Annotated in this window: 53 protein-coding genes, 1 tRNA gene and 1 riboswitch (1 of these 55 only partly in view); of the genes, 36 read left to right on the plus strand and 18 right to left on the minus strand. The window is 70.4% G+C overall.

Annotated features, from left to right (window positions below; genetic code table 11):
* Positions 1–438: 438 nt before the first annotated feature.
* Positions 439–1,371 (minus strand): serine/threonine-protein kinase, encoded by a 933-nt coding sequence (locus EBO15_RS20210; protein ID WP_233616313.1) that lies wholly within the window; start codon positions 1,369–1,371, stop codon positions 439–441.
* 377 nt (positions 1,372–1,748) lie between these two features.
* Here EBO15_RS20210 and EBO15_RS46830 point away from each other — a divergent pair, with 377 nt between their 5' ends.
* From EBO15_RS46830 to EBO15_RS43670, 3 genes are all read left to right on the plus strand, one after another.
* Positions 1,749–1,877 (plus strand): hypothetical protein, encoded by a 129-nt coding sequence (locus tag EBO15_RS46830; protein WP_267898419.1) that lies wholly within the window; start codon positions 1,749–1,751, stop codon positions 1,875–1,877.
* Between the two features lie 495 nt (positions 1,878–2,372).
* Entirely contained in the window at positions 2,373–2,522 is a 150-nt protein-coding gene (locus EBO15_RS44280; RefSeq protein ID WP_158628290.1) for a hypothetical protein, read from the plus strand.
* 79 nt (positions 2,523–2,601) lie between these two features.
* Positions 2,602–3,033 (plus strand): hypothetical protein, encoded by a 432-nt coding sequence (locus tag EBO15_RS43670; protein WP_147481568.1) that lies wholly within the window; start codon positions 2,602–2,604, stop codon positions 3,031–3,033.
* A gap of 78 nt (positions 3,034–3,111) precedes the next feature.
* On the opposite strand, the gene EBO15_RS43675 is transcribed toward EBO15_RS43670, so the two are convergent.
* From EBO15_RS43675 to EBO15_RS43680, 5 genes are all read right to left on the minus strand, one after another.
* The gene (locus EBO15_RS43675; protein WP_147481569.1) at positions 3,112–3,570 is read right to left on the minus strand and encodes a hypothetical protein; all 459 of its coding nucleotides are present in this window, start codon (positions 3,568–3,570) and stop codon (positions 3,112–3,114) included.
* A complete protein-coding gene (locus EBO15_RS20220; RefSeq protein ID WP_122195986.1) occupies positions 3,555–4,508 on the minus strand; it encodes an aminoglycoside phosphotransferase/kinase family protein in 954 nt (317 codons plus the stop codon). The genes EBO15_RS43675 and EBO15_RS20220 overlap by 16 nt, the downstream gene beginning before the upstream one ends.
* Positions 4,498–4,869 carry a hypothetical protein gene (locus EBO15_RS20225; RefSeq protein WP_122195987.1) on the minus strand — a complete coding sequence of 124 codons (372 nt, stop codon included), beginning with the start codon at positions 4,867–4,869 and terminating at the stop codon, positions 4,498–4,500. The genes EBO15_RS20220 and EBO15_RS20225 overlap by 11 nt, the downstream gene beginning before the upstream one ends.
* 668 nt (positions 4,870–5,537) lie before the next feature.
* Positions 5,538–6,086, minus strand: coding sequence for a GNAT family N-acetyltransferase (locus EBO15_RS20230; RefSeq protein WP_122195988.1), 549 nt, complete (start codon positions 6,084–6,086; stop codon positions 5,538–5,540).
* Positions 6,079–7,611, minus strand: coding sequence for a helix-turn-helix domain-containing protein (locus EBO15_RS43680; protein ID WP_147481570.1), 1,533 nt, complete (start codon positions 7,609–7,611; stop codon positions 6,079–6,081). The genes EBO15_RS20230 and EBO15_RS43680 overlap by 8 nt, the downstream gene beginning before the upstream one ends.
* Before the next feature lie 421 nt (positions 7,612–8,032).
* Between EBO15_RS43680 and EBO15_RS20240 the strand changes: the two genes are divergently transcribed.
* The 11 genes from EBO15_RS20240 to EBO15_RS20280 all read left to right on the plus strand — a co-directional run bounded on the left by EBO15_RS20240 (position 8,033) and on the right by EBO15_RS20280 (position 19,276).
* Complete coding sequence (locus EBO15_RS20240; RefSeq protein ID WP_122195990.1) at positions 8,033–8,221, plus strand: hypothetical protein; 189 nt, start codon at positions 8,033–8,035, stop codon at positions 8,219–8,221.
* Positions 8,222–8,423: 202 nt separating this feature from the next.
* Positions 8,424–9,140, plus strand: a complete 717-nt coding sequence (locus EBO15_RS20245; protein WP_122195991.1) for a nucleotidyltransferase family protein — start codon at positions 8,424–8,426, stop codon at positions 9,138–9,140.
* 89 nt (positions 9,141–9,229) lie between these two features.
* Complete coding sequence (locus tag EBO15_RS46835; protein WP_267898420.1) at positions 9,230–9,364, plus strand: hypothetical protein; 135 nt, start codon at positions 9,230–9,232, stop codon at positions 9,362–9,364.
* A gap of 152 nt (positions 9,365–9,516) precedes the next feature.
* Entirely contained in the window at positions 9,517–10,503 is a 987-nt protein-coding gene (locus EBO15_RS20250) for a hypothetical protein (RefSeq protein WP_147481571.1), read from the plus strand.
* Positions 10,497–12,233, plus strand: coding sequence for a PEP/pyruvate-binding domain-containing protein (locus tag EBO15_RS20255; RefSeq protein WP_147481572.1), 1,737 nt, complete (start codon positions 10,497–10,499; stop codon positions 12,231–12,233). The genes EBO15_RS20250 and EBO15_RS20255 overlap by 7 nt, the downstream gene beginning before the upstream one ends.
* 63 nt (positions 12,234–12,296) lie before the next feature.
* On the plus strand, positions 12,297–13,652 hold the full coding sequence (locus EBO15_RS20260; RefSeq protein ID WP_158628291.1) for an RtcB family protein: 1,356 nt from the start codon (positions 12,297–12,299) through the stop codon (positions 13,650–13,652).
* Positions 13,633–14,409: a glycosyltransferase gene (locus EBO15_RS20265; RefSeq protein WP_158628292.1), complete on the plus strand. Its 777-nt coding sequence runs from the start codon at positions 13,633–13,635 to the stop codon at positions 14,407–14,409. Before EBO15_RS20260 ends, EBO15_RS20265 begins: the two co-directional genes overlap by 20 nt.
* 217 nt (positions 14,410–14,626) lie before the next feature.
* Positions 14,627–15,115: an ATP-binding protein gene (locus EBO15_RS20270; RefSeq protein WP_158628293.1), complete on the plus strand. Its 489-nt coding sequence runs from the start codon at positions 14,627–14,629 to the stop codon at positions 15,113–15,115.
* 512 nt (positions 15,116–15,627) lie between these two features.
* A complete protein-coding gene (locus tag EBO15_RS20275) occupies positions 15,628–16,029 on the plus strand; it encodes a hypothetical protein (RefSeq protein ID WP_122195997.1) in 402 nt (133 codons plus the stop codon).
* Between the two features lie 911 nt (positions 16,030–16,940).
* Positions 16,941–17,117, plus strand: coding sequence for a hypothetical protein (locus EBO15_RS44285; RefSeq protein ID WP_158628294.1), 177 nt, complete (start codon positions 16,941–16,943; stop codon positions 17,115–17,117).
* Positions 17,118–18,199: 1,082 nt separating this feature from the next.
* Positions 18,200–19,276 (plus strand): hypothetical protein, encoded by a 1,077-nt coding sequence (locus EBO15_RS20280; protein WP_158628295.1) that lies wholly within the window; start codon positions 18,200–18,202, stop codon positions 19,274–19,276.
* A gap of 730 nt (positions 19,277–20,006) precedes the next feature.
* On the opposite strand, the gene EBO15_RS20285 is transcribed toward EBO15_RS20280, so the two are convergent.
* Entirely contained in the window at positions 20,007–20,540 is a 534-nt protein-coding gene (locus EBO15_RS20285) for a hypothetical protein (protein WP_147481573.1), read from the minus strand.
* A gap of 901 nt (positions 20,541–21,441) precedes the next feature.
* Between EBO15_RS20285 and EBO15_RS20290 the strand changes: the two genes are divergently transcribed.
* Together EBO15_RS20290 and EBO15_RS20295 are read left to right on the plus strand one after the other, a co-directional pair.
* Positions 21,442–21,948: a helix-turn-helix domain-containing protein gene (locus EBO15_RS20290; RefSeq protein ID WP_122196043.1), complete on the plus strand. Its 507-nt coding sequence runs from the start codon at positions 21,442–21,444 to the stop codon at positions 21,946–21,948.
* Position 21,949: 1 nt separating this feature from the next.
* Positions 21,950–23,500 carry a site-specific integrase gene (locus EBO15_RS20295; protein WP_199744683.1) on the plus strand — a complete coding sequence of 517 codons (1,551 nt, stop codon included), beginning with the start codon at positions 21,950–21,952 and terminating at the stop codon, positions 23,498–23,500.
* Positions 23,501–23,833: 333 nt separating this feature from the next.
* On the opposite strand, the gene EBO15_RS20300 is transcribed toward EBO15_RS20295, so the two are convergent.
* Positions 23,834–23,910: transfer RNA gene (locus EBO15_RS20300), tRNA-Arg, on the minus strand.
* Positions 23,911–24,038: 128 nt separating this feature from the next.
* Between EBO15_RS20300 and EBO15_RS20305 the strand changes: the two genes are divergently transcribed.
* From EBO15_RS20305 to EBO15_RS47080, 9 genes are all read left to right on the plus strand, one after another.
* Positions 24,039–24,830: a phosphotransferase gene (locus EBO15_RS20305; RefSeq protein WP_147481574.1), complete on the plus strand. Its 792-nt coding sequence runs from the start codon at positions 24,039–24,041 to the stop codon at positions 24,828–24,830.
* Positions 24,814–25,758: a cobalamin biosynthesis protein gene (locus EBO15_RS20310; RefSeq protein WP_122196002.1), complete on the plus strand. Its 945-nt coding sequence runs from the start codon at positions 24,814–24,816 to the stop codon at positions 25,756–25,758. Before EBO15_RS20305 ends, EBO15_RS20310 begins: the two co-directional genes overlap by 17 nt.
* Complete coding sequence (locus EBO15_RS20315; protein ID WP_122196003.1) at positions 25,755–27,290, plus strand: cobyric acid synthase; 1,536 nt, start codon at positions 25,755–25,757, stop codon at positions 27,288–27,290. Before EBO15_RS20310 ends, EBO15_RS20315 begins: the two co-directional genes overlap by 4 nt.
* Positions 27,291–27,402: 112 nt before the next feature.
* The gene (locus EBO15_RS20320) at positions 27,403–28,074 is read left to right on the plus strand and encodes a DUF1444 domain-containing protein (protein ID WP_122196004.1); all 672 of its coding nucleotides are present in this window, start codon (positions 27,403–27,405) and stop codon (positions 28,072–28,074) included.
* 404 nt (positions 28,075–28,478) lie between these two features.
* The gene (locus EBO15_RS20325) at positions 28,479–29,966 is read left to right on the plus strand and encodes an AMP-binding protein (protein WP_122196005.1); all 1,488 of its coding nucleotides are present in this window, start codon (positions 28,479–28,481) and stop codon (positions 29,964–29,966) included.
* 98 nt (positions 29,967–30,064) lie between these two features.
* Complete coding sequence (locus EBO15_RS20330; RefSeq protein ID WP_122196006.1) at positions 30,065–31,627, plus strand: ABC transporter substrate-binding protein; 1,563 nt, start codon at positions 30,065–30,067, stop codon at positions 31,625–31,627.
* Positions 31,612–32,595, plus strand: coding sequence for an ABC transporter permease (locus tag EBO15_RS20335; protein WP_233616314.1), 984 nt, complete (start codon positions 31,612–31,614; stop codon positions 32,593–32,595). Before EBO15_RS20330 ends, EBO15_RS20335 begins: the two co-directional genes overlap by 16 nt.
* Entirely contained in the window at positions 32,585–33,439 is an 855-nt protein-coding gene (locus EBO15_RS20340; protein ID WP_122196007.1) for an ABC transporter permease, read from the plus strand. The genes EBO15_RS20335 and EBO15_RS20340 overlap by 11 nt, the downstream gene beginning before the upstream one ends.
* Positions 33,436–35,085: an ABC transporter ATP-binding protein gene (locus EBO15_RS47080; RefSeq protein WP_158628296.1), complete on the plus strand. Its 1,650-nt coding sequence runs from the start codon at positions 33,436–33,438 to the stop codon at positions 35,083–35,085. Before EBO15_RS20340 ends, EBO15_RS47080 begins: the two co-directional genes overlap by 4 nt.
* 47 nt (positions 35,086–35,132) lie before the next feature.
* On the opposite strand, the gene EBO15_RS20350 is transcribed toward EBO15_RS47080, so the two are convergent.
* Positions 35,133–35,573, minus strand: coding sequence for a MarR family winged helix-turn-helix transcriptional regulator (locus tag EBO15_RS20350; RefSeq protein ID WP_122196009.1), 441 nt, complete (start codon positions 35,571–35,573; stop codon positions 35,133–35,135).
* Between the two features lie 135 nt (positions 35,574–35,708).
* Between EBO15_RS20350 and EBO15_RS20355 the strand changes: the two genes are divergently transcribed.
* From EBO15_RS20355 to EBO15_RS20365, 3 genes are all read left to right on the plus strand, one after another.
* Positions 35,709–36,911, plus strand: a complete 1,203-nt coding sequence (locus EBO15_RS20355; protein ID WP_122196010.1) for an MFS transporter — start codon at positions 35,709–35,711, stop codon at positions 36,909–36,911.
* Between the two features lie 72 nt (positions 36,912–36,983).
* Positions 36,984–37,619: a LysE family translocator gene (locus tag EBO15_RS20360; protein WP_122196011.1), complete on the plus strand. Its 636-nt coding sequence runs from the start codon at positions 36,984–36,986 to the stop codon at positions 37,617–37,619.
* Positions 37,620–37,701: 82 nt separating this feature from the next.
* Complete coding sequence (locus tag EBO15_RS20365; RefSeq protein ID WP_122196012.1) at positions 37,702–38,265, plus strand: dihydrofolate reductase family protein; 564 nt, start codon at positions 37,702–37,704, stop codon at positions 38,263–38,265.
* Here EBO15_RS20365 and EBO15_RS20370 read toward each other — a convergent pair.
* Positions 38,247–39,647 carry an MFS transporter gene (locus tag EBO15_RS20370; RefSeq protein WP_122196013.1) on the minus strand — a complete coding sequence of 467 codons (1,401 nt, stop codon included), beginning with the start codon at positions 39,645–39,647 and terminating at the stop codon, positions 38,247–38,249. The genes EBO15_RS20365 and EBO15_RS20370 overlap by 19 nt on opposite strands.
* A gap of 112 nt (positions 39,648–39,759) precedes the next feature.
* On the opposite strand from EBO15_RS20370, the gene EBO15_RS20375 reads away from it, so the two are divergent.
* From EBO15_RS20375 to EBO15_RS20390, 4 genes are all read left to right on the plus strand, one after another.
* Positions 39,760–40,725, plus strand: a complete 966-nt coding sequence (locus EBO15_RS20375; RefSeq protein ID WP_122196014.1) for an Lrp/AsnC family transcriptional regulator — start codon at positions 39,760–39,762, stop codon at positions 40,723–40,725.
* A gap of 77 nt (positions 40,726–40,802) precedes the next feature.
* On the plus strand, positions 40,803–41,225 hold the full coding sequence (locus EBO15_RS20380) for a hypothetical protein (protein ID WP_122196015.1): 423 nt from the start codon (positions 40,803–40,805) through the stop codon (positions 41,223–41,225).
* A 132-nt stretch (positions 41,226–41,357) separates the two neighbouring features.
* Positions 41,358–41,780 carry a hypothetical protein gene (locus EBO15_RS20385; protein WP_122196016.1) on the plus strand — a complete coding sequence of 141 codons (423 nt, stop codon included), beginning with the start codon at positions 41,358–41,360 and terminating at the stop codon, positions 41,778–41,780.
* A 146-nt stretch (positions 41,781–41,926) separates the two neighbouring features.
* Entirely contained in the window at positions 41,927–42,682 is a 756-nt protein-coding gene (locus EBO15_RS20390) for a hypothetical protein (RefSeq protein WP_147481575.1), read from the plus strand.
* On the opposite strand, the gene EBO15_RS20395 is transcribed toward EBO15_RS20390, so the two are convergent.
* Positions 42,666–43,667 carry a zinc-dependent alcohol dehydrogenase family protein gene (locus tag EBO15_RS20395; RefSeq protein WP_233616315.1) on the minus strand — a complete coding sequence of 334 codons (1,002 nt, stop codon included), beginning with the start codon at positions 43,665–43,667 and terminating at the stop codon, positions 42,666–42,668. The genes EBO15_RS20390 and EBO15_RS20395 overlap by 17 nt on opposite strands.
* 96 nt (positions 43,668–43,763) lie before the next feature.
* On the opposite strand from EBO15_RS20395, the gene EBO15_RS20400 reads away from it, so the two are divergent.
* Entirely contained in the window at positions 43,764–44,096 is a 333-nt protein-coding gene (locus EBO15_RS20400) for an ArsR/SmtB family transcription factor (protein WP_199744684.1), read from the plus strand.
* A 196-nt stretch (positions 44,097–44,292) separates the two neighbouring features.
* On the opposite strand, the gene EBO15_RS20405 is transcribed toward EBO15_RS20400, so the two are convergent.
* Genes EBO15_RS20405 through EBO15_RS20415 form a run of 3 tightly spaced genes read right to left on the minus strand, consistent with a single transcriptional unit; the run spans position 44,293 to position 45,559 of the window.
* Positions 44,293–44,487, minus strand: a complete 195-nt coding sequence (locus EBO15_RS20405; protein WP_199744685.1) for a DUF397 domain-containing protein — start codon at positions 44,485–44,487, stop codon at positions 44,293–44,295.
* Entirely contained in the window at positions 44,484–44,678 is a 195-nt protein-coding gene (locus tag EBO15_RS20410) for a DUF397 domain-containing protein (RefSeq protein WP_122196019.1), read from the minus strand. Before EBO15_RS20410 ends, EBO15_RS20405 begins: the two co-directional genes overlap by 4 nt.
* Positions 44,675–45,559, minus strand: a complete 885-nt coding sequence (locus EBO15_RS20415) for a helix-turn-helix domain-containing protein (protein WP_122196020.1) — start codon at positions 45,557–45,559, stop codon at positions 44,675–44,677. The genes EBO15_RS20410 and EBO15_RS20415 overlap by 4 nt, the downstream gene beginning before the upstream one ends.
* A 178-nt stretch (positions 45,560–45,737) precedes the next feature.
* On the opposite strand from EBO15_RS20415, the gene EBO15_RS44290 reads away from it, so the two are divergent.
* The 3 genes from EBO15_RS44290 (at position 45,738) to EBO15_RS20430 (ending at position 50,822) form a co-directional block, all read left to right on the plus strand.
* The gene (locus EBO15_RS44290) at positions 45,738–46,265 is read left to right on the plus strand and encodes an ATP-binding protein (protein ID WP_158628297.1); all 528 of its coding nucleotides are present in this window, start codon (positions 45,738–45,740) and stop codon (positions 46,263–46,265) included.
* A gap of 382 nt (positions 46,266–46,647) precedes the next feature.
* A riboswitch (cobalamin riboswitch) is annotated at positions 46,648–46,772 on the plus strand.
* 58 nt (positions 46,773–46,830) lie between these two features.
* Positions 46,831–50,466 carry a cobaltochelatase subunit CobN gene (gene cobN / locus EBO15_RS20425; protein WP_199744687.1) on the plus strand — a complete coding sequence of 1,212 codons (3,636 nt, stop codon included), beginning with the start codon at positions 46,831–46,833 and terminating at the stop codon, positions 50,464–50,466.
* A 74-nt stretch (positions 50,467–50,540) separates the two neighbouring features.
* Positions 50,541–50,822, plus strand: coding sequence for a hypothetical protein (locus tag EBO15_RS20430; protein ID WP_122196021.1), 282 nt, complete (start codon positions 50,541–50,543; stop codon positions 50,820–50,822).
* Between the two features lie 61 nt (positions 50,823–50,883).
* Here EBO15_RS20430 and EBO15_RS20435 read toward each other — a convergent pair whose 3' ends face one another.
* The 4 genes from EBO15_RS20435 to EBO15_RS45370 all read right to left on the minus strand — a co-directional run.
* Positions 50,884–51,528 carry an RloB family protein gene (locus tag EBO15_RS20435; protein ID WP_233616316.1) on the minus strand — a complete coding sequence of 215 codons (645 nt, stop codon included), beginning with the start codon at positions 51,526–51,528 and terminating at the stop codon, positions 50,884–50,886.
* Complete coding sequence (locus EBO15_RS20440; protein ID WP_122196022.1) at positions 51,446–52,804, minus strand: AAA family ATPase; 1,359 nt, start codon at positions 52,802–52,804, stop codon at positions 51,446–51,448. The genes EBO15_RS20435 and EBO15_RS20440 overlap by 83 nt, the downstream gene beginning before the upstream one ends.
* A gap of 99 nt (positions 52,805–52,903) precedes the next feature.
* A complete protein-coding gene (locus EBO15_RS20445) occupies positions 52,904–54,310 on the minus strand; it encodes an amino acid permease (protein WP_122196023.1) in 1,407 nt (468 codons plus the stop codon).
* Between the two features lie 99 nt (positions 54,311–54,409).
* Positions 54,410–55,698, minus strand: the 3' portion of a protein-coding gene (locus tag EBO15_RS45370; protein WP_199744688.1) for a serine/threonine-protein kinase. It continues 259 nt past the right edge of the window; 1,289 of the gene's 1,548 nt are visible here — the last part of the coding sequence; its start codon lies off the right edge, out of view; it ends in the stop codon at positions 54,410–54,412.

Genomic DNA, 55,698 nt, shown 5'->3' on the forward strand with positions numbered 1-55,698 from the left:
CGCACCCAACAAGGCATGACCAAAAAGGAGATCATCCGCTGCCTCAAACGCTACATCGCCCGCGAGCTCTACCAACTCATCACATCAAACGATCTTGAACTCGCCGCTTGACATCCATAGGAGCATCCCGCGGACCACCGAACCAGTCCTCCCGCACGGTGAAACGGTCCCTCGGACACGACGCACGTCCACGGTTGTGGACCCGTCCCCCCACCACCTGAGAAGCGCCGCCGACCGCCGGTTCGAGAGTCGGGCACACCAGGGAATCCAGCAGCGCTCGCATGACGTACAGAACGCGTTTCGTTGACAACTCGCACGTCTCTCCGCAGGCGCACGGCCGGTGTGCGGCGATGCCGCGTACCCGGCCCTCTCGTACGGAGCGCACCGGTCGAACCCGCGAAGCGGAACGTGCGAGGACAGGGATCCTTGGCGAGCCCCTCATCCGGGTGTGAACGCGCACTGGGGACCGGCGGCGGCGGGCAGGTCGCACATCACCTGGCCGGCATTGGGCCGCAGGGCCGGATCCTTGGCCAGGCACGCGGCGGCCAGGGCACGAAGTCTTCCCGTCAGCCGGCCGAGCGCGGGATCCTCATTGAGGATCCGTTGCATCACGGCCGGGGGCGTGTCATCGCCGAACGAGGGTGATCCGTTCGCGGCGAAGGCCATCGTGGTGGCCCAGGCGAACATGTCGGCGGGCGGCCCGGCGCGCACGCCGAAGAACTGCTCGGGGGCCATGTACGAGGGAGTGCCGATCACCTGGCTGGTGGCGCTCGTGCTCGCCCCCAGCACCCGCGCGACACCAAAGTCGATCACCCGGGGTCCGTCCGGGCCGATCAGCACGTTGGACGGCTTGAAGTCGCGGTGCACGACGCCGGCATGATGGATGGCCGCCAGGGCGGTGGCCGTGCCCAGCGCCAGCCGGTCCAGCTCACCGGCGTGGCGCGGCCCCCATCGCCGGACCAGGTCCCGGAGTGAAGGTCCGGCGATGTACTCGCACACGATGAAGGGGCGCTCACCGTCGACGTCGGCGGCCAGCACGGCAGCGGTGCAGAAGTTCGCGACGCGCTGTGCCGTGGCCGCCTCGCGGGCGAACCTCGCCCGTGCCCGTTCGTCACCGCCGCGGTGCATCACCTTGACGGCGACCGGGTTCCCATCGCCGGCCTCGCCGAAGAAGACCACCCCCTGGCCGCCCTCGCCCAACCGCCCGAGGATCCGGAAACCGCCAAGCCGTGACGGGTCGCCGGGGCGCAGCGGCTTCATGATGTCCCACTTTCCGTTCACGCCGCGCCCGGCCGCCGTACCGGCACAGAACACCTCGGACCGGCGCGCGGGCCGCACGATCGCGGGATCGTGGCCGCTGGTTCGCTCCAAAGTCAATCCGGCCCGCACCGGGAGGGAAACAGCCGATCCGCAAAGGAGTCATCATCCCCACCGATCACCGCGTGGCTCCACAGGGCCGGGCGACCACCCCCGTGGACGGTCGGCCAGAAGCTCGGCGAACGGGACGCGGCTGGCCGCACCGTCAGCCCCGCGGCCGATCGTGGCCCCCGGACGTCCGCCGGGATCCCGAGGCTCCGTGGCCCGGCCCCGCGTACTCCCGTCAGCGAGCCTGTCCGGCAGGCCAGGTTGCTGTGGAGCATCCAGCCCGGCACATGGCCCGCGTGGGCCCCTTCGGGTAGGGCTGGGCTGTCCGTCTGCAGGATCCGCTGTACGGTGCGGCGTCGCTTCTTCTCGCAGCAGGGCACAACATGAAGGTCGTCCAGGAGACCTTGCGGTTGTCGTCGATCACGATCGCCGCCGACACCTACACCAGCCTGCTCCCGCAGCTAGCGCACAAGTCCGCCGAAGACGCCGCCGCCGTCATCCTCAACGCGTGACCGGCACCGCGCCCGATGCACGCGGCGTGACCTGACCACCTGCCAACCCGTCGGCCCGCCGCCCCGTTCCCCTGGCTCCGGTCCCGGCTGCTGTGCCGTCCCCGGCCGAGATCGCCGACAAGATCACCAGCCAGCCGACACCGACGACCGCACCAACGGTCACGACGGCGATCGGGCGGCCGAGGTCGCCGAGCTTCGCAAGGAAAACGCCTCGTGGCGGACCAAGCTCCGCGAGACCGAGATGCGCCCTGCCGAGCCGGAGCAGGCCACGCAGAGCGACGCGGAGAAGGCGCTCAACACCGCCTGTGCCGAGGCGGTGCGCGAGACCACCGCCCGCTTCCACAAGCGGCTTCTGTCCGCCGAGGTCGGCCGGCTCGCCGCGGAACTGCGATTCCGCGACCCCGGCGACGTGATTCGCCTGGTCGGCCTGGACGACATCGAGGTCGGCCCGGACGGTGACATCGACGGCAAGCCCTGCGCGCCGCGCTCACGGCGGTGGCCGAGGCCAAGCCCTATCTCATCGATGAGCCGCCGATCCCTTCCGCCCGTGAGGTCGGCTTTGGCGCGGCGGGGTATGACCCCAGCGACCACGACGCGTACTCCGTCGCTGACATGGACCGGGAGCTGTTCGGCACCAAGCCTTGACCATCAGCCAACTACACTCCGCATCTGATGGTCACGGTAAGTATCCGCTTCGTGGTCGTCAGGACAAGAGGAGTACGCCATGAACATCTCCGCACGCGCCGGTGGTCTCGCCAGCGGGCTGACCATTGCCCTGCTCACCGCCAGCATCGCCGCTCCCGCAAACGCCAACCCGCAAGACCCCGGCCTTGATCTGGACAAGCTCCATAGATGCTTCACCCAACTCAAGGCTACTTACGAGCAACTCAATGGACAGGAGGCTGCTGCGCAGACGGCACTCCAGAGATGGGGCAGCATGGTGAACCCGGACGGAGCGTTCAATGAAAATAACGCAAAGAACAAGCTCGCAAACTGCGGAGTTCCAAAAACGCTCTACAGGGTCGCCATAAATTTCCTGGAAGAAAAATGCGCTCCGAACGGGAAGAAGGGGGCCCTCAAAAAGGCCAAAACGGCCGAGGACTGGGAAAAGATTGTTCCGTGTCTGGTGGAGCAGGGGAACGCGCTGCAAGCCTAGCCATCGAATGGTGATCAGCAGGACAGCCTCCAGGGGCGGCGCCACTCCTGCATGGTTAGGGGAGGATCGGTGATGGCGTCAGCGGCGGTCTTGCAGGACCTTGAGGAGGGCGCCGAGTTGCTCGCGTGGGAACGTGAGCTGTGCCGAGGGTGCTCGTCGTGCGTGACCATCGTTGGTCGGGAAGATGTGGATGACGTTCTGCCATGCGTCGGGGTGGGTCCACCGCCTTACTCGCTCGGCGAACTCTGGGCTGGTTCCCAGGATCGCGATCAGTCGTACCGCGTCGTCCTCGGGGAGTTTGAGCCAGACCTTGCCGCGGTGGAAGTCGGCGTGGTGCTGGCGGTCGGCGGGGGAGGTGTTCGAGCGGTGTCCGTTGTGTTCGATCGACTCTCCGAAGTCCTGGCAGCAGCCTTCGGTTGTGAACCCCAGTTCCCAGAGGCGCTGGATCAGCGGCACCAGGTCTTCATCGACATCGATCGTCTCGCCCTCGTGGACGAGTGGGACGGTGGGGTGGACTTGGCCTAGTTCGTGAGGCATTCCACGGCCTCCTTGAGGTGTCGGCTGATGGCCTTCTGTACGGCGTGATCGCGCTCGGGGTCGCCCGGGTCGCCCCACCGACAGTTGCTTTCCATGAGCCACTCGACGATCCAGAGCTTGTCCCAGCCGGATGCCCAAACGTGGGCTGGCAGCCCGCCCCGGTCGAGCAGGGCTTCCTCGGGGCCCCCGGCCGCCACGTAGGCGTCCATGAGGTCCTTGACCGCGTTGAGGTCGAGCGGCTCGGGGGTTCCCTGCCAGGAGACCAGGTCCAGCAGGCCGTTGCCGGTGTAGGCGCGGGCCATGTCGAGTACCCGTGGTACCCCGTCGGGCTGGACGATCAGGGAGGTGGGGTGGAACTCGCTGTGGCACATCCCGTACGGCGGGATGGTCACGCCTTTCGCGCGCCGATGTGCGGCACCGTCGAGGGCCTCGAGTTTCCGCCGGAGGCTGAACGTGTCAGTGGTCCAGCGGCCTGCGCGCTGAAGTGCGTCCAGCCACTCCAAAGCGCGGAGTGGCAGCGTGACGAGGGCGTGCTCGTCCAATACCGGCAGTCCGTCCAGCGGAGGGCAGGTATGGACGGACACCGCGGCGGTCGCCGCGTCGGCAAGGGTGGGCTCGCGGACCGGGTCCCCGAGATCTTCCGTGATCATGACGACGGAGCCGTCCGGCTGCCGCGTGCTGGTGAGCAGCTTGGGGACGGGCACGCCGTGCGCGGCGGCGTGCCTGAGGACGTCGGGCTCGTCGGCGAAGACCTCGTTGGCGTACTTCAGGATGAGCGTCGATCCGTCGGACAAGGTCAGCCGTTCCACTGCCGACATCGACCAGACGCGGATCTCCTCGCGCCGCTCGATGCTGGCACCGATCTGGCCGGCGAGTGCGTCCAGGACGGCGGGGCGGACGGACAGCTCCGTCCGCCCCTGGTCGTGGTCACCGGCCACAGGCGCGCACCTGCTCGACCCATGCGTCCCGGAAGGCGTTCAGCTCGCGCCGGAACGCGGCGATGTCGACGCCGAACGGCGCGACGCATCCACCGGCCATGTTGACCTCCGTACCGGACTGGCAGCCGTGGATCAGCCGCCCGCCCAGGGCGACATGGGCCTTGACCTGCTCGACCCTGCGCGGCTCGTTGAACCACGAGCCGTGATACAGCTCGTCGATCAGCTCGGCCTCCTCGGTGCCCAGACCGTAGACCACATGGGCGGCCTCGCCGAACATCCACGCGGGGCCGACGTTGCTGATCTCGCCGGACAACTCGACGCGGTTGAGCGCCATCATCACGCCCATCTCGACCAGGCTCATCCGACGTCGCCGATTCGAAGCCCCCCGGCGAACCCAGTCAAAGACGGCGGGAACACCGAAGGGCAACAAGATCAATTTGTGAGTGCCTAAAGTGCCGAACGTGTCACAGGAAGTATTGCCGGGGCGATGGTGCTCGGTCCGCGAGGAAGCTGAGAGCAGGAATCACCGGCGACCCGTCGATGTCGCGTACCTTTCGACGTGCCAGTACCAGATGTGAAAAAATGAAAGGCCACTCTCGTGTCCACACCGGAGGTTCAGCGGGGCGTCGCTCGGCTGGTCGCGCAAATGCGGGCTCAGCCCGTCACGGATCGTTCGGTCGCCCTACGGGCCGCTGCGCTGCGCCGCGTCCTGGCTCGGCCAGTGGTGTGTGTTGAGCCGCTGGGAGGAGACCACGGCGGTCAAGCGCAGCGCGTGGGCCAAGATCCTGACCCCTGTGATGATGCGCGCCAGCGCGGCCAGGAACGGTGATCAGGCCACCCACCTGCTCGGAGTCCTCGGTAAGGGTTCGCAGGATCAGGTCGAACGTCGCGACGATGCCGAGTCAACCGATCAGCCGACGGGCGGCCATGACCCGGGGACTGCGTTGGAGGCAAGTACCACGAGTGGATGGTTAGCGCTCCGATTAGTCGGAAGCGTAGAACGCGATCTGGGAGACGAGCGCTGTCCCTTCACCCCCTCAGCCTGAGAGCCAGCGCCTCGTCTATTTCGGCGCCGGGGTAAGACTGGACGTCGGCGACCTTGTTCCAGCCCCAGCGTTCGTACATCTTGCGGGCGGGGGCGTCGGTGTTTGCGAGCAGGGTGGCGTGGGGCTCTGGGCGGTCTTCCAGCAGGGCGTTGATGAGGCGGTGGGCGAGGCCCTGGCCGCGGTGAGGGGTGGCGACGACGAGTTCGATGACGGCGAACTTGGGTGCCTGGACGACCTCGGCTGGCGGCGTGGAGCCGGAGGCGTCGCGCCACCATCGGCCTGCTTCGAAGGGGAAGCCGAAGCTGAAGCCCGCGAGGTCGCCGTCGTGGCTGCGGGCGGTGACGAGGGAGAAGCCGTCGTTCTTGGCCTGGCGGGTGGTGCGTTCGGTGAAGCCTTGGAAGCTGAACATGGGATGTGGCTTGTAGGGCGGCTCGGCGTAGGCGGGGACGTAGACGGCGGCGATCTCGTCGAGCATGGCGAGTGTGGCGGGGCCGTCGTGCTTGGTGAAGGTGTAGTCGGCGCCGTTAGGCATGGGGGGATTCTCCGATCAGGCTGAGCGCGATGCGCCGGGTCTGGAAGGCGTCATCGCCGGGGACGGCGTGCAGGGTTCCTGCGAAGTCACGGACCTTGTCGGTGATGCGGGCGCTGGTCATCTCGGTCAGCAGCGGCAGGTTTTCGTGGAAGACGTCGATGGCGTGCTTGCCGTTGCCCGACCGGGCGAGAGCCTCGGCGTGGGTGAGGCGGTAGTAGGCGCGGTTGCGTGGCGGCATGGAGGCGGTGGCGTCCTCCAGCAGGTCGGCAGCTTCGGCGTGACGGCCGAGGAACGTTTGGCCGATCGCTTCGAGGCCGTGCATCTCCTCCTCGCCGAAGAAGCGGAACCATTCGCTGGGATCGGTCTGGCCAGTGGACATGCCGAGGAGATCCCAGGCTTCGCCTTTGAACCGCTCGTAGGCGTGTGCGTCTCGGAGGCGCGCGTGGCCGAGTGAGAGACGCATGGACAACAGCGCCCTCAGCTGAGGGTCAGCTCGTGAGCCTGCGTCGATGGCCCCTTGGGCGGCGGCGACAGCCTTGGCGGGATGGTTCAGGGACCTGCTGACCATGGCGAGGATGTTGAGTACCTGAAGTCGCAGCCCAACATCGCTCGCGCAGTGTGCCGCGTACAAGCCGTCCTTGAGGAGGTTCTCCGCGCGGTCGAGGTCGCCGCGTTCGTAGGCGAACCAGGCGGCGGCGGTGTTGACCTGGCCGACCACCGAGTACACGAAGGGTTCATCGGACGGCTTGAGGGTGATCTGCTTGAGCTGTGCGAGGAGGCTCGACAATCGAGCTTCGGCCAGTTCGACGAGTGCGGCTCCGCCGTGCTTGGCGTCCAGGGCGTACAGGTCGGCAACGGCGTCGGCGGGACGGTCGAGGCCGGTCACGATGTCGACGTCGGCCCCCGTGGCACTCGCTGACCGGCCGATCAGCGGGATCGTGAGGCCAGCGAGCACCAGCTTGGTGGAGAATTCGCGGCGGTTCACGTTGTTTGCCGTACCCGTTCCTCGAGTTTCCTGATCATCGCGGTCCTCGGAGAGGTGGCTGAGTCCTTTCGGGGTGAGGCCGGCGAGGGTTCGAGGGGCTCCAAGCCCGTCCACGATCTTGAGTGCGGTCTCGATCGTCTGCCCGCCGCTGCGCCCGGCCATGAGCCTCGAGATCGAGCCTTGGGACATTCCGGTTTGCGAGGCGATGGCGCTCTGGGTGGCTCCAGCGTGGTTGTGGACGGCGACCAGAAGGGTTGACCAGTCCCATCGGGCCAAGGCTCTGCTGATGGGGTCAGAGAACCAGAACTCCAGTGGGAGCTGGATTCCGGGTGGCTTGGGGGCCAGGCGTGCGGCGGTGACGCAGGGGCCACAGATCTCTCCCTGGGTGTAGCGGCTCAGCGGTGTTCCACAGCGGGCACACGTTCGCTTCGTCGTGCTCATGATGTGGCCTTCCCGGTCGGCGGCACCCCAGCTATTCATCGCTGCATCACCGGCGGCTGTTTCCGATGCAGTGCCGACCTGGTCGCGCTGCGTGATCAAGTGAAGTCTTGGGGCAGCCACGAAGCCGCGACCTGGAGGACACAGTGAGGTTCCGACACGAGCCCCGTCACAGAGTGTCTTTCGACCGTGCCGCCGAGGCGGGGGCGGGAACGCAGAGAGAAGCCACCCTTTGCGCTCCTGAAGCCGCCACGACAGATCTGGACGTGCTGAGAGTGGCGTTGCACCGTCTGGATCCGACGCTGTATGCCCGCCTGGATTGCCTCAGCGGAGGCTGTCCGCGTCTGCTCGTCGGTGACGGTCTTCAGCGGTGGGTCACTGTCACCCCGTCTCTTGATGAGCAGGCCGTTGCTGTCTTCCAGTGGGAGCGATGGGGCGCGCTGATCGCGCCTGTGGCGATGCCCGAGAGAGCCGCAGCCGCTATCCGGTCCGAGCTGGCCCGGAGCAAGAACGGACCGCGCTGATGAACGAAACCCAGATCGATTCTTCCGCGCTTGCGCCCGGCCAGGCCGTGGATCAGGCGTTTGAGGTCGCCCGGGCCGCCTACGAGGAGGCCATGCGTGAGCACGGTCTCTTGAGCAGCACGATCGCGCTGATCAGTGGCTATGCCGCCAGCAACATCGCGGCGCTGCGCGCGGAGGACGGCGCCTGACTTCCGGGGGCGGAACTGTCATCGACTCGAGGCCGCTCCTCGCAGACCGCCGTGGCCCGGACGCTGACCTCGCACGTTCGGGCCACGGCCACCACCCCAACGCCGCAAAGGGAAGGAGAGAAGGTTCTGATGAAGCTCGGCAGCGAGACCGACATGCTCTTGTCGGCCTTCCCCGTGCAGGGCGGCGGTCTAGTGTTCGACCATGATTCACGGAGCAAAGTCGCAGGTCCGGCAGGCGATCGTTCTTGCTGGTGGGCAGGGGACGCGGATGCGTCCCTTGACGGAGGACTCGCCCAAGGCGCTCATCCCGATCGCGGGGAAGGCGATCTTGGACTGGCAGCTGGAGTGGCTTGCCGCGTCCGGGATCGAGAGAGTGGTGATCTCCTGCGGGTATCTCGCGGAGGTGCTGGACAAGCACGTGCGCGAGGGATCGTGGCCGTTGGAGATCGAGCTTGCGGTGGAGCCCGAGGCGCTGGGGCGCGGCGGTGGTCTTCGGTTTGCCGCGGGCCGCCTTCCGTTCGAGGGGGAACGGTGGCTGGCGTTCAACGGGGACGTGCTCACGCGGTTCTCGTTGGCGGACTTCATCGACCGGCACCATGAGGCGGAGGCGACCGCGACGATCGCGCTCGCGCAGTACACGACCTCGTGGGGCATCGCTCACCTGGATGATGCCGACCGGATCCGGGGGTTCGTGCAGAGTCCCGCCCTGCCGTACTGGATCAACGGCGGTGGGTACGTGTTCGAGCCGGAGATCGTGGAGCTGCTGCCGGAACGCGGTGACCACGAGGACACCACCTTCCCCCGTCTGGCGGTTGACGGGCGCCTTGCCGGGTTCAAGATCGACGGCTACTGGCGCGGCGTCGACACCGTCAAGGACGTGAAAGAGGCCAGCGAGGAGGTCGCCCGTATGGGCTGGTGATCTGCTCGCTGGCGTGAGCTGCCCGGCCCTGGCGAACACACAGGACGGGACGGCGAACCCGCGTAGCGCAGACGAAAGGGAAAATCGCCATGGGTAACGGCATCGTCGAGGACAACAAGATGGCCAAGTGGCTGGCCCGGTTGGTCGGCGCGAAGCAGACGCGCCCCGCCCCCACCTCGGCCCCGGTGACCGCCCCGCAGGCCCGCACGAGCTCGGCCTCGTAGCCGCCGCGGACCCACGAAGGCCGCGCTGTTCCTGAAACGGACGGCTGCGGCACCCATGCGGTTCAGGCCGCCCCTCACTCCCACGGGGGCGGCCTGAACTCCCCACTTCGTCTCGCCCTGCTTTCTGGGGCTTGGTCTGCCTGGAGTTGCTGGTGGAACTGCGCTGGCGCGGTGTCGTGACCGCCGATTACGAGATGGAACTCGACCATGGCGCACTGGTCGAGCGGGATCTGTACGGCCGGGGTTTGCGGGCTGCACCGTGTGTGCTGCTGGACGACCCCCGACCGTTGGGACGGACCCGGCGGCCCGGTGTTGTCGACATCGACGTCGAGGTCTATGAGACCTTCTGCGAACGCGTCCGCGAGCGCCTGCTCACCCTTCAGGGCGCGATGCACGCCGCGACGGTGTTCCGGGACGCCTGTGCCCAGGTCTGTTCTGTGTTGGAGCAGTTGGAACGGCGCCTGGCCGATGGGACGCCGCCTGTTGAGCTGGCGCAGTTGCCCGCTCTGTTGGACCGGCTGATGGCTCTGCACACCCTGAACTGGTTGCTGCCCGATCGTGAGGCGGTCGAGCACCTGACCGTGCTGTTCGGGGACGAGCAGGCGGCACGCCGATGCGCGCTCGCACAGATGGTCCCCATCGTGCCCGCGCATCTGCTCGACCTGCACCAGCGTCTCATCACCACCGCTGACACCGGGAACTTCACCGGCTTCGCCCGCGCGGTGGGGCATCTGCAGGCACCGGGCCTTGCTCCGGCAGCGTGGGAGGACCCGGCCGCAGTGGCCGTCAGCGTCGACACGTTGCGCAAACGAGTGGGCGGGAGCGAGGGCCTTGCCGAGCAGGACGACCGCATTCGCCGGGGTCGTGATCGGGCGGTACAGCAGCGGGTGGACTTGTATGCGGCGGCGTTGCTGGCCTCGTCCGGTGACGCGTCGGCGTGGGATCGGACGCAGGCGATCGGCGTGCTGTTTCCCCTGGCTGCCGACGAGGAGGAAGAGCGGCGGCGGCTTCAGGGGTGGGTGCTGCGGGTGCTGCGCGAAACGGCTGCCCGCCATCACGTGGATGCCCAGACGCTGACTCTGGACGATTTCGCGGCCCTGGCTTCTGGCCGGGGCGCTGAGCGGGGGCGAGGGTGCTGACCTTGGTGGAGGCCGCCGGCCGCTGTGAGGCAGGCGGGAAGGCAATGGTGCTGGGGCGTTTGGCTCGAGCAGGGCTACCGGTTCCGGACGGGTTCATTCTGGAGCCTGAAGAGGTCGGCCTCATCGTCACCGGTAACGGGCGTGCGCTGTGTCGGAGGCTGGCTGACTGGGCCGTCCAAAACGCTCCGTTCGGGCTGGTGGTGCGGTCCTCGGCGGTCGAGGAGGACGGCCGGACGGCGAGTTTCGCTGGGCAGTTCACCTCGCTGTTCACCAGCGCCGACACCGCCCAGGTCGCCGGGGCCGTGACTGCCGTTCATGCCTCCCTGGCTGGCCAGGGGGCCCGCGCGTACGCGGAGAAGCTGGGTGTTTCGCCGCCCTCGACGATGGCGGTACTGGTCCAAGCGGCGGTACGTCCGGCGTCCTCCGGGGTGCTGTTCACCCGCTGGGATGACCAAGGCGCGCGGATCGAGGCGGTGCTTGGCCTGCCTGCCCTGCTGGTCTCTGGGGAGTGTCGTCCGGATGTTTTCCTGGCGTCGGCGGCTGAGATGGCAACCGGCGCGGTGCAGGTCGCTGACAAGTATGTGGCGCTGCTGCCACCGACCGCCCAGGAGCGGGAGGTGCTCCCGGGCGAGTGGGTGGCCTGGCCAGGCGGGGGACAAGCCAAGGTGGTCTGTCACCTGGACCGACTGATTGGTGTTCGCCCGCCGCGCCCCCTGATCCATCAACCTGCGGTCTCGGTCGTGCAGCGAGCGGACCTGCTCAGGCTCGCCACCACTGTCGCCACCGTCCTGGACGAGGCGGCCCTGGATATCGAGTGGGCCTGCGATGGGGACGGGCGGACGTGGCTCTTGCAGGCACGCCCGGATACCCGCACCATCGTCCCCGCCCGCCCTCCTGGGGAGCTGCGACTCGGCCATGGAACAGAGATGGGCGAGGGGCGCACGCTCGTGGTGCAGGGGCAAGCGGCCTCACCAGGCCAGGTCACGGGCCCGGCCCAGGTAGTCGGCGACCTCGGCGTACGGGGCGGACCCCCGCGCGAGGCTGGGGTGCTGATCTGCGGTCCTGCTCGCCCGGAACTCGTTCCCGCGCTACTGGAAGCGGTGGGGATCGCCTGCTCCGAGGCCGGGTTGCTCTGCCACACCGCGATCGTCGCTCGCGAACTCGGCAAACCCTGCATCACCGATGCGGGCGAGGCTCTGACATCGGACTGGGACGGGCAGCAGGTCACCCTCGACGGCGACGCCGGAACGCTCACCCGACTTGGGAACAGTCCCCTGCTCGGCGACACCTCGGCAGTCTCCGTTTCTGAACGGCCGCCCGCGCCGGGTAGTCCGGTCACCCAGGCTAGGGGCGATCAGCCCACAGGCTTGCGGGTGATTGCCCGTCGCCCGCGAATGGCCATGGACGCCAAACCCCGCTTCGTGCTCACGTTGCCCCTCCCGGGTGTGGATTGGAACTACGACCCGGAAGCTCTGATCGCGGGCGGAGTCGCCGCGCTCCTGGTCCCCGCTGAACATCGCCTGATCCCCAAGCAGGACGACCGCGGGCCATGGAGAGAAGCCCTTGAGGGGGACGCCGAGCGGTCCGCGCTGGCCGGGGCCACGTGGACGCCACTGCCCAACGGTGCCTGGCTGGCCTGGCTCATCACACCACCCACCCCGCTCCCCGCCTTGTGGGCGGGCCCGTCAGGCGGGCCCTACGTCACGTTCCCCACCTTCGGCAACCCTTGATCAGGAAGGCAGGCCCCGATGGCTTCCCAATCGCTTCGCCCTGACGGCCTCGGCCGTGTGCGAATGCACTGTGATCCGTACCTGACCGGGAGGTTCACGCGGTCTCCTCTGGCGCCGCTGCTGGCTGCTGTCGCCGAACTGCCCACGGTCAGCGCCGTTGAGGTCTTCCCCGACGTGACCGCCAAAAGCTACGGACTGCCCAGCGGGGTGGTGATCGAGACTCGCGGGTCGAATCCGCTGGTCCTCCCCGCTGCCGTCCCCGACATCGCCTGCGGTTTCCTGGTGATCGCCACCGGCATCCTGCCCAACCGTTGGCCGCGCCAGAAGGCCCGCCAAGCCTGGGCCCGAGTCGTGTCCGCGATCGGCGTCACCTCACCCACCCGCCGCGTTCCGGCCGTGGACATCGACCACATCCTCACCGAAGGCGAAACCGCCCTCGCCGCCCCGCGCCACTACCTTGACCCGAACCCCAGCGAACAGCCCCGTGCGGCCGGAGACCCGAGCCTGCTCCCGCGCGAGGTCCGCCGTGCTCTGAACGATCACATCGGATCGGTCACCGGGCACTTCGTGTCCGCCTACACCGCCCACCCCAGCACGGCTGAGGAGACGGGACTTCACGACGGCGAACTCGTCCTCGTCGTGCACACCGGTGCCCCCGTCCTCCAGGCATGGGCCTACGAGGCACTCCACGCCCCCATGGCCGAACGCTGCATGGACACCGGCCTGGTCCCGCCCGACCTGGTCGCCCAGCACGCTTTCGGCCTGTCCCTGGACGATCCGCTGGCACAAGACTGGCTCAACGCCGCTACCAGTGCGGTCCTCTACGGGCACGCCAACCGCCGTCTGGTCGCCGACACCATCCTGGACATCCTCAACGCCCACGACCCTCTCCGCGCTGGGACGGCCAGGCTCCTGCGCCACACCGGACACGGCTGGCATCACCAAACCTTGAGAGCCGACCTCGGCCCAACCGCCGGCGACGGCGAGACCGTGGTCCGTTCTGGACGAGGCATCCAGCACCTCCCACCGGCCCGTACCGGCGAGCAGCCTCGGCTGACGTTCGTCACCGGGGGCGCCGCCACCCATGCCTACCTTTTTCAGCCCGGCCCCCACGCCGACCGGACCTGTCATCGCATCGGGCACGGCACCCCCATGTGGACCCACCACCCGCCGCTCGCCCACCTACGCGACCAACCCGAGACCCAGACGATCAGCGAAGTCGCCCGCACGGTCCAGCCCGCCGCAGAGCAGGCCATCACCAACACCACCCACAACCCGGACGCGTGGCTGCGCGACTTGGCCAACCTGGAACTGGTCGCCGTCAGCCTCGAAACCACCGGCCTCGCCCGCCGTGCGGCGCTGCTGCAGCCGTGGGCCAACTACCTGGAGCCCAAGCCCCATGCCCGCACACCCCGATGACCCCACCGACCCCGAGCTGTCGGTGATCATCCCCACCCGCAACAGCTGCTCCGACATCCGCACCACGCTCGATGTCGTCCGCGACGCGTGGCCCGACCTGGAGATCCTCGTCGTCACCGACACCCAAAGCCCCGGAGACGCGGCCCGTCACGCCAGCCACTACCGCCTCTGCACCGACGCCCGTGTTCAGGTCGTTGACGCGCTCGGCGCCAAAGCCGCCGCCGTCCAGGCAGGCTTCGACTCCGCACGCGGGCGTGTCGTCGCCTACGTGGACGCCGACTACGGCCTGGAGGCCACAGCCGGATGCCTGCATCGCGCCGTCCAGCTCGTGGCCGACGGCGTCGCCGACTGCGTTGCCGCCGAACGCGACCAGCACGACTGGAGCCGCATCCGCAAACTCAAGACCCGGGGCTTCATCTGGCTGACCCACCTGCTGTTCCCGCGCCTCCCGGTCCGCGACACCCAGGCTCCGCTCAAGGTCATGACCGCCGACGCCGCCCGCCACCTCCTCCAGACCGCGGCCTGGAGGAGCTGGGCCTTCGACGTCGAACTGCTTCACCGCCTCCAGCAGGCCGACTACCGGATCAGGGCCTACCCCGTCCGTTGGAACGGCCAAGGCGGCGAACTCCCCTGGGCCACAGCGTTCCTGCTCGCCTACATGGCACCCGGCATGATCACCGGCCTGGCCCGCATCCGCCTCAGCACCTTCGCCCGAACAGGGAGAAAACGGCACCGGCTGGAGACTCGTCGCAAGTAGCTCCAGGGCCATTCGTCAGTTAATTCCAGGGAGGCTCCGACCCCGAAGCGACGCCTATTAGCCCAGCTCGGCACCTGTGCAGGTGGCCGAGGGAGTGCACGCCATTGGTGCGGCTTGACCTTGATGACGGAGGTGTTGGTCCATGTTGGTCGGTTCGCTCGTGGAACATCCGGGACCGGTGATCGGTCGGCGGGCGAGAATCAGAGAGGAACACAGGATGGGATTCAAGAAGGGGCCGCTGGGATCAGCGGGTGACTGGTTGTGGGGGCCGGATGAGATGCGCTGGAGGCGCACGTTCTCCGGCCGTCCGGATCAGACGGCATCGGCACGTGACTTCGCCGCGACCTTGTTCGCCGGGGCGGCGTGCGTGGACGTGGTGCAGTTCGTGGTGTCGGAGCTGACCGCCAACACCATCCGGCACACGCGCACGTGCGAGGACGGTGGCTGGTTCGGGCTGGAGCTGGTGTATGACGACCCGGCCTACATCGCGGTGGTCGACAACGGTGGCCGGGGCATCCCGACCGTGAAGCAGCCGGTGGATCTGCTGGCCACCAGCGGCCGGGGCCTGTATGTGGTGTCCCAGCTCGCCCACCGGATGGGCATCGAGGGCAGCCCCAGGCTCGGACACAAGGTCTGGGCCGAGCTCGACCTCGACAAGCCCATGGGCGACCCGTTCGGCCTGGAGGTCTCGGCGGCTGCTTCGTAGAGGGGACCAGCCTGCAGATATCAGGCTGGTCCCCGCGCTCAGGATACGGGAGCCGGTTCGAAGGCCCCGCCCTTTCCGTCGATATCGGGCGCAACGGGCGGGGCCTTCGTCGTTCGCCGATGCACCTGGCGGCGGGGGGAGACGCACGCGTCCGTATGCGACCTCGGTGTTCCGTGGCCTTCCAGGTGGCTGGAGCGCTGCGGGGCTCATGTCTGGACATGGGGATCGTGTCCAAGTGGTGGCATCACGATCGAGTCAAGGACGCCGGTGAGGGGCTGGCCTGGGCTTGTGGGGGTGTGAGCAGACCTCTAGGCTCCTCGTCGTTGTCAGGCGACTACGTAGTGTTGCCATGGGGGTTGCTGGTGGGTTCTCGTCGGCTGGTCGTTCTCGGGTTGGTTTGCGCTGTGGGGAGCGTGTTGACGTGCGCGGCGTGTTCGGAACATCGAGACTCGGGCAGCCCCATCGCGGGGCGTCCTCCAGCGGTGTCGACGTCCATTCCCGCGGAGAAGGCTGTGACGGACGCGTACACGGCCTACTGGTCTGCCAACGTTCGAGCGGCCAAGCTGCCCCGTGAACAAGGACGTGCCGAGCTGTCGGCCTTCGCCGAGCCCGATCACGTGAACAAGACATTGGACGGTGCCTCCGACTGGCAGCGCAAGGGGTTCGAGCCTTGGGGGCACGTGACCGTACACGTGACGTCCGTCCAGGTGAGTGGGAGCACGGCGCGGCTTGTCGAGTGTCAGGACGCCTCCACGGCAGGGATCGCGAACGCTCGGACCCACCAGTTGATCAAGGGTACGAGGGGAAGTCCTCACGTGCGCCTTGCTGCGGACATGCAACAGGACGGCGACCGCCGCTGGCGCCTCAAGCAGGTGGCCATCCAGGGGAACACGTGTACTGCATCGCGGTCCTGACCTCGGCCGTCGCCTTGCTGCCGCAAGCAGCGAGCCATCCCGCCCGTCACACGATGCCAGGCGACGTGAAGCCCGATCGAGGCGTGGTCACTCAGCCATACGGCTATACCGCCTTCGCTAAGGCGCCAGGGAGACCGGCGCACAAGAAGGGTGGTTCGAGTGCTTCGCCTGCTTCGAAGAGCAAACCCTCGTGCGTTACGGCGCCGGGGACGAGAACGTCCTTCGACGTGTGCGGCGCAAGCGTCACACCGAACACAGCCGACGGAGCGCCGACCGAGGTGGTGCTCGGTTCGTGTCTGCTGACCAAGGGGACAGCTTCGTCGATCAAGTGCGAACGGCTCCCGCGGAAAGAAGGCGGTGATGGCCAGTCTCCGGAGGAGCTGGCGCAGCGGGCGGCGGCGGACCTGGTGTTGCCAGTGCCGGTGGTTCGGACGGCTCCGCCGCGTGGGCGTGATGGGTTGGTGGGGTTGCCGGAGTTCTTCTGGGCGGGCCGGACCGGTTGGCGTCCTCACACGCGGCGTGCCGAGGCAGGGGGCGTGTGGGCGGAGGTCACCGCCGTGCCTTCGCGGCTGGTCGTCAGACCCGGGACCGGAGATGTACTGTCGTGTGAAGGGCCGGGCACGCCGTACGACTTCAAACGGGCGCCCGCTGGCCAGGACCACAACTGCACATTCACCTACCGGCGTTCGTCGGCGGGTCTGCCCGACTCGGCATATCGCGTGACGGCCGAGGTCGTGTGGACGGCGACCTGGGTGGGATCGGGCGGAGCCGGAGGCATGTTGCCGTCGCTGACCAGATCGTCCAGCTTCCCCGTGCGCGTCGCCGAGGCACAGGCATTGATCCAGAGACGGCCGTAGCGAGCACGCGGCCTGCATCAGCATGTTTCGGCCAGACGTGGGAGGAAGGCCGCTGTGGGCGGCATCACCGCGTCTCTTCTCAACCGCGTCACGCTGGAGAAGACGCGGACCCTGGCCCCCGGCACCAGAACCGGCGCCGAGGAGGTCTGTTGGTGCGTCGTCAAGATCAAGCCTCACTCGGGCGAGGGGATGCCGCGAATCGAACCGTTCAGCTTCTCCATAAATGTCTGAGTGAAATCGGTGTGGAGCCTGGGCGTGAGCATTGAGCTCCTGCGGCGAATTCGAGACACCGGCTGGCGGGGGTCGGAGCTCTTCGCTTCAGAGGGCTGAGCGTGATGCGTTCTCGGCGTGGCTGCGGGCGCCTCGAAACGAGAAGCTTGTGCTTACTTGGTATTGCCGGACCAGGGTCATCAAGGTTGATTTAGAAAAGGCGATTCATGCTCTCGTCCAGCGATGCCTTCTGGTGGCCGAGGAGAAGGAAGTCCCCTGCCTAGACTTGGATTCTAAAATGGTTCTTCGGCGTGGACTTCTGGACATCGAAAGCGGAACTTTGAATGTTTCTGTGGAGGCTGTCGCCGCCGTCTGCTCTGCAGCGGACTCGGTGTGCTCGCTCCTGACTCCCTGAGTTTATTCCACAGTCGCCTTATCGGACATAACCGGGCAAGGGGTATCGAAGCAATGGGGGGGTTGTGAGGGGGTTTTGAGGGGTGATTGAGGGGGTCTTCTGGACGCATACCCCCGGGGCCGTATATCAGGCGCAGGTCAGACGGGGTCTGGGGTGGCTTCGGGCGCCCCGACTTGTCTCCCAGAGACACCCCTGTAGTAGACGCACGCGATGCGACGGCGAGGCTCGCCGGTGCGTCATCCTCTTCCTCGTTCCCTCTCCACCCTTTATTCACTTCGCTTCGAAAGCGACATCAACGCTTCCTGTGAGGAGTCTCGAGGTGGCTTGCGGGGACGGGAAGTTGAGTCTTCGAGGGAGGCGTGTGGCGAGACGACTGGACCCCCTTGTCGGGCTTTTTTAAATGAAGACGTGGTCGTGATCCACAGGGGTCGGTTCGTGCACGTCTATTCTGACGATGTGGCGGCGCGTGAGCATGTCAAGTGTTTCGCGGTCGGGATTGGCGAATCTTTCGGATGTTCGTTCGCATGTTAGGGAAGCCACTCCAGCCGTTCGGGTAACGGTATTTGTTGTGTGTTGCGGGTGTGGAATGCTCGCGATCGAGGGATGGTGAAAGTAGAACGAAAGTACGAACCCCGGTTCCGGCGGGAAATAATGTTCCCGCGCCGGGATGGAGAAAAGGAGTCATGGAATGCCCGCGAACACCATCCCCGCCCCCGCGAACACCATCCCCGCCCCCGCGAACACCATCCCTGACGTGAGCGACGCCGCCCCCACCGCGCCCGCTGTGGCGGACTCCCCGGTCGCCTGGGGCGAGGACATGCGGCGTGTGTGGGATGCGCTCACGGCCACGGGTGGCGGCACGGTCGCGGTGATCGCGAAGACGGCTGGGACGCCCCAGAGGGCCGTCAGGGACGCTCTCAAGACCATGGTCGACTTGGGGCATGTCGTCCGTGACGGCGACGTGTGGCGTCCCAGTCCCGCCACCCCGGACCACGACGGTAGGGACGCCGCGCCGGACGCCCCGGCCACGGACGGCACCGCCACGGATGCCCCGGCCCCGGCCCCGGACGAGGACACCGCACCCGCACCGGACGCCCCGGCCCCGGTTGCGGCGTTGACGCCGGAGAGGGTCGAGGACGCGATGCGGATCATGGGTGAGGAGTCTGGGCGGCGGGCGGCGGCGAAGGCCGATTTGGAGGAGCGTGAGCGGCGGGAGGGGGAGCGTCGTGCGGCGGCCATGGCGGAACTGGCGCGGGCTCACGCGATCGAGTCGGCGCGTGAGGGGTTGGCGGATCTGATCGCGTCGGCTACGGCCGCGTACGCGACCGTAGCCGACGGTGCGGACGCCGACACCATCAACACGGCTCTCACTCCCGTGTTCGACGCCGTCAACGCGTTGGCGGTCGCGACCGGGAACGCCCGCGCCCGCCGTGCCCGTACCGGTGGCGGGACGGTCCCGACGGGCGGCCCGGTCGGTACCGGTGACCGCAAGCCCCCCGCGCCGTTGCGTCCGGCCGTGGCCGCGCATCTGAGCGCTCACCGGGACACCGATTTCACCCCGGGTGAGATCGCGCGGGTGTTGGACCGGTCGTCCGGCGCGGTCGCCAACGCGTTGGCGACCATGGCGAGTCAGGGCGAGGCCGTGCTGACGTGTGAGAAGCCCATGCGCTACCGCGCCGCCCCTGCCACCGACGACACCGCCGCCGCCGACAGAGTAACCGGCGCGGACGCCGATGCTGCGGCCGGAACCGGGACCGCTGCGTAGTGCACCGGTGCCAGCGGGGCGGGGCCGAGGGATCGGTTCCCGCCCCGCTGGCGTTCGCGGTGGTGCCCCCCGGCAGGGGCGGCCTGGTACCGGCCCGGCCCCGTGCGCGCGGCACACGCGTGGTACGCGTGCGGCGGGCGTGTCCTGCCGGTGGGAGGTGTTCGTGCGCGTGTGGGGCGGGTCAGGGCCCCTGGTGGCCGGAGACCGGTGGTGTCCGGGCCCGTGTGCCTCAGGCCGCCGGGTCGGGGCGGCCCGGCGGGGCGGTGTCGGCTCGGTGTTCGTGTGAGGCTGGGACTTGTCACCGCCCTGGTTCGCCCGCCCGCCCGCCCGTTCGCTCGTTCGGAGTGCCGGGCCGTGCGTGGCTGTCGCCGGGCTGGATGAGGGTGGGCGACGGGGGATGGCGGGCGGGGAGCGGTGTCGGCGGGCGCATTGATCCGCCCGAACTCGTGTGCGCTACTGGGGTCTGGTCGTCCGTAGAGGCGAGTCGGGAGCGCCTGCCGGTCCTCATCATGCCCTCCACCTGCATTGATGGGGAGTGCCGGGGATTCTTGTCATAGGGAGAACCCCCAGGCCGGGGCCCAGCGGAAGGCCGTGGAGAAGACCTGGTGCGGATTCCGTACTGCAGCAGAACCGGACCTGGGCCCGGGACACGGCGCTGCTCGGGGGAGCTACCAGGCGAGGCGGTGATGGTCGTCTGCCGTCCCGCCCGGTAGCCGAGAAGGGATTCTCGTTATGTCCGGTTGGTGGTGTTGGGGTTGGTGATCTCGTACGGGTTGAGGTCGCCTCGTGTGGAGGCGTCGTCGAGGTTGATCCAGAACACCCCGGGCTGATTGTCGTTGAGGTAGTCGATGTGCTGGAAGGTGTCCCCCTTGCGCCATGCCCGCTCGGTAAAGATGTGGGCGGGGAACAGGTAGACCTTGGCCGCGGCGGTGTCGGCGGCCAGGCGGTGCTCGGTGATGGGGTACTGGACGGGTTCCCGGGTTGCCGGGTAGAGGATCAGCGCCGCCCAGGGCAGGCGGGCCGACCAGGCGCGGGCGTTGGCGGTCAGGCCGGGCCGGAAGGGCAGAACGCCGACCTGCCCCTCGTGCAGGTCCAGGACGGTGCCCGCGTCGTCGGGCGACAGTAGCGAGGCCAACGCGTACGGGTCGACCAGGTCCCAGACCCTGCGCGCCATGTTCACCGTCACGCCCCGAGCGCTCCTCTTGGCGGTGGACGGGGCGGCCCGACGCCCGGCGGGCGGGATGCTGTGGTCGTGGTGAGTCATGCCGGTGCCCTTTCGATCGTCTGACGCCAGACAGCCACGGCCCCGGCCCGGGGCCCATGACGGGCCTTGGGCGGGTGCGGGCGGTCCGCACGTCATGCGTGTCCGGTCCCGGACGGGACCGGGCATGCATGCACCCGCACCTCGGTGAACAAGGACAAGCCCGCGTGTTGATGCGATTGCAGCTCTGGTGGAGTCGCCCGGCCTCGCTCACGACGCCGACGGGGGCGGAGCAGGCGGCGCAGATGGTGGGTGCTCTGACGGAGGTGCGCCACGGTGGTGCGGGTGGTGGGTGCTCTGGGCGGGCTTGCTCCAAGGTGGCGCGGACGGGGCCAGAGCGGTTCAGGGTGATGGGCCGGGTCGGCCGAGGCTGGTGCGCGGGGTAGGTGTGGTGGGTGGTCGTGTTCCACCCCGGGCTGAGCGGACTGGTTCGCCAGTGGCCGAACGGGTGCCGCCACGCCAGAGTCCGCCCGGCCGCTCCCACAGGCCAGGAAACGAACAGGCGGGGTCTGCACGCCAGGACAAACAAGTCCGGTCCTGCCCCATGAAACCGAACCACCACCAACGCCTACTACAGCGGTGATGCCCTCAGACGGCTCCCGGTATCGGCTCGGTTTGATTCGACTCCGAGGCATGTGAGCCCAGGTCACATCCGGGCTCAGGACTCATCCGGCGTCTGTGGCCGCCCATGAACCGCCAGAGATCAGCCATTGACCGCCAGACCGTGCCGGATGCCAACTGGTCGGCGCCCCGGACCTTTACCTTTCCGGGTGTCCAATCGCTGGTCGGATCGGCCTTCTCTGCGGGTGAAGGAGGTTGGCAGGTCGCTGGCACCTGCGCCGCCCTCGACGAGGTGATCGGGGCGGGCTTGACCTTGATCGGGGAGGTGAGGGTGCATCCACGGATGCTCACCAGCACCCAACGGTCCCGACGATCGCCGGATCGTTCCCGCCACGCGCAATCGCCTTCTCCGTCTCCCAGAGTCGTCTCACGCGAAGGATGTTCTGTGCCCGAACACACCACCGAACAGACCACTGACCGTGTCTCCAGCACACTCGCCGCAAGGGGCCGCCGCCCCCATCGGCGACCCGCGGCCGCGTCCCCTGCACGCCCGCGTCGCGGACCGGCTCCGCGACGGGGCGAGCCGACTCTGCGCCGGGGACTGACAGCCGAGCAGATCAGTGACCTGCCCGCCAGCATCGACCTGGTCACCGCCGCCCGTGCGCTGGGTGTGGGCCGTACCAAGGCGTATGAGCTCGCCCGGACCGGCCGGTTCCCGTGTGCGGTCTGGAAGGTCGGCCGTTCCTACCGGGTCCGCACCAGCGACCTTCAGACCTTCCTCGGCCTCACCACCGCCCCCACCCCGCCCCAGCCGCAGCCGCAGCCGGGCTCGCGCCGGAAGGAGGGATGAGGTGGCCGCGACCGGAAGCACCTTCAAATCCTGCGGCTGCCGCAGCGAAGACGGCACAAAACTCGGCCGCAAATGCCCCAAGCTGTTCCGCGCCGACGGCCGATGGAGCCCGACCCACGGCAAGTGGAACTACCAGCTGGAGATGCCCCGTCATGCCGATGGCGCCCGGCGCGGTCCGCTGCGCCGCTCCGGCTACGCCAGCCAGGCCGACGCCGAGGCCGAGATGAACCAGGCCCGGGAACTCCTCGGCATCGCCGGCGAGGACGAGACGATCCGGATCCAGATCGCCGACCTGATCCAGGCGACGATCAAGGAGACCCGGCAGCTCCCGGACCCCGAGCAGGTGCGTCGCAAGCACCGCACCGGCCAGGAGCTCGGCTCCTCGATCACCGTGGGCGAGTTCCTCGACCAGTGGCTTACTGGGCGTAAGGGACTTCGGGACGGGACTCGCCGCGGTTACGCCGGGCACATCCGCCTCTACCTCAAACCCCACCTCGGGCATCTCGACCTGGACAAGCTGCGGGTCGCGCATGTGGACCACCTGTTCGAGGCCATCGACGACCACAACGAGCTGATCACCCGCGCCCGCGAGTTCGGTGATCCGGACCTGCTCGACCGGGTGAAGGGACGGCGGGTGGTGGGCGCGGCGACCAAGCAGCGCATCCGCGCCACCCTGCGCGCCGCGTTGAACAAGGCGGTCAAGGAGCGTCGGATCGAGGTGAACGTCGCCGCTTTGGTGGAGCTGCCGTCCGGCAAAGCGCCCAAGGCGCTGGTGTGGACCGAAGAGCGGGTCACCCAGTGGCGCAAGGACCTGGTCACCTACACCACCGAGGTCAACGCACGCCGCAAGCGACTGCGGACGAGGAACCCCACCCGCCACGACACTCAGCTCAACCGGATCGACGCCTACATCGGCGCGCCTCGGCCTTCGCCGGTGATGGTGTGGACCCCGGCCCAGACCAGGACGTTCCTGGAGCGCGCCGAAGCCCACCCGTGGTACGCCCTGTACTACGTGATCGCCTTCCGCGGCCTGCGGCGCGGAGAGGCGTGCGGGTTGCACTGGTCCGATGTGGATCTGGACAAGCGCACCGTCACAGTCCGCTGGCAGATCCTGCAGCTGGGAAGCGAATCGGTCGGGGGCGAGCCGAAGTCGGAGGCGGGCGAGGCGACCATCACCCTGGACACCTCCACCATCGCGGTCCTGCGCGCACGCAAGGCCCAGCAGAACACCGACCGTCTGGCCGCCGGGCAGGACTGGCATGACACCGGCCTGGTGTTCACCGACGAGTTCGGGCGGGCGCTGGTCCCGAACAAGGTCACCGACCAGTTCGAGCTGCTGGCCATGGAGGCCGGGCTGCCGCCGGTCCGACTGCATGACCTGCGGCACGGCGCGGCCTCGTTCCTGCTCGCCGCAGGGCACGACATGAAGGTCGTCCAGGAGACCTTGCGGTTGTCGTCGATCACGATCGCCGCCGACACCTACACCAGCCTGCTCCCACAGCTCGCGCACAAGTCCGCCGAAGACGCCGCCGCCATCATCCTCAACGCGTAACCGGGCCGCGCCTGTGTGCATGGCGTGACCCGACCGCCCGTCAACCCGTCGGCCCCGCTGGGACGTGCCGTCCCGGCGGGGCCGACGGGCGTTTACGCGACCGAACGCGTGGGGGTGGGGTTCGGGTTTCCCGCCGGGCCCATCGGACGGGCCTACGGGCGTGGGGCGGCGTGGCGGGTCGCGTGGGTGGCATGGGTCACAGCGGGTGCGGTCGGGGGCGTTGGGGGCCGCTGTGCGACCACGGAGCAACCACGGAGCAACCATGGGGACGAAACGGGGTAAGCCCGGCGGGAGTTGATCTTGACCGTGGTGGGGTTTTCGCAGGTCAGTGGGTGGCGCGCCCAGAGGGATTCGAACCCCCGACCGGCAGATTAGAAGTCTGCTGCTCTATCCGGCTGAGCTATGGGCGCTTGTGAGAGAGGAGTCTAGAGCGAGGCGGGGTGTGTTCGCACTGTCGGGCCAGGGGGTGTGGTCAGGTTGGGGGGTTCGGCGGGTGGGCGGCGCTGGGACGTGCGGGAAGGTCATATCGTTCTGGTTTGTGGTGCTGGAGATCGAGGTGCCGCTCGCGGGCGGGGACGTCACCGAGGGCGTGGTGCGTGCCGGGGAGACGGTGCGGCGGGTGATGGGGGCGCACAGTCCGGCGGTGCACGGGCTGCTGCGGCATCTGGAGGCCGTGGGGTTCGACGGGGCTCCGCGGATGCTCGGGGTGGACGAGCGGGGCCGGGAGATCTTGAGCTGGGTGGACGGGGAGTGCCCGCGTTCACCGCTGCCGGCGTGGGCTGTTGGTGATGAGGCGTTGGCGGGCGTTGGGGCGTTGCTTCGGCGGTATCACGAGGCTGTTCGGTCGTATGGGACTCGGGTAGAGGATCCGTGGGACTCGGTGGCGTCGAACTTCGATGGGCCGGCCGAGGTGATCGGGCATTGTGATGTGACGCCCGAGAACGTGGTGTTCCGTGGCGGGGTGCCGGTGGCGTTGATCGACTTCGATCTCGCGCGGCCCACGACGCGGATGTACGACGTGGTGACGGCGTTGCGGCACTGGGCGCCGATCGCGGATCCGGCGGATCGGGACGATCTGCTGTACGACGTGGACGCTGGGCGGCGGATGCGGATCTTCGCGGACGCGTACGGGTTGTCTGCGGGGGAGCGGCGTGAGCTGCTGCCCGCGGCGCGGGTGCGGTTCGAGCGGTCGTACCGGGCGATGAAGCGGCGTGCCGAGGGCGGGGGAGCCTGGGCGCGGCTGTGGCGCGGGGGCGCGGGCGGGCGCATCCGGCGGGCTCAGGACTGGCTGGACACTCATTGGGACGAACTTGATGCGCATCTCGTCTAGGGCCGTGGGGCTGCTCGCGGGCGTGGCACTGGACGCTCTGGTGGGTGATCCCCGGCGTGGGCATCCGGTGGCGGCGTTCGGGCGTGTGGCGTCGGGTTTGGAGAAGAAGGTGTACGCCGACTCTCGTGCGCGCGGGGTGGCGTACACGGCGGTGCTGGTGGGCGGGACGCTCGCCGGGGGCGTTGTGGTGGAGCGGGCCGTCCGGGGGCGGCCGCTCGTGCGCGCGGGGGTGACGGCGCTCGCGACGTGGGCGGTTCTCGGCGGGACGTCCCTGGGACGTGAGGGACGCGTCATGAGCGGGTTCCTCGAGGACGGTGACATCGAGGCGGCGCGGGGGCGGCTCGGGCATCTGTGCGCACGGGATCCGGCCGGGCTCGGCGCGGACGAGCTGGCGCGGGCGACGGTGGAGTCGGTGGCGGAGAACACGTCGGACGCGTCCATCGCGCCGTTGGTGTGGGGCGCGGTCGGCGGGGTCCCGGGGCTGCTGGCGTACCGGGCCGCGAACACCCTGGACGCGATGGTCGGGTACCGCAGTCCGCGTTATGAGCGGTTCGGGTGGGCGTCGGCGCGGTTCGACGACGCGGTGAATCTTGTGCCGGCGCGGTTGACCGGGCTGCTGGTGGTGGCGGTCGCGCCGCGGGGACGGCGGTCCGAGGCGTGGCGGGTGCTGCGGCGGGACGGCGCGTCCCACCCGAGTCCGAACGCGGGGCGGTGCGAGTCCGCGTTCGCCGGTGCCCTGGACGTCCGGCTGGGCGGGGCCAACGCGTATGGCGGGCAGGTCGAGAAGCGTCCTGAGCTGGGTGACGGGCGGTCGCCGGAGGTCGCGGACATCCGGCGCGCGGTGCGGTTGTCCAGGCGGGTGACCGTGGCGGCGGCGGTTGTGTGCGCGGCCCTCGCGGGCGCGCGGGATCGGAAGGTGCGTCGATGAGGCGTGGCAGGGCGTTGCTGGTGGCCGGGACGACGTCGGACGCGGGGAAGAGCGTCCTGACGGCGGGGCTGTGCCGGTGGCTGGCGCGGAAGGGCGTGCGGGTCGCGCCGTTCAAGGCGCAGAACATGTCGCTGAACTCGATGGTGACGGCGGACGGCGCGGAGATCGGGCGGGCGCAGTACACGCAGGCGCTCGCGGCGGGGGTCGAGCCGTCCGCGCTGATGAACCCGGTGCTGCTGAAGCCGGGGAGCGACCGGCGGAGCCAGATCGTGCTGCTCGGGCGTCCGGTCGCGGAGGTGGACGCGCTGGAGTACGGCGCGCACAAGGAGCGGCTGCGGGAGGTCGTCCTCGACAGCCTGGCCGAGCTGCGGGCCGCGCACGACGTGGTGGTCTGCGAGGGGGCGGGGAGCCCGGCGGAGATCAACCTGCGGCGCGGCGACCTGGCGAACATGGGGCTCGCGCGGGCCGCGGACCTGCCGGTGATCGTGGTCGGGGACATCGACCGGGGCGGGGTGTTCGCGTCCCTGTTCGGGACGGTCGCGCTGCTGGAGCCCGCGGATCAGGCGCTGGTCGCCGGGTTCGTGATCAACAAGTTCCGGGGCGCGGAGGAACTGCTCGCGCCCGGGCTGGCGCAGCTGGAGGCGCTGACGGGCCGTCCGACGCTGGGCGTGCTGCCGTGGACGCCGGGCCTGAACCTGGACGCCGAGGACTCGCTGGCCCTGGACGGCCCGCGCGCGCAGGCCGCGCCGCCGGTCGGGCGGGAGACGCTGCGGGTGGCGGTCGTCCGGGTGCCGCGCATCTCCAACTTCACCGACGTGGACGCGCTGACCTGCGAACCCGGGGTGGTCGTCCGGTATGTGACGACGCCGGGGGAGCTCGCGGACGCGGACCTGGTGATTCTGCCGGGTTCGCGCGCGACGGTCGCCGACCTCGCGTGGCTGCGCGAACGTGGTCTCGCGGACGCGATCGTCGCGCGCGCGCACGAGGGCAGGCCCGTCCTCGGGATCTGCGGCGGGCACCAGATGCTCGCCCGGACGATCGAGGACGAGTACGAGTCGGGCGCCGGCACGGTCGAGGGTCTCGGCGTCCTCCCGACGCGGGTGCGTTTCGGCCCGGACAAGATGCTCGGACGGCCGTCCGGTACGGCTTACGGACAGCCCGTCCAGGCGTACGAGATCCACCACGGCATCGTCGAGCCGGAGGGCGGCGAGCCGTTCCTCGACGGCTGCCGTGTGGGCGCCGTGTACGGCACGACCTGGCATGGCGCGCTGGAGAGCGACGGGTTCCGGCGGGCGTTCCTCGCCGACGTCGCCGCGCGCGCTGGGCGGGCCTTCACGCCCGCGCCGGACGTCTCGTTCGCCGCGCTCCGCGAGGCCGCTCTCGACACGGTCGCCGACCTCGTCGACGCGCATCTCGACACCGCCGCGATCGAGGCGCTCATCGAGGGCGGCGCCCCGGCGGGGCTGCCTCTCGTCCCGCCCGGCGGCCCGCCCGCCGTGCCCGCCGCGCGGACGGCGGCGGGACACGCCTGAGGGCCGCCCGCCCTGGCGGGACACGCGTGAGGGCCGCCCGCCGGGGCGGGCGTCCCGGTAAGGTGATCGACTTGCGTACCCCGCCCATCCCGCCGTGCAAGGAGGTTCGCCGGTGACCGAGCCGCGGAGCAGACTCGTCGTGCCGCTCATGAGGGCCAAGGTCCCGTGTGACGTGCAGCTGGAGTTCCCGCTGCCGCCCGGCGAGGAGCCGATCCGCGAGCCGTTCGCCGCCGATCTGTACGTGACCTACGCGCTGGAGCTGCCCGCCGAGCCCGGCATGGTGACGCTGCCGGGCGCGGGCGCGGGACGCCGCTACGAGCACGTCGCGCGGCGGCACTGCGGGGAGCTCGGCATCGACCCGCGCGACCTGGCCCGGCAGGCGTCGATCAACCTGCGGGACCTGCGTCCGGAGCTGGCGTTCGGCTGGTATCCGGACGCCCGCGCCGTGACGGTGACGCTGGGCTCCGCGGACGCCCGGGACCCGTCCGGCCGGGGCGGCCTGGAGGCGAGCCTGCTGCTGGACGAGGGGTTCTGCGACAAGCTCGCCCAGGACGTGGACGGAGATCTCGTCGTGGCCGCGCCCGCGCGGGACGTGTTCGTCGCGACCGGCACCGGGCACCCGGACGGGATCGCGAAGCTGCGCTGGGCGGTCGCCCAGGTGTGGACGGCCGAGCGCGCCGCCGACCCCGCCGTCCCGGCGAACTGGGACGTCCCCGCCGGGTCCCTCCTGACGCGCGAGCTCATGGTGCGCCGTCCGACCGGCTGGGAGCCGCTCCCCGCCTGACCGGCGTGGCCCCGCGGGGATCCGCTTCCCGCCCGACTCGGCCATGTGGGAAATCCCTACCCGGATGACCTGCCGAAACGGGTGAACTTCCTCCTCGTGTGCCTCGGGGGCCGCTCGTATGCGGCCTCGGGGGGACCGAAAACCCCCGTCCGGTGGGGACGGCGGTAGGCCCGAATTCCGGGGGTCCCGTGACGGGTTGCGGCCGAAACTCCCGGCGTGTCGCCCGGCGATGGACGGGAATGGCCGGTCAGATGCGGTTCTTTCGGGTCAACAGGGACAGATCATGGTGTCCGTAGGTATGACCTAATTCCCGACCCGGTTAGACCGGAATGGGGGAAACCGGCCGTGTCGGTATGCCTACCCGGCGTAGCCTCCGCTTGTCGTCCCAGGCGGAAGGAGCCGACATGGAAGGCAATCTCGCGTCCGACCTGGCCGATCGCGCGGACGCCCACGGGTGGCGCGACCGGCCCCTGTTCTACGCCGGTGACGCGACGATCAGCCACGGCGAGGCGCACGCCGCCGCGGCGCGCGCGGCGGGGGTGCTGCGCGCGGCCGGGGTCCGGCGCGGGGACCGGGTGCTGCTCGCGCTGCCCGACTCGGTCCCCCTGGTCGCGGCCCTGTTCGGGACGCTCCGGCTCGGTGCGGTGGCGGTCCTCACCGGGCCCGAGCAGGGCGAGAAGGAGCACGCGTACGTCCTGGCGGACGCCGAGCCGCGCGTGGTGGTCTGCGGGCCGGAGCTGGCGGTGCGGTTCCCGTCGGCGCGGGTCCTGACGGGGGAGGACCTGGCCGACGAGCCCGCGTCCGTCCCGCCGCCGGTGCCGGTGGGGCCGGGCGCCCCGGCCTACGTCCAGTACACGTCGGGGACGACCGGGAAGCCGAAGGGTGTGGTGCACCGGCACGGCGACGCCGAGGCGTACTTCCTCGCGATGGGCGTCGGGGCCCTCGCGATGGACCCGTCGGACGTCGTGTTCTCGCTGGCCAAGGCGTGCTATCCGTACGGGCTCGGCGCGACCGTGTTGTTCCCGATGTTCTGCGGGGCGGCGGCGGTGCTGTGGGCGGCGCAGCCGAGCGTCGAGGGCGCGGCGGAGCAGGCGCGGCGGCACCGCCCGACGCTGCTGTTCACCGTCCCGACCTGGTACGCGCGGCTGGTCGCCGCGCCGGAGCGGGAGGCGGGGGTGCGGCACGCGTTCGGGTCGCTGCGCGCGGCGGCGTCGGCGGGCGAGCCGCTGCTGCCGACGCTCGCCGACCGGATCGAGCAGGTCCTCGGGTGCCCGGTGCTGGACGGCCTGGGCAGCACGGAGGTCGGGCACACGTTCGTGTCGAACACGGTGGGGCGGCGGCGGCGCGGCGCGCTGGGGGTGCCGCTCGACCCGTACGAGATCTCCGTCCGGAACGAGGCGGGCCCCGGCCGGACGGCGCGTCCGGGCGAGCCGGGCGTGCTGTACGTGCGGGGGCCGTCGGTGATGACGGAGTACCTCGGCAAGCCGGGGCAGACGGCCGAGGTGCTGACGGCGGACGGCTGGCTGCGCACGGGCGACCTCGTGCACGTGGACGACGACGGGTTCGTCCACCACCACGGCCGGGTGCTCGACCAGGTCACGGTGTCGGGCCGCCGGGTGTCGCCGCTGGAGGTGGAGCGGATCCTCGGCCAGCATCCCGGGCTGGTGGAGGTCGCGGTGGTGCCGGACGCCACGGAGGCGGGGGTCCTGCACGCGTACGCGGTCGCGATGACCGGCGCGGACGAGATGGCCCTGCTCGCCGAGGTGCTGGACCTCGCGCGGACGCGGCTGCCCGAGCACAAGGTGCCCGCGACGGTGAACTTCCTCGCCGAGCTGCCGCGCACGTCCACGGGGAAGATCCGCCGCTCGGCGCTCCGTCCCACCGTCGGGTAGGCCGGTGGCGCGGGCCCGGGTAAGCGGTCGCCGACTCGGCGTTCTGGAGCCGCCCTTGCTATGGTCCTTGTTGCGAGGTATTTGCAACAAGGAGTGATATGCGTAAGTCAGTGCTGGTCATCGGGGTGGTGACCGCTCTGGCGGCCGCCGGTTGCGGGGGATCCGGCGGCGAGGCGAAGCCCGGGGGGACGTTCACGTACGCGATCGGCGACGAGCCGGACACGCTGAACCCCGTCCTCCAGGACGAGCACATCGACCCCGTCACCGAGATGGTGTTCCGCGGCCTGACCCGCCACGACGCCGCCAACAAGGTGGTGCCCGGCCTCGCCGAGTCGTGGCGGGTCTCGCCCGACCGCCGCACCTACGCCTTCACGCTCCGCAAGGGCCTGACCTGGCAGGACGGCAAGCCGCTGACCTCGGCGGACGTCAAGTTCACGATCGAGGAGATGAAGAGGGCCGGGGCCGAGGTCCCGCTGTCGCGGAACTTCTCCTCGGTCGCGTCCGTGGAGACGCCGGACGCGACGACGGCGACGCTGAAGCTCAGCCGCCCGTTCGCGCCGCTGCTGGACGCCATGGCGGTCGGCCTGCTGCCGCGGCACGTCCTCCAGGGGAAGAAGCTGACCGACGCCGACTTCGGTCAGCACCCCGTCGGCGCCGGGCCGTTCCGGCTGACGACGTACAAGCCGGGGCAGTACGCGGAGCTCGCGCCGTTCGACGGCTACTACGAGGGCAAGCCGAAGCTGCCCAAGGTCGTGATCAAGTACGTGCCGGACGACAGCGCCCGGCTGATCCAGCTCAGGGCCGGCGAGGTGGACGCGGCGCACGTCCAGCCGCAGCAGGTCGCGCAGGTGCGGAACGTGAAGGGCGTCCGGGTCGAGACGTACCCGACCGCCGACTACCGCGCGCTGATGCTGAACTTCCGCAAGCCGGTGTTCGCGGACAAGAGGGTGCGGCAGGCGATGAACTTCGCCGTCGACCGCGACGCGATCGTCCGGAGCGTCCTCAAGGGGCAGGGCAGCCCCGCGACCGGGCCGCTGGACGAGTCGCCGTTCAAGACCGAACCGGCGCCGTTCTCGTTCGACACGGCCAAGGCCGACGCGCTCATGAAGTCCGCCGGATACGCCAAGAACGCGCAGAACATGTGGGCCAAGGACGGTAAGACCGTCCGGTTCGAGCTGAGCACGTTCGCCGAGGACTCCGCGCGCGTCGCGATCCTGAACGTGTCGGCGACGCAGCTGAAGCAGGCCGGGTTCGACGTCCAGCCGAACCCGCGCCCGCGCGACTGGGTGCGCAAGCACTGGGGCGACCTGGACGCGTTCGTCGTCGGCTGGGGCACGCCCTACGACCCGGACTCGTCGGTCTTCGGGCCGTTCTCGTCCAGCGAGGTGCTCGCCAAGGGCGGCTCGAACTACGGCTCCTACAGCAACACCGGCGTCGACAAGGCCCTGGCCAAGGGCCGCGACACCGACGACCCGGCCGTCCGGAAGGCGGCGTACGCCGACCTCCAGAAGGCGCTCGCCGAGGACCCGCCGTTCGTCTGGATCTCCTACCTCAAGACCGACAACGTCGTCCCGTCCTCGCTGAAGGGGCCGGAGCAGCGCACGCTGGGCCACCACGGCTACGGCTTCTTCTGGAACGCCGAGAAGTGGTCCTGGTCCTAGCGCGCAGGGCGGCGGCGGCCGTCGTGGTCGTCGCCGCCCTGTCCGCGCTGTGCTTCGCCCTGCTGGACGCCGCGCCCGGTGATCCGGCGGCGAACATCCTGGAGGCGCGGTCGGGCGGGCGTCCGCCGAGCGCCTCCGCCGTCGCCGATCTCCGGAGGTCCATGGGCCTGGACGACCCGCTGCCCGTCCGGTACGGACGCTGGGTCGGGGGCGCCCTCCACGGCGACTTCGGCACGTCCTACAAGACGGGCCGCCCGGTGTCTGAGGTGCTCGCGGACACCGTCCCGTGGACGCTGCTGCTGACCTGCGCGGCCGTCCTGATCAGCGTGCTCGGCGCGGTCGCGGTCGGCCTCGCCGCCGCGCTCACCCGCCGCGCCTGGCTGCGCCGCGGCATCGAGACCACGCTGTTCGTCGTCGGCGGCATGCCCGGGTTCGTGGTCGCGCTGCTGCTGCTCTGGGTCTTCTCGGCCTGGCTGGGCTGGCTGCCGTCCGGCGGGGTGTCGGAGCCTGACCAGCCGGTCACTGTCGGCGTGCTGCTGCCGCACCTGGTGCTGCCCGCGCTGGCGCTCGCGTTCGGCCACCACTTCGGCGCGTACGCGCGGCTCGTCGAGACCGGCGTCGGACGCCTCCGGACCGCCCCGCACGTCGACAACGCCCGCTCCCGCGGCCTCCCCGGACGCGTCGTCGTCCCGCGCCACCTGCTGCGTCCCGGGCTCGTCCCGTTCGCGGCCCGGCTCGGCGTCGGCGTCGGCGGCCTCGTCGCGGGCGCCTACGCCACCGAACTGATCTTCTCCTGGCCCGGCATCGGACGGCAGGCCATCCTCGCCGCCCAGGGCCAGGACTACCCCGTCCTCACCGCGATCGTCCTGATCACGGGCGTGATCGTCGTCGTGGCCAACCTGCTCGGCGACCTCGCCGTCGCCTGGCTCGACCCCCGAGTGAAACTGGAACCCGGCCATGCGCACTGAGGCTTCGCGGCGGGGGCTGCTCGCGTTCCGGATGCCCGCCGGACGTCCCGGCGTGTGGGCGGCGGCGCTGGTCCTCGGCGCGATGGCGCTCGCGGCGGTCGCCGCGCCCCTGCTGACCTCGCACGATCCGCTCGCGACGGACACCGACGCGACGGCGCTCCCGCCCGGATCGCCCGGCCATCCGCTCGGCACCGACCTGCTCGGACGCGACCTCTGGACGCGGCTGCTCTACGGCGCGCGGACGTCCCTGTCCGCCGGGCTCCTCGCCGGGGCCGTCACCGTCGCGGCCGGCGTCCTGCTCGGCGCGGTCGCCGGCGCCGGACCGCGCTGGCTCTCCACGCTGATCTCGCGGATCGCGGACGTCCTGCTCTCGGTCCCGATGCTGATCGTCGCGCTCGCGCTGTCCGCGTTGCTCGGGCCGTCCCTCGGGACGGTCGTCGTCGCGATCGCCGTCACGAGCTGGATGCCGGTCGCGCTCGTCGCCCGCGCGGAACTCATCAGCCAGCGCGAGCGGCTGTACGTCCGCGCCGCGTACGCGCTCGGCCTGTCGCGGTGGCAGGTGCTGCGGCGGCACCTGCTGCCGGGCGCGCTGCCGCCGATCGCGTCGATCGCGGCGTTCGAGGTCGGCCACGCGATCCTCACCGAGTCCACGCTGAGCTTCCTCGGCCTGGGCGTCCCGCCGAACCGCCCGAGCTGGGGGAACCTCCTCACCGAGGCCCAGCAGCACCTGCTGACCGGCGAGTGGTACACCGTCGCGTTCCCGGCCGCGTGCGTGGTCGTGACGATCCTCGCGGTCAACGTCCTGGCGTCGGCGTTCGCGCGCGGCGAAGGGAGCGCCTGGTGAACGCCCTCACCCTCAAGGCCCTGACCATCGACGTCCCCGGCCGCCGGGTCGTGGACGGCCTGGACCTCACGGTCCCGCGCGGCCGGGTCGTCGCGCTGGCGGGACCGTCCGGCAGCGGGAAGTCCCTGACCGCGCGGTCCGTCGTCGGCCTGAACCGCGAGGGCGTGCGGGCCGGCGGGGCGATCATGCTCGGCGAGACCGACCTGCTGACCCTGCCGGAGCGCGAGCTGCGGGCCGTCCGGGGCCGCCGCGTCGGCTACGCCTTCCAGGACGCCGTCGCCAGCCTCAACCCCACGATCACGATCGGACGCCACCTCACCGAGACCGTCCGCGCCCATCGCGCGGCGGCCGACGGACGCGACGCGCTCCGCCGCTGCGGCCTGGACCCCGACGCCGTCTGGCACGCGCGCCCGTACGAGCTGTCCGGCGGGCAGGCGCAGCGCGCCGCGCTGGCGCTGGCGACCGTCCTCGGCCCGGACCTGCTGATCGCGGACGAGGTCACCACCGCGCTCGACCCGGTCACGCAGGCCGAGGTGCTGGACGCCGTCCGCGCCCAGGCCCGCGACGAGGACCGCGCCGTCCTGCTGATCACGCACGACCTCGCCGTCGCGGCCCGCTGGGCCGACGAGATCGCCGTGATCACCGAGGGGCGCGTCGTCGAACAGGGGCCGCCCGGGACCGTCCTCGGCGAGCCGCGCCACCCCTTCACCCGGGCCCTGGCCTCCGCCGCCCGGCTGGAGCCGTCCGCGCGGGAACCGGGGGAGCGCGGGGAGACGGCGGTGTCGCTGCGCGGCGTCCGGCGGGTGCTGGGCGGACGCGCCCGGACGACGGTAGCGCTCGACGGGGTCGACCTCGACGTCCGGGAGGGCGAGGCCGTCGCGGTCGTCGGACGCAGCGGTTCCGGGAAGTCCACGCTGGTCGGGGTGCTCGCCGCGCTCGACCGTCCCCAGGACGGCCGGGTCCTCGCCGGCGGCCCGGACGCGCGGGCCCGGAACGCGAGATCGCTGCGCGGCCCGGACGTGCGGTCGCTGGGCGGCCCGGACGCGAGATCGCTGCGCGGCTCGGACGTGTGGGCGCTGCGCGGCTCGGACGTGTGGTCGCTGCGCGACCGGGACCGGCGCGCCCTGCGCCGCCGCACCGGCCTGGTCTTCCAGGACGCCCTCGCCTCCTTCGACCCGCGCCACACCGTCCGGCAGGTGATCGCCGAGGCCGGGGCGACCGCCGCCGACGTGGACGCGCTGCTCACGCGTGTCGGGCTCGACCCGGCGCTCGCCGGGCGCATGCCGAGGACGCTGTCGGGCGGGGAGCGGCAGCGGGTCGCGCTGGCGCGCGCGCTCGCGTCCCGGCCGCGCGTCCTGCTCGCGGACGAGCCGACCACCGGCCTCGACGTGATCGCCCAGGAACGCGTCCTCGCGCTGCTCGACGAGCTGCGCCGGGACGAGGGCCTCGCGATCGTGTTCGTCACCCACGACCTGCGGGTGGCGCGCCGCGTCGCCGACCGGGTCGTCGTCCTGGCCGGGGGCCGCGTCGTGGACGATCTTCCCGCCGCCGCCCTTGACTCCGCCGCCCTCGACTCCGGCGCGGTGTCCCCCGAGACGGCCGCCCTGCTGGCGTCCACCCCGTCCCTCCGCCTGCCGACCTCCTAGCTCCCGGGGCCGCCCGAACCGGCCGCACCGCCCACGGACCGGCGGGGTCAGGCCTTGGCGCCGATGGTCTCGATGGCGGTGACGAGGGGCTTGAGTTCGGGGAGGTCGGCGGCGCCCGCGAGGGCCTCGGCCAGGGCGGCGTTGTGGGTCGGGGTGGCGTCGTGCATGAGGGCGCGGCCCTCGTCGGTGGCCTCGGCGCAGATCCCGCGGCGGTCCGTGGGGGACAGGACGCGCCGGACCAGCCCGCGTTCCTCCAGGCGCGCGACCAGGCGGGTCGTGGCGCTCTGGCTGAGGACGAGGACGTCGGCGAGCTGCTGCATGCGGACGTTCCGCGCCTCCGGCTTGGACAGGTGGTGCAGGGCGCAGAACTCGTTCACGGCGAGGTCGTGCTCGCGCTGGAGGGCGCGTTCGATCTCGTCCTCGATGCGGGTGTGCAGGGCGGCCAGGGTCCGCCAGCCTCCGGCCCGTGTCGCATCGTCCTGTGACATGGCTCACCTCTCCCGCGGTTGACTCCCACTGCTTGCACGCGCATATAGTCGGCGTGTGCATATAACAAGCGCGTGCAACTAATGCTTCCGCCTGTTACCCGCGTACGCCTCTCAGTCTAACCGGAGGAATCCGACATGCCCCTCGCCCTCCTGGCGCTCGCCATCAGCGCCTTCGGGATCGGCACCACCGAGTTCTCCCCGAACGGCCTGCTGCCGGACCTGGCCCGCGACTTCCACACCTCGATCCCCACGGCCGCCCTCCTGGTCTCCGGATACGCGTTCGGCGTCGTCGTCGGCGCGCCGCTCCTCACCGCGCTCGGCGCCCGGCTGCCGCGCAAGGGGATGCTGCTCACCCTGATGGGCCTGTTCATCGCCGGGAACGTCCTGTCGGCCGTCGCGCCGACCTACGGCGTCCTCATGGCCGGGCGGATCCTCGCCGCCTTCTCGCACGGCGCCTACTTCGGCGTCGGCGCCGTCGTCGCCGCCGACCTGGTCAAGCCCGAGAAGCGGGCCGGCGCGATCGCGCTCATGTTCAGCGGCCTCACCATCGCGAACGTCCTCGGCGTCCCGGCCGGGGCCTGGCTCGGACAGCAGTACGGCTGGCGGATGACCTTCTGGGCGATCGCCGTCGTCGGCGTGATCGGCCTGATCGGCGTCGCCGCGCTCGTCCCGCGGACGCCGCGTCCGGGGGCCGGACTGCGCCGCGAGCTGGCCGCCTTCCGCAACCCGCAGGTCTGGCTCGCGCTCGGCATGGCCGTCCTCGGCTGGGCGCCGGTGTTCACCGTCTACACCTACATCTCGTCCACGATGACCGACGTCGCCGGGTTCGGCACGGGCGCGGTGCCCGTCGTCATGATCCTGTTCGGGCTCGGCGTGTTCGCCGGGAACATCCTCGGCGGACGGTTCGCCGACCGCGCCATGTTCCCCGCCCTGTTCGCGACGATCGGCGCGACCGCCGCGCTGGCCTTCCTGTTCGTCCCGGCCGCGCACACCAAGGCGACCCTCGTCGTCGGGATCCTGCTGCTCGGCGCCGCCGGATTCTCGACCGTCGCGCCGCTCCAGCTCCGCGTCCTGGACGTCGCGAAGGGCGCGCCGACCATGGCGTCCGCCGCGAACATCGCCGCCTTCAACCTCGGCAACACGATCGGCCCGTTCCTCGCGGGGATCACGATCGACGCCGGGTTCGGCTACACCTCGACGGGCTGGGTCGGCGGGCTGCTCGGTGTCGGCGGGTTCGCGTTCGTCGTCGTCTCCGCCCTCCTCCACCGCCGGACGGACGGACGCCGCGCCCCCGCCTCCGTGATCGTCACGGGAGCGTCCGAGCGGCAGCCGGCCTGACCGGCCGCGCCGGCGGGTCCGCCGGGCGAAACCGGTTGGCCGGACGATTCGGGCGAAGCGTAATCTCCGCTCATGGTGTCCCCCGAACGTCTGCTGGCCTTCTGCGCGATGGCCACAGTGATCATCCTCGTCCCCGGGCCGTCCGTGCTGTTCGTGGTCGGGCGCGCGCTCGCCCACGGCCGCCGGACGGCCCTCACCAGCGTCATCGGCAACGAGGCCGGCGCCCTCCTGCTCTCCGTCGCCGTGGCGTTCGGCGTCGGCTCGCTCGTCGCCGAGTCGGCGCTGCTCTTCACGACGATCAAGCTGGTCGGCGCCGCCTACCTCGTCTACCTGGGCGTCCAGGCGCTGCGGCAGCGGCGCAAGCTCAGCGAGGCGCTCGCCACGACCGACGGCTCCGCCGGACGCCGCGCCTTCTGGCAGGGCCTGGTCGTCGGCGTGACGAACCCGAAGACCAGCGTGTTCTTCGCCGCCGTCCTGCCCCAGTTCGTGGACCGGGGCGCCGGGCACGTCCCGCTCCAGATGGCCCTGTTCGGACTGATCTTCTGCGCGATCGCGCTCGTCCTCGACAGCGCGTGGGGCCTGGCCGCCGCGTCCGCGCGCACCTGGCTCGCCCGCTCCCCGCGCCGCCTCGCCGCCATCGGCGGGACGGGCGGGCTCATGATGATCGGCCTCGGCGTGGCCATCGCCGGGACCGGCCGCAAAGACTGAGGAAAATCTCCCGGCCGGATGTAGAGGACCCCCGGACGGCTCCGACTCCAGGGTGAAGGCACCCGAGAGAAGGAGCACCACGATGCGGAAGCTGTCCTACTACATCCACACCAGCGCCGACGGCTTCGTCGAGGGCCCGAAGGGCGAGTTCGACTGGCCGGTCATGGGCCCGGAGCTGTCGGACCACTCCTTCGCCCTCGACGAGGAGAACGACATCACCCTCTACGGCCGCGTGACCTGGGAGATGATGGCGTCGTGGTGGCCGGACGCCGAGTCCAGGTCCGACCACCCGCACGTCGTCCGGTACGCGCCCGTCTGGCGCGCGTCCCGCAAGATGGTCATCTCCCGGACGCTCGACAGCGCCGAATGGGCCGAGAAGGTCATCGGAGCCGACCTCGGCGCGCAGGTCCGCGAGCTGAAGGAGCAGGACGGCAAGGGCCTGCTCCTCATGGGCGGCGCCCGCGCCGCGACCTCGCTCGCCCGGCTGGGCCTGATCGACGAGGTCGCGATCAGCGTCCACCCGGTCGTCCTCGGCGGGGGCGTGTCCCTGTTCCCCGGCCTGGACCGGCGGCTCGGCCTGCGCCTCATCGAGACCCGCACCTTCGACGAGGGCGTCGTCATGAACCGCTACGCGGTGACGTCCTGACCCGTCCGGACGACGGCCGCGGGCCGCCGGTCGCGGCGGGACCGGACGAGGAGGAGGACGCTCGCGGCGGCGACCAGCGCGAGCGTCCCCGCCGTCGCGTACGCGGCGGACAGCCCGGCGGCGAACCCCGCCGCGTCGTGCGAGACGGCCGGGTCGCCCGGCACCCGCGCGCGGAACACCGCGCCGAGCACGGCGACGCCGAGCGCGTACCCGAGCTGCCGCAGCGCCCCGACCGCCCCGGACGCCATCCCGCCCCGCTCCGCCGGGACGGCCGCGACCGCCGCCGCCGTCACGTTCGGCAGCGCCAGACCGGCCCCGGCCCCGGTCAACACCAGGCCCGGGACGAGATCCGCCCAGCCCGAGTCCGCCGTGAGGAACGCCTGCGCCAGCCCGCCGGCCCCGATCAGCGCGAGCCCGCCGCCGACCGTCCAGCGCGGTGAGACGCCATGGAGCAGACGCCCCGCCACCAGGGACGTCGCGAACGCCACGGCGGGCAGCGGCAGGATCGCCAGGCCCGCCTCCATCGGCGACAACCCGAGCACCGCCCGCAGCCACAGCGACGTGTTCACCAGCGTCGCGAACGCCGTCCCCGACATCGCCAGCGACCCGATCATCACCCCGACGAACCCCGGACGCCGGAACAGCCCCAGGTCGAGCGTCGGATACGCCGTCCGCCGCTGGACGCCCGCGAACCCCGCGAACGCCACCGCCGCGACCGCGACCGAGACCCACAGGAGGACGCCGCCGCGCGTCAGCCCGTACGTGAGGACGCCCGCCGCGACCGCGAACAGCACGATGCCCGGAACGTCCAGCCGCCGCGCGGCCGGATTCCGCGACTCGCGCACCCGCCGCAGCGTCACCGCGATCGCGACCGCGCTGACCGGCAGGTTCACCAGGAAGATCCAGCGCCAGCCCAGATGCTGCGTCAGCACCCCGCCCAGGATCGGCCCGACCCCGGACGCCGCGCCCGACACCGCCCCCCACACGCCGAAGGCCACGGCGCGGTCCCGCCCCTCGTACGACGCGGCGATCAGCGCGACCGTCGTCGCGAACATCGCCGCCGCGCCCACCCCCTGCGCCGCCCGCGCCGCGACGAGCGTCGCCGCGTCCGGCGCGAGCCCGCTGACCAGCGAGGACGCCGCGAACGTCACCAGCCCCGCCACGTACAGCCGCCGCCGTCCGATCCGGTCGGCGAGCGTCCCCGCGCCCATCAGCAGCGCCGCGAGCGTGAGCGCGTAGACGTCCATCACCCACTGCAACGCCCCGAACGTCGTCCCGAGCCCGCGTGCCATGTCGGGCAGCGCCACCGTCACGATGTTCACGTCCACCAGCAGCATGAACGCACCGAGGCACACCGCCGTCAGCGGTCCCCACCTGCCCATATCGGCATCCTTCCGAGTCGTTTCGCCTGAAACGACTCTCGGCCGCCGCCCGCCGCGATGCGACACGGAACCCGTCTCAAGGACGGATTTCGACATCCCTTACTCTGCCCTGGTGGAATCCGACGACCTGGACCGGCAGCTCATCCATGCGCTGCAACTCGACGCGCGTGCCCCGTTCAGCCGGATCGCCGAGGTCCTCGGCGTCTCCGACCAGACCGTCGCCCGCCGCTACCGCCGCCTCCGCTCGGCGGACCTCCTGCGCGTCGTCGCCGTCCCGCCCGCCGGATACCTCGCCCACGGCCGCTGGATCCTCCGCCTTCGCTGCGCCCCCGGCGCCGCCCTCCCCGTCGCCGAGGCCCTCGCCCGCCGCCCCGACACCGCCTGGGTCCAGCTCGCCTCGGGCGGGACGGAGGTCCAGTGCATCACCCGCGCAGGCACCCCGGGCGAGGCCGAACAGCTCCTCCTCGACAGGCTCCCGCGCACGAACCGCATCATGGACGTCACCGCCCACTCCGTCCTGCACGTCTTCTACGGCTCGCCCAGCCCGATCCGCCTCCTGGACGCCCTGACCCCCGAACAGGCCGCGGCCCTCGACTCCCACCCGGAGTTCCCCGCCGACCCCGAGCACATCCCGCACTGCGCCCCGGACGACCGTCCCCTCCTGGACGTCCTGGCCCGCGACGGACGCACCGCCCTCCCCGACCTGGCCGCCGCGACCGGCTGGTCCGCGTCCACCGTCCGCCGCCGCGTCGACCACCTGCGCGCCCTCGGCGCCCTCCACTTCTACGCCGAGTTCCACCTGCCCCTCGTCGGCCTGAACCACAGCACCCGCCTCTGGATGACCGTCACCCCGTCCGCCCTGGACGCCGCCGGACGCGCCCTCGCCACCCACCCCGAGGTCGTCTTCGCCGCCGCCACCAGCGGCAACGCCGACCTGTCCGCCACCGTCCTCTGCCGCGACGCCCACGACCTCTACCGCTACCTCACCGACCGTGCCGCCGCCCTCCCCGGCGTCACCCACGTCGAGACGACCCCGGTCATCCGCAACATCAAACGCCTGGGCCGCGCACTGCGCTGAGCCGGGTACCGCGCTGAGTAGCGGCCTGAGTAGCCGCGCACTGTGCCACACGCCCGCCCGAGGCGAGTCTTGAGGACATGACGACCGAGCCGTTCCGCCGCCGCCCCCTCATGACCACGGTGACCGTCCTGCTTCTCCTTCAGGGCGTGCTCATGTGCCCCCCGGCGATGTTCATTCTCGTCATAGGAGCCTTCGACCTCCTGACCGGCTACGGCCCCAAGTCCCTCCACGAGTGGGCCCCCTTCGCTCCCGGTCCCGTTCTGGGCGCGCTCATGCTGGGAGCGGTGCGCGCCAACACGCGTCTCCCGGCCTGGAGGCACGGATGGATCCGGGGGCTGGGGCTCGAACTGGCGATCTTCGTAACAGGCTGTGTGATGTGGTGGCTCCACGACGGGGCCCCGCTCTACTCGCCCATGCTCATCTTCCCGGCGACGTCGGCCCTGGCGGCCGTCGGCGCCTTCGTCTTGCTCTACGACCGGGCGACCAGCGGACGCCGATGATGCCGATCTGCTTACCCGTCGTTGTGCGGCGCCCTCTCACCACAGACGGTTCAAGGACGCCTCGGACGTTTGAGTACACCGTTGAGTACGCGAGCTCTGGGCGCCCGTCCGCCCCGTCGGGAGTCTGAAGGTATGACGATCGAGACGTACCACCGAGTCCGTGCCCGGGACGGATTCGTCGCGGCCCGTGTCCTGCTCGCCCTCCAGGCCGCGATCCTGGCCGTCCCGGTGGCCTATCTCTCGTTCTGGGGTGTCGGAGGCCCCTTCTCCGGCACCAGGGACGGCCGCCTCGCGGTCATCCTCCTCATCCCCGCTCTGTTCTTCGGCGCGGTCATCGTCGCCCTCCTGACCTGTGCCGTCCGGCTTTCGGTCCACAAGCCCGCCCGTCGCGCGGTGCTTGCGGGGGAAGGGATAGGGGCCGGGGCCTACCTGTTGTGGGACTTCCACGGCGCTTTCTGGCACTCCACGATCTCCTCGATCTCCTTCCTCGAGTTCGCCGCCATCCCGGCGGCCCTCTACCTGCTCCTGGCCCCGAGCGTTCGGGAGCGGGGATGACGGCCGAGACGTCTCGCTGGGCACCGCGGGTCCTCAACGTGGTTCGCGGGTTGCTCTTCGTTCAGGCTGCGGTACTGGCCGTGGTGTCGTTGGTCCTTCTGGTCGTGGGGGTGGTGGGGCCGTTCGGCCATGGCGAGGGCAGTGGGTTGGCGCTTCTCTTGCTTCCCCTCGGCCTCTTCGTCGGGGCGATCGTGGCCGGCCTGGTGACCTGCGCCGTCCTGCTTCCGGTGAGTAAGCCCGCCCGGGTCGTGGTGCTGGTTCTGGAGGCGGCGGTCGCCTCGAACTACTCCGAGTGGAGCCTGGACCTCGGGTACTGGCCGTCCAAGCTCGCCGTCCTCGTGCTGCTCGTCATCCCGGCGGCCGCCTTCCTGCTCCTGATCCCCACCGTTCAGGAGCGGGGGGCGACGGCGCGCTGGGGCGGTGGTGTCCGCATCGTGCTCCCCAAGATCGAGGACTGGGAGGCCCCCGCGCACCGGGCCGATGAGGACGGTACCTCGGTCCCCGAGGTCGAGGAGCAGGAGGCGACGACGCGCCGGAGGCGTGACGGCGGCGCTGCGGTCCGCCCCCTCCTCGGCGCGCAGTCGCTGCTCCTGGTCGTCCCGGCGGTGGCGGCGCTCGTCCTGGGAGACATGCACGGTGCGGTCTCGGTGATCGCCATCGTGGTCGGGGTCGCGCTCGCGGTGCTCGCCCTGGCCCCTGCGGACCGCGCCTGGGCGCCCCCGGCCGGGAGGTCCGGCCGGTACGTGGTGCTGGCGCTGGAGGCGGTGGTCCTAGCGGCCTGCGTCACGGGCCTGCCCGGTCCCGGCGCGTTCGTCGCGCTGGCCATGCCGGCGGTGGTCGTGCTGGCGCTGGTCATCGCCGCCCTGCTCTGGAAGGCCCCGGACGTCAGTGGCCGACGGTGACGACGATCTTGCCGATCTGGGTGTTCGCGGCCATGTAGTGGTGCGCCTCGACGATGTCCTCGAGGTCGAACGTCCGGTCCACGACGGGACGGAACGCGCCCGACCGCAGGCCCGAGTTCACGTACGCGACGGCCCGCCGCATCCGCTCCGGGTCGTGGGCCGTCTCCCGCATCGTGAACGTCCGCATGCTGATCGGGGGCATACCCAGGTCGAAACCGGGGAACGGCGTCGGCTGGCCGCTGAGCATCCCGTACTCGAGCATCGTCCCGTTCGGTGCGACGACCTTCATGAGGTCCAGGACGCCCGGTCCGGCGACGGCGTCGAAGACGAACTCCGCGCCCCGGCCGTCGGTGAGCTCGCGGACGCGCTCGACCATGTCCTCGGTGTCGGTCACGATGACGTGCTCCGCGCCGAGCTTGAGCAGTGCCTCCTTCTTGCTCTCGCCCCGGGTCAGCGCGATCGCGGTCGCGCCCGTCCGCTCGGCGACCTGGAGCGCCGCGAGCGCCACACTGCTGGACGCGGCGTTCAGTACGACCGTGTCCCCGGGACGCATCCCGCCGACCTCGACCAGCCCGCCGTACGCGGTGACGTAGGGCATCCACACCGCCGCGCCGTCGACCGCGTTCACGAAGTCGGGCCGGTCCAGCACCGCGTGCGCGGGGACGATGGCCCGCTCGCCGTAGACCCCGTAGTCGTTCTGCGAGAACGCGGGCATCGTGCTGATCGACTGGCCGACCTCGATGCCCTCCACCCCCTCGCCGACGGCCTCGACCACGCCCGCGGCCTCGTATCCCAGCTTCGCGGGGAACCGCTTCACCGGCTCGATGTACTGGCCGCTGCGGAACAGCGCCTCGGCCCGGTTGAGTCCGATCGCGTCCACGCGGATCCGGACCTCACCGGGGCCCGGGTCACCGATCTCGACGTCCTGCAGCCGCATCACCTCGGGGCCGCCGAGCTCGTGGAACAGCACCGTCCTGGTCATCATGACCGTCCTTCGATCGTTCGCCTCGTCCAACGGTGATCACTCAACACCTAAGTTCGATCGGTGTCAAACTTTGATTCCTGTCGTACTATGCGTCTCATGGATAGCCGCACCCCGTCCCACCCGTCCGTCCGGGACGTCACGCTCCAGCAGATCCTCGAGGCGCTCGTCGACCCGGTGCGCCGCGGCATCGTCACGCGGCTCTGGGACTCCGACGTCGACATCAAGTGCGGCGGCTTCGACCTCACGGTCAGCAAGTCGACCGCCACCCACCACTTCAACGTCCTGCGCGAGGCGGGCCTGATCAGGCAGCACTACGCGGGCACCGCCCGCATGAACACCCTCCGCCGCGACGAACTCGAAGAGGTCTTCCCCGGCCTCGTCGCGTCCATCGTCACCGCCGACCGCCGCACCCTCGCCCCTGCGGGATGACCCCACCCCCGGCGACCCGCTGCCACGGGGTCGGCGACCACCACATCGCCGACCCGGTCGCGCTCGCCCTCGTCTTCGAGCGCGACACCGCCATCAAGGAAGGCGCCGACGCCCCATCCAAGGCATCCGCGCCCACCAGGCCGCCCCAGGCGTTACCACCCCAACCCGAACACGCACCCACCAGGCGGAGACGCGGTCACTCCGACGGACGCCGCCCAAGCATCGCGCAGAGCAAACGCCACCCCTCCCGATCGACCACGAGCACCGCGCCACCCGGAAGCTTGGAGTCGCGGACCGCAAGAGCGTCGGCGCCGATACCCGCCACCTCGACGCAGTTGACTTCCTCGTCGCTGTAGGACGACTTGCGCCAGGCCAGGCGCGACACGCTCACGCGGTGCCGCCTCCGCTGAGGGCTGCGCGGAGCGAGAACCAGGCGCCCCGGTCGAGCACCAAGAAGGGGTCGTTGGGGGCCTTGGAGTCGCGGACGGCCAACGCTGTGCCGGTCAGGCGCGCCATCTCGACACAGTTGTACTGCTCGCCGCTGTGGCTGGACTTCTTCCAGGTGAGACTGCCGTGCTTCATGCTGGCTCCTGTCTCCCGTGGTCCGCGATGATCGAGTCCAGATACTCGATCGAACGCTCGGGGGTGAGGGAAGTCGCCCTCAGCGTATCCACGCACGCAAGGAAAGTGTCTACCTCGGTGCTGGAATCCACGAAGCTCAGGGTGTTCTTGCCCTCCTGGTGAATCAAGGGCCTGGCGCGTTCGAACTCCAGGATGGTGAAGGGGCCGCTCAGCGCGGCATGAGCGCCGACGTGGAACGGAATGATCCGCACGCTGATGTTGGGCTTGGCCGCGCTCCGCCTGATGTGGCGAACCTGCTCGGCCATGACACGCGGTCCGCCCACGGGACGCCGCAGGCTCGCCTCGTCGACGAACGCCAGAAGCCGGGGTGGCGCCGGACGGCTGAGAACGGCCTGGCGTCCCAGGCGCGTCGCCACGCGCATCTCGGCCTCAAAGGAAGGGACGTCGCACGCCTGCATGATGGCGCGCACGTACTCCGGGGTCTGCAACAGACCAGGGACGAGAGTCGTCTCCACGTCCGTCATGCGGATCGCCTGCGTCTCGAAGCCGATCAGGGCCTTGAGCGGGGCCGGGTAGATATTGTCTCCGGCCTCCCACCAGCCCGGCAGCTCCGCGTCCCGGGCGAGGCCGAGGAGCCGCTCTCGATCGGCGCCGGTCACGCCATAGGCCCCGAGGATCGACGCCACTTCCTCGGGGTTGGTGGCACGGAGTCCGTTCTCGGTGCGGTTCAGCATGGCCGCCGTCCAGCCGATGCGTGACGCCGCCGCCCGTGTGCTGAGTCCGTGGCGGCTCCGGAGTTCTCGAAGCTCCGCGCCCAGCGTGCGTCCACGGGCCGTTGTTGCATTCCTGCTGGTCAAGGGGCCTCCCGTGCTCGTCGCCATCCGGTGGAGCGTGCCTGGAGCCGCCGATCTGGCGTTACGTTCCGCGCAACTTGTTGTGCGTCATCCGCCACAAGAGGAAGCTCTAAGTAACAAGGCTAGTACTCAAAGTGATCACCTGGATGTCTTTCGTTCGTTTTCGGGACCTCCGATCACAAAGACGCGACTGGGGAGGGTGGCCATGATGCGGAGAAGTGCGATCGGGCGGACGGTGGCGGCGCGGATGGCGGTGGAGCCGGGGGTGGCGACGTTCGGGGTGGGGCCGTTCACGGCTCGGGTGTGGCGGCTGCATCCGGCGCGGGCCGAGCGGCGGGCGCGGGAGATCGTCCGTGAGCTGCTCGTCCGCGCCGGGGTTCCGGAGGACGGCGTCAACGACCTCGAACTCGTCGCCGCCGAACTCGCCGCCAACGGCGTCCAGCACGCCGAGCCGCCGCTCGAACTGCGCGTCCTGTTCGCGGGCTCGTCGCGCCGTCCCCTCTGGTGCGAGATCGCGGACGCCGACCCGTTCCTCGGCCGCGTCCCCGACCTCCTGCGCCCGCCGCCCGTCCTCGACGACGACGACCTGGACACGCTCATCTACAGCCTGAGCACCGACGGCCGCGGCCTCTCGATGGTCCACGCCCTCACCGAAGGCCGCTGCGCCGTCTACCCCACCACCACCTTCTCCCGCCCCGGCATAGGCAAGGCCATCGGCTTCTCCCTCCTCTGAGCCCGCTCCAATTCCTGAATGACGACACGGGCCTTCGGCCATGGCCTCGGGGGAGGCCGACCGCTTCGCATTCGTCGGATGCGCGCGACGGGGGACGGCGAGTTGTGTTTGGGTGCTCGCTGACGTCCTCTATGCGGCTGAGCGCCGACCGGTCGGGGAGGGACGTCGGGGCGGCGCCGGAGCGGCTGCGGGGCGTTCGAATGTGAGCCCTGAGCATGCGAAACGCCCGTCCTCGGCTAGGTGGGGACGGGCGTTCCGGCCGGTCGAGCTTCCCCACTCGCCGACACTCGGAAGGGTACGCCTTGTGTGGCGTGGGGGCCACCGGAATCGCGGGGGTGAGGGCGAGGTGGCGGTTCCGTAGACTGGCGCGGCGACGGCGGGCGAGGAATCCGGTGTGAATCCGGAGCTGTCCCGCAACTGTCACCGGGGAGTCCTCCCTCATGCTTGGCCACGGCGGAAGCGCCGGAAGGCCGGGGCGGGGGCGCCGATCCGGAAGCCAGGAGACTCCGCGCCGTCGCGGACCTTCACCCGAGCCGGGGCGCGGACCCCGTTGGAGGCATCGCTCATGCGTGCTTTGCTGCTGTCCACCGCCGACACCGAACTGCTCGCCGCGCGCGCGGCGGACGCGGGGTGGGCGACCGCCAATCCGATGCGGGTCGCCGTCGACGACCTGCCATCGCTCCTCGACGGGGTCGACGTCGTCGTGGTGCGGTTGCTGGGCGGACGGAAGACCTGGCCACAAGGGGTGGACGCGCTGGTCGGCAGCGGTTCGCCCGTGGTCCTGCTCGGCGGGGAGGCCGATCCGGACGCCGAGTTGATGGCGTTGTCCACCGTGCCGCCCGGGGTCGCCGCCGAGGCGCTCGCCTATCTGCGCGAGGGCGGCGTCGAGAACTTGCGGCAACTCGCCCTGTTCCTGTCGGACACGGTGCTGCTCACCGGGGAGGGCTTTGAGGCGCCTGTCGCCATGCCTTCGTTCGGTCTGCATGGCGAGTACAAGCGGATCGAAGGGCGTCCTACGGTCGGCGTGGTCTTCTATCGCGCGCACGAGCTGTCGGGGAACACGGCGTTCATCGACGTGTTGTGTGAGCAGATCGAACGTGCCGGCGCGAATGCGCTGCCCGTGTTCTGCGGGTCGCTGCGGGGGGCCGATCCGGAGCTGATGGCGTTGCTCGAGCAGAGCGATGCCGTTGTCGCGACCGTGCTGGCGGCGGGCGGGGCGGTCGCGGCCGACGCGAGCGCGGGAGGCGACGAGGACTCGTGGGACGCCGGGGCGCTCGCCACGCTCGACGTGCCGGTCATCCAGGGGCTCTGCCTCACGTCGTCCCGGCAGGCATGGGACGACTCGGACGCGGCGCTCGTCCCCATGGACGCCGCGATGCAGGTCGCGATCCCCGAGTTCGACGGCCGCATCATCGCCGTGCCGTTCTCGTTCAAGGAACTCGGCCCGGACGGCATCCCCGTCTATGCGGCGGACCCGGAACGGGCCGCGCGGGTGGCCGGCATAGCGGTTCGGCACGCGCGGCTCCGGCATGTCCCGAACCGGGAGAAGCGGGTCGCGCTGGTTCTGTCGTCCTATCCGACCAAGCACGCGCGGGTCGGAAACGCGGTCGGGTTGGACACGCCCACGTCCGCCGTGCGGATGCTCCGGCAGATGGCGGACGCCGGATACGACCTCGGCGACGACCATTCCCTATGGGAGGACCCCGACACGGGCGACCGGCTGATTCACTCCCTGATCGCGGCGGGCGGGCATGACGTCGAGTGGCTGACAGAGGACCAGTTGGCCCAGGCTCCTGCGCGCGCGTCACTGGCGTCCTACCGGACGTGGTTCGAGGCGCTTCCCGAGTCGCTGCGGGAGGGCGTCAGGGAGCACTGGGGGCAGCCGCCGGGCGAGCTGTACGTGGACGGCGACGACATCGTCCTCGCGTCGCTGCGGTTCGGGAACGTCGTCCTGATGATCCAGCCGCCGCGCGGGTTCGGCGAGAACCCCGTGGCGATCTACCACGATCCGGACCTTCCGCCGTCCCACCACTACCTGGCCGCCTACCGCTGGCTGGACCGCGAGTTCGGCGCGGACGCGGTCGTCCACCTGGGCAAGCACGGCACGCTGGAGTGGCTGCCCGGCAAGGGGCTCGGGCTGTCGGACGGGTGCGCCCCGGACGGCGTGCTCGGCGACCTGCCGCTCGTCTACCCGTTCATCGTCAACGACCCGGGGGAGGGCACGCAGGCCAAGCGGCGCGCCCACGCCACCGTCGTCGACCACCTCGTGCCGCCGATGGCGCGCGCCGAAACCTACGGTGACCTGGCCAAACTCGAGCAGCTTCTGGACGAGTACGCCACCGTCAACGATCTCGACCCGACGAAGCTGCCGGCCGTCCGCGCGCAGATCTGGACGCTCGTCCAGGCCGCGCAGCTGCACCACGACCTCCACCAGGAGGACATGCCGGACGCGGACGACTTCGACGACTTCATCATGCACATCGACGGCTACCTGTGCGAGATCAAGGACGTCCAGATCCGGGACGGCCTGCACATCCTCGGCCAGGAGCCGCAGGGGGAGACGCGCGTCAACCTCGTGCTCGCCGTGCTGCGCGCCACGCAGGTGTGGGGCGGCGTCGCCGGGGCCATGCCGGGCCTGCGGTCGGCGCTCGCCGCGCCCCACGGCCTGGACGAGAAGGCGCTGCTCGCCGAGCCGGGCGCGGTCGTGAACGCGCTGGGCGGACGCACCGCGTCCGACGTGATCGACATCCTGGAGGACACCGCGCGGCGGCTCGTCCAGACCATGGAGGACGCGGGCTGGGACGCGGCCCGGGTCCCGGAGATCGCCGCCGGGATCCTGGGCGAGGACGTGCCGGACGTCGTCCGCCTGCTGGAGTTCGCCGCGGACGAGGTCGTCCCGCGCCTGGACGCCACCCGCGACGAGATCGGGGCCGTGCTGCACGCGCTGGACGGCGGGTACGTGCCCGCCGGGCCGTCCGGATCGCCGACGCGCGGGCTGGTCAACGTCCTGCCGACGGGCCGCAACTTCTACTCGGTGGACCCGAAGGCCATCCCGTCCCGCAACGCGTGGGACGTCGGCGTCGCCCTGGCCGACTCGCTCATCCAACGTCACCTGGACGACACCGGAGAGTATCCGTCCAGCGTGGGGCTGACCGTGTGGGGCACGTCCGCGATGCGCACCCAGGGCGACGACATCGCCGAGGTCCTGGCGCTCATCGGCTGCCGTCCGGTCTGGGACGACGCGTCCCGGCGGGTGACCGGCTTCGCCATCGTGCCGCTCGCCGAGCTGGGACGTCCGCGCATCGACGTGACGCTCCGCATCTCCGGCTTTTTCCGCGACGCGTTCCCGCACGTCATCGCCCTGATCGACGACGCGATCACCGCCGTGGCCGCGCTGGACGAGCCGTCCGACCGCAACTTCCTGCGCGCCCACGCCGTCGAGGACCACGCCGCGCACGGCGACTGGCGCCGCGCGACCACCCGCGTCTTCGGCTCCAAGCCCGGCGCCTACGGCGCGGGACTCCTGCCCCTCATCGACGCCCGCAACTGGCGCGACGACTCCGACCTCGCCGAGGTCTACGCCGTCTGGGGCGGCTACGCCTACGGCCGCGGCCTGGACGGACGCGAGGCCCGCACCGACATGGAATCGACGTTCCGCCGCATCTCGGTCGCCGCGAAGAACCAGGACACCCGCGAACACGACATCGTCGACTCCGACGACTACTTCCAGTACCACGGCGGCATGGTCGCGATGGTCCGCTCCCTGACCGGCCGGAACCCGGCCGCGTACGTCGGCGACTCGGCCGTCCCCGACCAGGTCAGGACCCGGACCCTCGCCGAGGAGACCCACCGCGTCTTCCGCGCCCGCGTCGTCAACCCCCGCTGGATCGCCGCGATGCGCCGCCACGGCTACAAGGGCGCCTTCGAACTCGCGGCCACCGTCGACTACCTCTTCGGCTACGACGCGACCGCGGGCGTCGTCGACGACTGGATGTACGAGACCCTCGCCAAGGAATACGTCTTCGACACCGAGAACCGCGCCTTCATGGAGAAGTCCAACCCCTGGGCCCTCCGCGGCGTCACGGAACGCCTCCTCGAGGCCGCCGACCGAAACCTCTGGTCCGCCCCCGACCCCGAGACCCTCGACCGCCTCCGCCAGACCTACCTCGACCTCGAAGGCTCTCTCGAAGACCCCGAATAATCTCCCTAGGCGGAAGGGGGACGTTCCGATACCGTTACTCCACTTTTCGGAACGACCCCCCCTTGGAAGAGTCTGTGAATCTCGACTTCAGTGCCGAGCCCGCGTTCTCCTGGTACGTGCTTCTGCTCGGAATCAGCGGCATCGCCATGCTGGTCACGGCGGCGCTCGGCTTCGGATCGAGGGTGCGGGACCGCATCCTCTACGCCATCGTCGGCCTCGGAATGTCCGGCTACGCCTTCTACCTGGCCTTCATCTTCACCGGCGGCACCTACCACATGTTCTTCTACGTGTTCGTGCTGCCGGTCGTGCTCATCGCCCGAGCCGTCAGCGCTTTCTTCCAGCGCCGTAAGGCATAAAGCGACCCGCCCGAAACCCAGAACGGCCCGCGTTCCCCTGAACGCGGGCCGTTCCGCTTCCTCACGGCTTCCGGCCCTCGCCGCGGACGGCCTCAACGGCGAGCCACACGTTGGACGAAGGGTTCCGCCCCTGCCGGCATGGCGCGTCATGCTGCGGATCGCAGCACAGGGCCCGCTTCTTCGCGGCCGAGTGTTCCGCCTCGCCGAACGGGAAGCCGGTGGGGATGGCCTTCTTCTTGCTGTATCCGGGGATATGGCCATCGAGCTTCTTGGGCAGGTCGAAGCGGTTCGTCTGGGACGCGAAGTCCTGGTAGTGCCAGAGCAGCCAGATCTCGAAGCACGGGTTCGAGACGATGAGGTGCACGTCGTTTCGCTTCGCCAGACGGAGCGCACCGTCCAGGGTGGTGTGGTCGTCCACGTCGACCACGCACCAGACATGGTCGATCTTCAGGAACGAGTCGCGTTTACTGCGCGCGGCCTTCTCCGAGTTCTCTCGCAGCCGGAGAGCGTGGTTCACGGTCTTGAGCGGGTCGCGTCCTTTGCCGACGCACTCGACCTTCACCGTCGGTGCCCGGTAGAGCCGGGTGATGCCCTCGAAGTACTCGACCTCGGTGACTTCCCCTTCACAGACGATGAGCAGCCGGTTCCTCGTCGTCTTGGTGTTCGTCTTGCGGGTGAGGGACTGGGGGGTGCGTCCTCGGCTCATCCGACTCCACGTGAAGTTCCTGGAAGATCCGCCGGATCTCCGCGTAACTCAGGTAGGGGACAGCACCATAGCGGCCCTGGAGGTACCCGCGTTCGACGTTCTCGTCCTTGCGTGGCTTGAATTCCGCGAGCGCGTAGAGGGTCGTCGCTCCGTCCTCGTCCTTCTCGGTGAACCAGACCTCGTCCCGATCGAGGATCTTGTCGTCGAGCAGGGTGCCCAGGAGCGTGGTGTCGTGAGACGCGAACAGCAGTTGGGACCCATGCCTGTTGATCTCGGGATCCTTGAACATGCGGATCACGGTCGAGGTGAGATGCGGATGCAGGCTCGCGTCCACCTCGTCGACCATGAGGACGCTCGGAGCGCCCATGCTCGTGAGGAGGTAGCCGATGAGGGCCAGCCACTCCACGGTTCCGTCGCTCTCCTCGTCCAGGCCGAAGCGGACCGCCGGGGCGCTGGAATGAGCAAGGAAGATCTCGTCGACATGGGTCGGGGGAGGTGCGAGTTTGAACTCGTCCAACTCCTCGCCGAAACGGGCCATGGCGCGCTGAATGTTGGCGGAGATTTCGGTCTCTTCGACATGGACGCTTTCGATGCCGAGGTCCGCGACCTTGAGCAGCCGGGCCAGGAGCTGGGGCATGTGCTCGAGCTTGAGGATTTTCGTGGTGACCTGGAGACGGGCGTTCCTGTCTCTCTGGCGGGCCACCTGGATGCTCTTCGTGAAGGCTTCGTAGAGCGTGCTCAGGAGGGGATGGCTGTTGCTCGCGGCGGACGACAGGTAAAGAGCGTTGGGGCGGGTGAGCCTGGCGATCTGGTTGGTCGGACCGCTCAGTGCCCGTCCGAACTCGTAGTCCTCCGGGCCGGTCCGCTCGAAGAGGCGGCGCGCCTTGCCATGGGGGAAGGAGAACAGCCACTCGGAACATACGGTTTCGGTATCGACCTCGAAGCCGTAGGTGTACCGGATACCCCGCAGAACGAAGTCGAGTTCGTACAGCGAAGGCTCTCCTGTGACCGGCTTGAATGGTCTGAGAGGGACCCCGCCGGTCGGTGACCAGCGTGTCTGCGAGGTGCGGATGCAGCTGATCATGTAGTGGAGCGCGTCCAGGACGTTGGACTTGCCGGAGGCGTTGGCGCCGTAGATGCCCGTCACCTGGGTCGTGGGCGGGATCTCGGTGGCGCGCGGCTTCGGCTCGCCGCGCTTCGGGACGGCGACGAACGACAGCGTCTGCTCGTCCCGGATCGACTTGTGGTTGGCGGCCCGGAAGCGCAGCAACCTCATGATGTTCCCTCGACGTGTTCGCGTATGGACAGCAGTCTGTCGGCACTCTACGACGAAAGTTCCCGTAGTCGAGGGGTTGTATGCGTCTTGTGGACGAAGTTAACGGTCGGTGGGGTGGATGAGGGGTGGGGTGGTCACCGGGGGGCGGCGGCCGTAGCGGCGGCGGAGGGGGTAGAGGGCGGCTACGGCGGCGAGGCTGATCAGGGAGGCGAGGAGCTGGGAGCGGACGGCGGGCATGAAGGCCATCGAGACCAGGACGGCGACGAGGGCCACGACGCAGAGCACCGAGAGGTAGGGGAAGAGCCACATGCGGTAGGTGAGGCTGGCCGGGGCGTCGCGTTCGAGGCGGCGGCGCAGGCGGATCTCGGAGATCAGGATCGCCAGGTAGACGAAGGCCAGGATCGTCCCGATGGAGTTCATCAGGAACTTGAAGACCTGGTCGGGGGAGACGTAGGACGCGACGACCGCGCCCCACGCGGCGACGGTGCCGAGCAGGATCGCGCGGACCGGGACGCCGCGGGGGGTGAGCCTGGTCAGGCCCGCCGGGGCGTCGCCGTCGCGGGTGAGGACGTAGAGCATCCGGGACGAGACGTAGATCGCCGAGTTCAGCACCGACAGGACGGCGGTGAGGATGACCGCCTGCATGATCGTCCCGGCGGCGGGGACGTCGAGCCGGTCCAGGGCGCTGACGAACGGGCTCCGCAGGACCTGCGCGTCGTTCCACGGCAGGATCGACACCACGAGGAAGATCGAGAACACGTAGAACAGGGCGACCCGCCAGAGGACGTTGCCGGTGGCGCGGGCGACGGCGCGTCCCGGCTCGGCGGACTCGGCGGCGGCGATCGTGACGATCTCGGTGCCGCCGAACGCGAACATGACCGCGACGATCGCGGTGAACACCGAGGTCAGGCCGTTCGGCATGAGGCCGCCGTGCGCGGTCAGGTTGTGCAGGCCGCCGGGCGAGTCCGGCCACAGCCCGAGGACGTAGAGGACGCCGAGGACGAGGAACACCACGATCGCCGCGACCTTGATCGAGGCGAACCAGAACTCGAACTCGCCGAACGACCGCACCGACACCAGGTTCACGCAGGTCATGAGGATCAGCAGCGCGGCGGCGAGCAGCCACTGCGGCAGGTCGACCCAGGACGCCAGGATCGCCGCGCCCGCGACCGCCTCCGCGCCGACCAGGATCACGTACAGGTACCAGTAGAGCCAGCCGATCGTGAAGCCCGCCCACGGCCCGAGCGCCATCCGGGCGTACTCGGCGAGCGACCCCGCGACCGGCCGCGCCACCACCATCTCGCCGAGCGCGCGCAGCACGAACAGCACCAGCAGCCCGGCCGCGGCGTAGGACAGGATCGCCGCCGGGCCCGCCGTCCTGATCACCTGGCCGCTGCCCACGAACAGCCCCGCGCCGACCGCCCCGCCGATGGCGAGCATGGTCATGTGGCGGCGGCGCAGCCCGGTGCGCAGCTCACCCTGACGATCTGGGCTCTTTTCGGACATGCCTGAAGTGATCCTGTCGCATGGGCACAATGGACCCGATCACTCTAGGTCACGGCGCGCCGCGATGCGTGCGGAGAGCCGCCCCGACCTGCGGCGCTCTCAGCGTGCGCGGTTCAGGGTGAAGGCGGAGAACCACGCCTCGACGAAGTCGTCCTTGGCGGACACGGTGTTCAGCGGGTCGGCGACCAGGCCGGTCCGGCCCGTGGTGAACGGCTGGTCCTCGTCGTCGGCGTCGAGCGCGTAGTCGCCGTCCAGCCAGGCGCGCAGGCTCGTCCGCCCGGCCGTCACGCGCACCTCGACCTGGACGCGGACGGACCCGGACACCGGCTCGTAGCTCCCCGCCGGGACGGTGTCGAGGACGTGCGTCTCGCCCTCGGCGGTCTCCTTGACCAGCCGGGCGGAGCCGTCGGAGCGCAGCAGGACGGCGTAGTCCCGGTCGTCCGTGCCGAGGAGCAGCACGCCCGCCTGCCAGGGCCCGCGCCCGGACGCGTGGCCCAGCCGCACCCGTGCCCCGGCCACGAAGTGGGACGAGGCGGTCTCGTTCGGCGCGACGCAGTATCCGGGGTCGTCCCGGTCGCTCTGGATCGCGAACCCGTGGCCGCCGTACGTGCCGCACTCGTCCTCGTCCCAGCCGGACCTCCGGTCGGCCAGCGACCCGTCCGGGACGAGGGCCGCGCCGAGCCGCGGGACCCTCGGGTCCGGCGCGTCGCCCAGCAGCCGCCAACCCGCCGCGCCGCCCAGCGACAGCACCAGCGCCCCCACGAGGGCGACGGCGGTGATCCGCTTCGGAGGCCGTCGGCCCCGCCCGCCCTCCGGCTCCGCGACCAGCGTCGGCGCCGGGGCGTTGATCAGGGCGGCGAGCAGGTCGGGGACGGACGGGCGGCGCGCCGGGTCCTTGTCCAGGGCGGCCTCGACCAGGGGGAGCAGGGGCCCGTCCAGGCCGTCCAGGACGGGAGGCTCGTGCGCGACGCGGTACAGGGTCTCGTGGACGTTGCGTCCCGCGAACGGCGGACTCCCCGTCGCGGCGAACGTGACGACGCAGCCCCAGGCGAACACGTCCGCGGCCGGGGTGAGGGGGCCGTCGCGCATCAGCTCGGGGGCGATGTAGGCGGGCGTGCCGACGAACCGCCCGGTCGTGGTCGGGCCGTCCGGGGACTCGACGGGCCGCGCGATGCCGAAGTCGATCACCCGCGGCCCGGTGGGGGAGAGCAGCACGTTGGACGGCTTCAGGTCCCGGTGGACGATCCCCGCCGCGTGGATCGCCGAGAGCGCGGTGGCGACGCCGACCGCGAGGCCCTCGAGATCGCCGCCGCGCAGCGGGCCGCCGTCCCGGACGGCCCGGAAGAGCGTCGGGCCGTCCACGAACTCGGTGACGACGTAGAGCGGAT

This window comes from Actinomadura harenae, assembly GCF_003696215.1.
Taxonomy (GTDB): Bacteria; Actinomycetota; Actinomycetes; order Streptosporangiales; family Streptosporangiaceae; genus Spirillospora; species Spirillospora harenae.

What these genes read in the sequence shown, in the direction of transcription:
- EBO15_RS46830 (WP_267898419.1), top strand. Translation starts at nt 1,749, where the DNA reads ATGAAGGTCGTCCAGGAGACCTTGCGGTTGTCGTCGATCACGATCGCC.
- EBO15_RS43670 (WP_147481568.1), top strand. Translation starts at nt 2,602, where the DNA reads ATGAACATCTCCGCACGCGCCGGTGGTCTCGCCAGCGGGCTGACCATT.
- EBO15_RS43675 (WP_147481569.1), bottom strand. Translation starts at nt 3,570, where the DNA reads ATGCCTCACGAACTAGGCCAAGTCCACCCCACCGTCCCACTCGTCCAC.
- EBO15_RS20225 (WP_122195987.1), bottom strand. Translation starts at nt 4,869, where the DNA reads ATGAGCCTGGTCGAGATGGGCGTGATGATGGCGCTCAACCGCGTCGAG.
- EBO15_RS20230 (WP_122195988.1), bottom strand. Translation starts at nt 6,086, where the DNA reads ATGCCTAACGGCGCCGACTACACCTTCACCAAGCACGACGGCCCCGCC.
- EBO15_RS20240 (WP_122195990.1), top strand. Translation starts at nt 8,033, where the DNA reads ATGAACGAAACCCAGATCGATTCTTCCGCGCTTGCGCCCGGCCAGGCC.
- EBO15_RS20245 (WP_122195991.1), top strand. Translation starts at nt 8,424, where the DNA reads ATGATTCACGGAGCAAAGTCGCAGGTCCGGCAGGCGATCGTTCTTGCT.
- EBO15_RS46835 (WP_267898420.1), top strand. Translation starts at nt 9,230, where the DNA reads ATGGGTAACGGCATCGTCGAGGACAACAAGATGGCCAAGTGGCTGGCC.
- EBO15_RS20260 (WP_158628291.1), top strand. Translation starts at nt 12,297, where the DNA reads ATGCACTGTGATCCGTACCTGACCGGGAGGTTCACGCGGTCTCCTCTG.
- EBO15_RS20265 (WP_158628292.1), top strand. Translation starts at nt 13,633, where the DNA reads ATGCCCGCACACCCCGATGACCCCACCGACCCCGAGCTGTCGGTGATC.
- EBO15_RS20270 (WP_158628293.1), top strand. Translation starts at nt 14,627, where the DNA reads ATGGGATTCAAGAAGGGGCCGCTGGGATCAGCGGGTGACTGGTTGTGG.
- EBO15_RS20280 (WP_158628295.1), top strand. Translation starts at nt 18,200, where the DNA reads ATGCCCGCGAACACCATCCCCGCCCCCGCGAACACCATCCCCGCCCCC.
- EBO15_RS20285 (WP_147481573.1), bottom strand. Translation starts at nt 20,540, where the DNA reads ATGACTCACCACGACCACAGCATCCCGCCCGCCGGGCGTCGGGCCGCC.
- EBO15_RS20290 (WP_122196043.1), top strand. Translation starts at nt 21,442, where the DNA reads ATGCTCACCAGCACCCAACGGTCCCGACGATCGCCGGATCGTTCCCGC.
- EBO15_RS20310 (WP_122196002.1), top strand. Translation starts at nt 24,814, where the DNA reads ATGCGCATCTCGTCTAGGGCCGTGGGGCTGCTCGCGGGCGTGGCACTG.
- EBO15_RS20315 (WP_122196003.1), top strand. Translation starts at nt 25,755, where the DNA reads ATGAGGCGTGGCAGGGCGTTGCTGGTGGCCGGGACGACGTCGGACGCG.
- EBO15_RS20325 (WP_122196005.1), top strand. Translation starts at nt 28,479, where the DNA reads ATGGAAGGCAATCTCGCGTCCGACCTGGCCGATCGCGCGGACGCCCAC.
- EBO15_RS20330 (WP_122196006.1), top strand. Translation starts at nt 30,065, where the DNA reads ATGCGTAAGTCAGTGCTGGTCATCGGGGTGGTGACCGCTCTGGCGGCC.
- EBO15_RS20340 (WP_122196007.1), top strand. Translation starts at nt 32,585, where the DNA reads ATGCGCACTGAGGCTTCGCGGCGGGGGCTGCTCGCGTTCCGGATGCCC.
- EBO15_RS20350 (WP_122196009.1), bottom strand. Translation starts at nt 35,573, where the DNA reads ATGTCACAGGACGATGCGACACGGGCCGGAGGCTGGCGGACCCTGGCC.
- EBO15_RS20355 (WP_122196010.1), top strand. Translation starts at nt 35,709, where the DNA reads ATGCCCCTCGCCCTCCTGGCGCTCGCCATCAGCGCCTTCGGGATCGGC.
- EBO15_RS20360 (WP_122196011.1), top strand. Translation starts at nt 36,984, where the DNA reads ATGGTGTCCCCCGAACGTCTGCTGGCCTTCTGCGCGATGGCCACAGTG.
- EBO15_RS20365 (WP_122196012.1), top strand. Translation starts at nt 37,702, where the DNA reads ATGCGGAAGCTGTCCTACTACATCCACACCAGCGCCGACGGCTTCGTC.
- EBO15_RS20370 (WP_122196013.1), bottom strand. Translation starts at nt 39,647, where the DNA reads ATGGGCAGGTGGGGACCGCTGACGGCGGTGTGCCTCGGTGCGTTCATG.
- EBO15_RS20380 (WP_122196015.1), top strand. Translation starts at nt 40,803, where the DNA reads ATGACGACCGAGCCGTTCCGCCGCCGCCCCCTCATGACCACGGTGACC.
- EBO15_RS20385 (WP_122196016.1), top strand. Translation starts at nt 41,358, where the DNA reads ATGACGATCGAGACGTACCACCGAGTCCGTGCCCGGGACGGATTCGTC.
- EBO15_RS20395 (WP_233616315.1), bottom strand. Translation starts at nt 43,667, where the DNA reads ATGATGACCAGGACGGTGCTGTTCCACGAGCTCGGCGGCCCCGAGGTG.
- EBO15_RS20400 (WP_199744684.1), top strand. Translation starts at nt 43,764, where the DNA reads ATGGATAGCCGCACCCCGTCCCACCCGTCCGTCCGGGACGTCACGCTC.
- EBO15_RS20410 (WP_122196019.1), bottom strand. Translation starts at nt 44,678, where the DNA reads ATGAAGCACGGCAGTCTCACCTGGAAGAAGTCCAGCCACAGCGGCGAG.
- EBO15_RS20415 (WP_122196020.1), bottom strand. Translation starts at nt 45,559, where the DNA reads ATGGCGACGAGCACGGGAGGCCCCTTGACCAGCAGGAATGCAACAACG.
- EBO15_RS44290 (WP_158628297.1), top strand. Translation starts at nt 45,738, where the DNA reads ATGATGCGGAGAAGTGCGATCGGGCGGACGGTGGCGGCGCGGATGGCG.
- cobN (WP_199744687.1), top strand. Translation starts at nt 46,831, where the DNA reads ATGCGTGCTTTGCTGCTGTCCACCGCCGACACCGAACTGCTCGCCGCG.
- EBO15_RS20435 (WP_233616316.1), bottom strand. Translation starts at nt 51,528, where the DNA reads ATGAGCCGAGGACGCACCCCCCAGTCCCTCACCCGCAAGACGAACACC.
- EBO15_RS20440 (WP_122196022.1), bottom strand. Translation starts at nt 52,804, where the DNA reads ATGAGGTTGCTGCGCTTCCGGGCCGCCAACCACAAGTCGATCCGGGAC.
- EBO15_RS20445 (WP_122196023.1), bottom strand. Translation starts at nt 54,310, where the DNA reads ATGTCCGAAAAGAGCCCAGATCGTCAGGGTGAGCTGCGCACCGGGCTG.